Genomic DNA, 57671 nt, shown 5'->3' on the forward strand with positions numbered 1-57671 from the left:
CCGGTTCATAGATGAGGGCAAGATCGTCTGGACCGTCGATGGCAAGGGCACGAAGTCGGGCGAGGCATCGGCCAAGCGTCGGCGGACGTACGACGATTTCCCGGTCGTCGTGCTCGTCAACCAAGGCTCGGCGAGCGCTTCGGAGATCGTTTCGGGGGCGCTACAGGCCTACGGGCGTGCGATGGTCGTGGGCGTGCGGAGCTTCGGCAAGGGCTCGGTGCAGGACCTGTTCCCGCTCTCGCGGGGCAAGGCGTTCCTGAAGCTGACCACGCAGTACTACGTGATCCCCAGTGGCCGGATCATTCACCGGCTGCCCGAGGCCGTGACGTGGGGCATCGAGCCCGACCTTGAGGTGAAGATGACCGACGGCGAGGTGAGTGCGGCGCTGCTCCGGCGTCAGGCGGCTGATGTGCTGCGTTCCACCGAGTATCAGGCCCCCGAGGGTGAAGAGCCGGTGATGGCGTCGGAAATCCTGGAAGAGGGTCTTGATCCTCAGCTGGAAGCGGCGCTGTTCTGGCTCAAGACGCAGAACCTCGCGGACCAGTTGACGATGGCGCGGCAGTGAGCAATGGCTGCTGGCCGACGGGCTTGTATGGCACCGTCTAAGGCCCGTTGGGGTAAGTATGCTGAGCGTCGTGTGTAACGGGGTTGGCCTGGGGTCGTTAATCTAAGAGCATGGCAGGTAATACGTTCGGACATCTGTTTCGGATCACGACGGCTGGCGAGAGTCATGGTCCGGGCAACGTGGTGATTGTGGACGGGGTCCCGCCCGGGCTGGCACTGACCGAGGATGACCTTCGCCCGGACCTGGAGCGGAGGCGGCCGGGGCAGTCGAAGATCGTGACGCAACGCAAGGAGGCGGACGAGCCGGAGATCCTTTCTGGGGTCTTCGAGGGCGTGACGACGGGGACGTCGATCGCGATCCTGATCCGCAATGCCGATCAGCGATCCCGGGATTACGAAGACATCAAGGACAAGTACCGGCCGGGGCACGCGGACTACACGTTCGATGCGAAGTACGGCTTTCGAGATTACCGGGGTGGGGGTCGGTCGTCGGCGCGGGAGACAACGGCGCGAGTGGCGGCGGGTGCGATCGCGAAGAAGCTGCTCCTGGAGCGGGCGGGCGTGTCGGTGCTGGGCTATGTCAAGCAGGTTGGGGATGTCATCGCGGAGGTGACTGAGCCCGAGGCGGTGACGCTGGAGCAGGTCGAAGCGACGCCGGTGCGTTGTCCGGATGGCGCGGTGGCGGAGCGGATGATCACGCTGATCGAGCGGGTTCGGAAGGAACAGGACTCGATTGGCGGGGTGTCGGAGCTGGTCGCGACCGGGGTGCCGGCGGGCTGGGGCGAGCCGGTGTTCGACAAGCTCAAGGCGGACCTGGGCAAGGCGATGTTCTCGCTGCCAGCGGTTCTGGGCGTGGAGTACGGGGCGGGCTTTGCGGTCGCAACGATGCGCGGGACGCAGAACAACGACGTGATGACCAAAGACGCGGACGGCCGTGTCGTCACACAGAGCAATCGCCACGGCGGGATGCTCGGCGGGATCTCGTCAGGGATGCCGATCGTGATGCGGTGTGCCATCAAGCCGACATCGAGTCTGAGTCAGGAGCAGGAGACGATCACGCGCTCGGGCGAGGCGACGACCATCGCGACCAAGGGTCGACACGATCCATGCCTGCTGCCTAGGTTCGTGCCGATGGGCGAGGCGATGATGGCGATCGTGCTGGCGGATCACATGCTCCGGCAGGCGGCGGTTCGGGGGTGAGGGCTATGATCAAGCGTTCATCAGGAGACTAAAACCATGCCGACTTATGAGTACCACTGCCCGGCGAACGGGCGGAGCGTTGAGGTCATGCACCCGATGAGTCACGAGGTGACGACGTGGGGTGAGTTGTGCGTGCTCAATGAAGCCGATCCAGGAGAGACGCCCACCCAGAGCCCGGTGGAACGGGCGGTAACCGCGGGGATGGTGCGGGTTTCCAAACCGGAGCGTGTGTCCTTGCCGATGGGCGGCGGGTGCGGATGCGGGCGAGGCGCGGGCGGCTGCGGTCACTGAGCTACTTTGGGGCGCGGCTGGATGGCGATGACGGTGATGTCGTCGTGGTCGAGTGGCCCATCGACGTGATGTCTCACCGCGTCGATGACGATCGTTTTGGCGTCGGGGAGTGAGCTGTCGTGCGGGAGGGTCGCGAGTGTTGAGGTCAGACGACTGAGGCCGAACTCGTCACCTTGGGGGCTGCGAGCTTCGAGCACACCGTCGGTGTAGAGCAGGAGCTGGTCGCCAGGTCCCAGGTCGTGGTCGTGCTGGTCGTAGCTGGCCTCGGCGGATACAGCGAGAGGCAGGTTGTCGGCGTCAGAGTCGTGATCGGGCTCGACGCTTTGCCATGTGCTGTCTCCTGCACGGCGGAGCAGAGCGGGGTGGTGACCGGCATAGGAGAATCGGAGGGTGTCGTCGCCGGTGTAGACGCCCAGCAGCGCGGCGGTGGTCATGGCTTTGATGCCCATGTCGGCGGCGACACGATTGACCTGCTCAAGGACCTGCTGTCCGTCGAAGTCGTTCATGTGGTCGCGGAGCGCTTCGTAAACGAGTTGCGAAACGTCGGAGACCTGGTCGCCGTGTCCCATGACATCGGCGATAGCGATGCGCGTGATGGCGTCCTGCCTGCAAACGGAGAGGAAGTAGATGTCTCCGCCTTTTCCGCCCTGGCAGGAAGCGGAGTAGAGGGAGGCTTCCACGGCGTTGGAGAGCAGGTCGGTGTCCTCGTCCTGTATTCCGCCGAAGACTTGTCCGCACTGGAGTCGGTGCATGAGGATCACTCGTGGGGGTATCGGATCAATCGGACAGGCTTGAGATTAACGCTGGAAGGGTCGAGGTGATTCCTGTGAGCAGAAAAAAAGCCCGCGGGGTTGCCGCGGGCTTGAGGTGCGTCAGATTGTGGTGTTCGATCAGTCCTGGGGCTTGGCCCCGCCCTGGCCGAAGGTGATCTTGTCGGTGCCGAGGTGATCACCTCCACCGAGTCCGCCAAGGCCTCCGCCTCCGGCACCGCCTTCGGGAGCTGAGGCTCCGGGGGTGGCGCGGTCTGCAGCGGCTTCCTGATCGGAGGTCCACTGCGCTCGCTTGAGCGACAAACCGATCTTGCGCTCTTCGAGATCGACGCGGAGGATCTTGACCTCGATGTCCTGGTCGGCGGCAACGACATCCTGCGGGTTCTCGACCTTGTGGTCAGAGAGCTCGGAGATGTGCAGAAGACCTTCGAGGTCGTCTTCGAGTTCGACGAAGACGCCGAAGTTGGTGATCTTGGTCACCTTGCCCTGGACGATCATGCCGGGCTGGTAGGCCGACGGGATGGCTTCGTGCCACGGGTCCTCGGACATCTGCTTGAGGCCAAGGGCGACACGCTGCTTGGACTGATCGACTTCCAGGACGACGCAGCGGGCGGTGTCGCCCTTCTTGAGCAGCTCGTTGGGGTGCGAGATCTTCTTGGTCCAGGAGAGGTCCGAGACGTGGAGCAGTCCGTCGATGCCGGGCTCGATCTCGACGAAGGCACCGTACGAGGCGAGGTTGCGGACCTTGCCCTCGACGACGGTTCCTGGGGGGTACTTCTCGGCGACGAGTTCCCAGGGGTTGACCTCGACCTGCTTCATGCCCAGCGAGATCTCCTGCTTGTCCTTGTTGAAGTCGAGGATGACGACATCGACCTCATCGTTGACATTGACCATCTCGGAGGGATGGTTGATGCGCTTGGTCCAGGACATCTCGGAGATGTGGACGAGGCCTTCGACGCCCTCTTCGAGCTTCACGAACGCTCCGTAGGACATGATGTTGGTGACGTTGCCCTTGACCCGGGTGTTGGGCGGGTACTTCTGCTCGATGTCCTTCCAGGGCGAGTCTTCCTTCTGCTTAAGTCCGAGCGCGATCTTTTCTTTGTCGTAGTCGATGTTGAGGATCTTGACTTCGACCTTCTGATCGATCCGGAGGATGTCAGAGGGGTGGTTGACCCGGCCCCAGGACATGTCGGTGATGTGCAGGAGGCCGTCGATCCCGCCAAGGTCCACGAACGCGCCGAAGTCGGCGATGTTCTTGACGGTGCCGGTGACCATGTCCCCTTCCTTGATCTGCTCGAGGAGGGACTTGCGCTGCTCGGAACGACGGTCTTCGATGAGCTTACGACGGGAGATGACGATGTTGCGGCGATCGGTATCGATCTTGAGGATCTGGGCGTCGATGGTTTCGCCGATGAAGATGCCGATGTCGGCAGGCCTGCGGATATCGACCTGTGAGGCCGGGAGGAACACGGGGACGCCGATGTCGACCAGCAGCCCGCCCTTGATCTTCCGCATGACACGGCCGGAGATGGTGTCGCCCTCGTCCTTCTCGGAGATGATGCGTTCCCACCCGCGGATGCGGTCGGCTTTGCGCTTGGAGATGGAGACGTGCCCGTCATCGGTCTCGACTTCTTCGAGGAGGACTTCGATGACGTCGCCGATCTCGACATCTTCCGGCGACTCGAACTCGTTGCGATCGAGGATGCCTTCGGACTTGAGCCCGAGCTCGACAAGAAAGTCGTTGCCAGCGTGGCCGATGACCTTGCCCTTGAGGATGGAGCCGGGCTTGAAGTCGGCGATAGCGCCTTCGAGAATAGTTTCCATGTCGCCTTGGGCGACGTCGCTGCCGAAGGCTTCGGCGACCATTTGTTGTGCGAGATCATCTTCGAGTTCGAGGGAGGCGATGAGGTTGCGATCGACCATGTGAAGGGGAGTTCCGATGCGGTGTCTTACCCGGTATGTTGTGCCGGGTCGCGAGTCGTTCCGTAGGGAGGAGCGGCGTCGCCTGGTGATGACAAAGGCGGGCGATGGACCTTCCATCGACCGCCTCCGTGCGAACCGGACAGTGTAACCCGGAAAGGGCCCTGTGTGTCAACCATTAGAGGGTTGGTGCGGAGCCCGGTTAGGATGGTCTGATGAGTCGTTCACAGGCATTAATCGTGCGGGCTCCGGGCACCAACTGCGACCTTGAGCTGGCCCATGGCTTTGAGGCCGCGGGGGCCCAACCGGTCTTGGTGCACCTCGATGCCTTGATCGCCGACCCCTCGCCGCTGGACCGGGCGGGGCTGATCGGGTTTCCTGGGGGGTTTAGCTACGGGGACGACCTTGCGGCGGGGCGCGTGTTTGCGGATCGTGTCAGGCGGTTTTTGATGGCCCCGCTGCGGGCTGCGGTGGGCCGGGGCGTACCGATTATCGGGGTCTGCAACGGCTTTCAGGTGCTCGTGAAGGCGGGTTTGCTGCCCGATCCGGAGGCACAAGGCCAGTCGGTCACGCTCTCGCTCAATACTTCGGGGCGGTTTGTGGATCGTTGGGTCGGCGTGGAGCCGGTGGCGGAGAGCCGATGCATCTGGATGCGCGGGCTGGAACAGGGGTTCGAGCTACCCATCGCCCACGGCGAGGGTCGGCTGGCGCTGGACGCCGGTTTGCTCAGTTCTCTGGAGGCAGGCGGGCAGGTGGCCCTTCGGTACAGCGAGGACGTGAACGGTTCGGCGGGTCGCGTGGCGGGACTGTGTGATCCGAGCGGGCTGGTACTGGGCTTGATGCCTCACCCCGAGCGATGGATCGACACGTTGCAGCACCCACGATGGACAAGGCAGAGCGAGGATTTTCTAAGACGCACCCCCGAGGGTCTGCTGATGCTCAAGAACGCGGTGGAGCACAGCGCCCTGGTGCGGGCTTAGGGGTCGCTGGGTTCGTTTGATTCTTCTGCTTCTGAGGGTCGTTCGCCGGTCGTGCGGTAGTGCATCCGGCTGCGGGCATATTCTTCGGGCGAGAACGGCAGGTCGGGGTTCTCATCACCCCGGGCGCACTGCTTGTGAAGGGACTTGAGGAACGGGATGCACCACCCGCAGCCCGTCCCCGCGGAGAGGCAGTCAGAGATGAGGGAGGCCACCGGGGGCTGCTCGCGCTGGCAGTAGTTGACGATCTTCCGCTGGGAGACGTGGAAGCACAGGCAAACATGGTCATCGGGGTTCATGGGCTCAGGGTAGCCCCCCCACCGCCCCATGGGTAGGGCTGACCCGAACTCTCCGCAGAACCCGGATTTCAGGCGACTCTCGGGCCGTGTAGCGAATACCATGCCAGCATGAAGCAGTTGGAACAGGAATCCGCCTGGGGGCGACTGATCGAGCGGCTCGGCCGCCTGCCGGGGATCGGCAAGCGCTCAGCCGAGCGGATCGCTTTTCACCTGATCCGCCAGCCCCCAGCGGAGGCCGAAGACCTGGCGACCGCCCTGCGGGCCCTGGTCACGGACCTGAAGGTGTGCTCGGAATGCGGGAATCTGACCGAAGCCGACCCCTGCTCGATCTGCTCAGATAGCAAGCGGGACGGTCGATCCGTCATGGTCGTCGAGCGCCCCTCGGACATCGTGGCCTTCGAGCAACTCGGGATCTGGCGCGGTCGCTACCACGTCCTCCTCGGACGAGTCGCCCCGCTGGAGGGCGTGGGCATCGGCGAGATCAATCTGGAAGCCCTAGTTAAACGAGTGAAACTGGGGGGTGTGGAGGAGGTGGTCCTCGGGACCACACCGACACTGGAGGGCGACGGCACCGCGCTGGTCCTCATGGAACGCCTCGAAGGGCTTGGCGTCCGGGTGACGCGATTGGCCCGGGGCATGCCCACCGGATCAACCTTCGCCGGGGTCTCGAAAGCGGTCCTGTCCGACGCCGTTCAGGGACGCACCCCCATGGGGTGACGAAGGGCCATCAAAGGACCGATAACACGAGTGTGTGGACTCGATGACCCCCCTGCCGGGGTCAAAAGGATGCATCGGGTATGAGGATCTCGACCGGACAACACATGCGGATCGACCAGCGGATGAAGCTGGCCCCGCGCATGATCCAGTCGATGGAGATCCTCCAGATGCCCCTCGCCGCGCTCGAGGAGCGCATCGAGCAGGAGTTGGGCAGCAACCCGACCCTCGAACTGGCCGAGCCGGGAGCCGAGGCGTTCGACGCCGAAGCCGCCCGCGTCGAAACCGACCGCGCCGACCGCGAAGGCGAACGCGAGCTCCGCGTCGAAGAAGGCTCGAAAGCAGGAAGCGACAACGCCGAAGACTTCGAGCGCCTCAACAACCTCACCAACGAATACGGCGAATCCTGGTCCTCCAACACCCAAGGCAGCGACGACTGGTCGCCTAGACCCTTCACCCGCGGCACCGGCGAGCGCGACGCCAAGATGGACGCCATGGCCAACACCGCGTCCCGCGGGCTGTCGCTCTACGAACAACTCATGGACCAGTGGCGACTCGTCGAGGCCGATGACGATGTGCTGGGTGCCGGCGAATACCTGATCAGCAACGTCGACGCCGACGGCTACATCCGCACGCCACTCGAAACGCTCGCCGAACAATCGACCGATGGCTGGGGCGTGCCGGTGCTCCGATCAGCCCTCCTCAAACTCCAGCAGGTCCTCGAACCCGCCGGCCTCGGCGCCCGCGACCTCCGCGAGTGCCTGCTGCTGCAGATCGAAGCCTACCGCCGGGCCGAGCGCGACGAGAGTGACATGCTGGATCACGCCGAACTGCTGGTGGACGAGTTCCTCGACGACATCGAGGGAAACCGGCTGCCCAAGATCGCGAAAGACTCGGGCCTGACCCTCGACGAGATCAAGGACGGCCTCCGCATGCTCCGGCACTTCCAGCCGCACCCCGGCCGACAGCTCTCGGATGACGGCCCACGCTCGATCATCCCCGACGCCGTCATCGAGTTCGACGAAGACGCCGATTGCTACACCGCCACCCTCACCAACAGCCGCCTGCCCACCCTCCAGATCAGCCCGTCCTATCAGGAACTGGCCAAAGACAAGTCCGTCGAGAAGCGCACCCGTGACTTCGTCGGAAACAACCTCCGCGAAGCGAGCTGGCTCCTCGACGCCATCGTCCAGCGGCAGAACACCCTGCTACGTGTCATCAACGTCGTCGTCCTCGCCCAGCGGGAGTTCTTCGAGCAGGGCGAAGCTGGACTCAAACCTCTACCAATGACCCAAGTCGCCGACCAACTCGGCATCCACGTCGCCACCGTCAGCCGCGCCGTCTCCGAAAAATACCTCCAGACCCCCCGCGGCATCTACCCGCTCCGCATGTTCTTCTCAGGCGGAACCGAAACCGAAGAAGGCGACGCGATGAGCTGGGCCGCCGTCCAGGCCAAACTCAAAGAGATCGTCGCCGAAGAAGACAAAGCCGAACCCCTCAGCGACGACGCCCTCGCCGACGCCCTCAAAACCAAAGGCATCGACATCGCCCGCCGAACCGTCGCGAAATACCGCAAACAACTCGGCATCCCGGCGGCAAGGCAGAGGCGGGAGTATTAGGTCAAGAAAGCAGGTGTCGCTCGTGCGAAGTTCGCTATCTATGAGAGGCACGAAGAATATAATATGTATAGGTGTCGAGTAAAGAACACCAGAACAGGAAGCCGCATAATAGAGCAGCTAGCCCCATCACTATGGCTCCGACCATATGATGAATACTGCTAACCCCGGTGCTATTGAACCATATCACATAAGCAAAGCACACAAATAACAATCCAAAAATAGCCGCTATGAGTGTTTGCGCGATACTTGTTTGAGATACGAGATGGATTCGCTGATAGTCCGATGGGCTTAACGGTCGATCTTTATTCTCTGGCAGTTCATAGAGCTGGGGGGAAGGATCTTCTCCGGAGACCACAACGATTGCCTTCTGGCCTAAACAATAGCCAAGCTCTAAAGCCCCGTCCTCGACATCCATCCCTATGATGAGTCTAGAGTCCTCGTCTGGCCAATCGCCCGTATCAGCAATAGCCTTACCCTTAAAAAACATCCAACCTTCTGATTGAAGCAAAGCGTCTAACTCCGCCAACCGCTTCGCATTCTCCTCGTCTGACAGAATCTCTGACCTCGGATTCATCGCCGTCAGATAAGCCGCCGTCTTCGCCCCGTGCTCCCGCATCAACTCAGCCAGCTCCGGACACGGCTCACCGATCCGCAGCGTAATCACCCCCCTAGGCGTCTCCGCCGTGTAGCTCGTCCTCCGATACGCCTGTTCAAGCTCCCGGGACAATCGCGCCATGACATCCAGTCTAATCCGATGACGCAGCCGGGAGAAGCCTGACAATCACATACCGCCACCGCTCGGCTTCGACCGTCTCCAGCACCGCCACCCGCCCCGGATACACCGCCTCCAGCGTCTCCGCCTCATGCGGATAGAGCGCATAAAGCGTCGACAGCTCTGAGGGCGTGCCTTCGAGCGCTTCGTTAAGGCGTTGCCGAGGTTGAGCCTGCGCGTAATAAAACAATCCCGGCTTGTCGTTCCACATCCGCCCGGTGATGACCGTCTCGCCGGGCGCAGCGAGATGAGCCGCGAGTTGCGGCGCGACGTTCGCCGAAGACAGCGTCGCCCGCTGGTCGGCCTTGAGCAGCGTGTAACCCGTCGAACTGGCGGCGAGGATTAGCGTCGCCATCAGCAGCCATCGGGCCGACGTCAACGCCCGCCAACGGATCAAGGTGAGGGTGATGAGAGCCGTGCAAATGACGCCCAGGCTCACGCTCGGCGAAAGAGCTAGCGGCGCAACCTGGATCGTGATGACGATCAGGGCAACCACCGCAGTGATCCATAACACCGGGACCACACGGGTGAGTATGCCAGCGAGTGAAGCAGAGAGCTTGCCGTGCAGAAATCGACTCAGCGTCACGCCCGCAGGCAGGCACAGGATCGGCAGGATGATGTAGCCGTAGCGTGGGTTCTCAAGCAGAAACAACACCACCAGCGTGCAGGCGATCCCAAAAGACCAGAGCGTGGCGTCAAGCCGGCGCTTCCGCTGGGGCTGCACAGAAACCCGCGCCGAGGGCAACATCGCAAGCCCGGCGAACAGAGAAACAGGCAGAGCAAACAACGTCAGCACCAGCGGCATCGTCAACACACCGACCATGTGAGCCGGGTCGAGCAGCGTGCCGAATCGCTCGATCACTTCGGTGATGCCAGCTTGCTGCGTTTCACGAGAAGCACTGGCCGTGATGACCTCAACAGCAACGACCCATGAACCGGCGAGCACCGCAGCCAGAGGAAAGATCACGAGCACCACGGGCCGCAGCAGCCAACGCACACCGGCTCCGGCCAGACAAGGCGCGATGACCCCGGCAAGGACAACCGTCAGCGCCGCCGGGCCCTTGGCCAGCAGCGCCGCCGCGAGCGCAAGCGTCGCCAGCGCCGACCACCGCCAGACATATCGGGGCCGACCCAGGGCCAGCTCAACCAGACAGCCCCAGGTCAGGATCGCCAGAAACGTATTGAGGCCGTCGATCTCCGCCGAACGATTCTGCGACCAGAGCGGGAACAGCCACAAAAACGTAAACCCCGCGGCAAGCCCCGCCGTCCGCCCGAACCAGCGCATCCCCAGCCACGCCAGCCAGGCCGCACAACCCGCCGCCGCGAGGATTGACGGCATCCGAAACACCCAAGGCTCGCGCGAGTCGAGCAGCCAGGCCGTCGCCGCCAGCGTCCACGGATGAAACGGCGGCTTGCGCAGATACGGCTCGTCGAGAATAGAAGTCAGAACCCAATGGCCCTGATCGAGCACGTCCATCGCGACAAGAGCACGGTGAACCTCGGTTCGCGCGAGAGGCGGATTACTGAGAAATAAGAAGTGCGACAGGAAAACGCCCAGAAAGATGGCAAGCAGCCATCGCGCTGTGTGCTGGCGGCGCGGCGCGATCACTCGTCAGGACCGACAGGCATCACAGGTAACGGGTCGGGCACTGCCGCCAAAGCGCCTTCCTCGACAAGGCGCTGCGCGATGAACGCCATGTGCTCATTCATATAATGCAGCAGGATGGTGTCCTTCCGAGGACTCCAGTCGTACTGCTTGAGCTCTTCGATGACCTGCTCAGGCGTCCAGCCTTCATAAAACAGTCGGTAGAACCCGGTCGCCCCACCCGTGCGCTGTGAGCCAGCCGAACAGTGCATCAGCACCTGCTGGTCACTCGCCATCGCCTGGCGGAGCGTTACCAGCGCCGAGACATACGACTCAGGATTACCCGTCCCATCGCCGGCCAGCGGGAAGCGATGACCCGTGATCCCGAGACTCGCGATCGCTGCGGTCTCGGCTTGCTGCTCTTCATCCGGGCCGTTGCCGATGCCGGTGAAGTCGATCACCACATCGATCTCGTTATCGCGGAGAACGTCTTCGATCAGGTAAGGCGAAATCTGCCCCGACCGGTAAACCTCGCCGGGAATGATCGTGCCAAATCGTTTGGCGATCAGTCGGTCCTCGAGAACTTCCTCCCAGACCACGACCCCGACGATCACAAGAATCAGAAGAACCAGGCCACGCTTCCAATAACGACCACTGGGTGGTGCTACCGAGTGAGGCGGTTTGGAGGCATTCGCTGTCGGGCTTTCGGAAGAACTCCCGGGATTCTGGCTCATCCAAGAATGATAACTCAAACCCGCCTGACTCAGGCAGACGCCGCCGAGAAGCGGGCAAGCAACCGGCGAATATTCTCAGGGCTGAGAGAGGCGTTGGAGAGTCCCGCCTCGTCGCACGCCCGGGGCATGCCGTAGACAGCACAGGTGTCGGCAGACTGCGTGACCACGAGCCCGCCCGAGTGACGAACGTGGTGAGCCCCTTCAAGCCCATCGGTGCCGATGCCCGACATCACGATGGCCAGCACTCGGCCCGGACGGACCTCATTAGCAGAAGCAAAGAGCACGTCCGCGGAGGGCCGGTACAGCTTGTGCTCCGGCTCCTTGGCGATGCGGATGGTGGGTCGGCCCGTCGCGCCTTTCCACACCGACATATGCCGGTGGCCCTGCCCGATGTAAACAACACCCGGAAGCACCGGCATGCCGTTCTCAGCATGATGCACCGCCAGGGGCGCTTCCCGTGCAATAGACAGCGCCATCGACTCGGTGAACGCCGGAGGCATGTGCTGGGCAACGAAGATAGGCACGCGGAGGTCGGCTGGCAGATTGATGATGATCTGACGGACCAGCTCCGGGGCACCGGTGGACGCACCGATCGCAACAAGCCTGATGCCGTCGATGGGCAACGCCGCCGCGAGGTCGCTCTTGGTTCTGTTAGCAGGAGCCGTCGTCATGCCAAACCTCTCTAAAGGGCTATCGGTCCATCGAGCCAGGCGATTCAGGGACTGCTGGCCAGTCCTACACTGTCCTCATGCCCCCCACCCCCCCCACTCACCCCCCCGCTCGCGTCGATGCAGACGCTCATCGCGAGATGCCGGTGGCACGGCTTGGGGGAGCTCTGACGGTGCTGCACTCGGCACGACCCCACGAGCGCTGGGCCCAGCGGACCATCGTCGGGCGTGCGGTCGAAGCCTGGCGTCTATGGATCGACCCCTCAGGAAAATGGGCAGGAGAACGGCTCGACGAGAGCGGCTCCATCGTAAGTACGCAGCGGTTCGCCGAGCCGTTCGAGGTCCTGGCGAAGCTTTCAGAATCCCGGTCCGTTTGGGCCGGTTATGTCGGTTATGAGGCCGGTCGATCCTTGGAGGGCGATCTGGATGCAGGGAGAGACACCCTGGGCTGGCCGGTGCTCCAGGTCCAACGGCTGGAAGATGTCGAGGAGTTCGACGCTGGGCCTCTGCCCGCAAAAATTCTGGGTGCGCAAGGCGACTGGCGAGCCGGTGAAATGCGCACATCCATGGATGAAGCCGCTTACAGCATGCGCGTGCGCACAATCATCGAGGCGATTCGGCGTGGCGACCTGTTCCAAACCAACCTTACCTATCACTTGGACGCCGAGTTTGAGGGCTGTGCGCGCGCTTTTTATGCCGATCTGGTCAAGCAATCACCCGCCTGGTTTGGCGGGCTGGTCGAGCTGCTCGGACCCGAGGACGAGCCCAAGCGTGTCCTGACATCCATCTCTCCCGAGCTTTTTCTCGAGTTTCAAGGCCCAAACGTCACCACCCGACCCATCAAGGGCACCGCATCCGCATCCAATGAAAAGTCGCTCCTCACCTCCGAAAAGGACGCCGCGGAGCTGAACATGATCGTCGATGTGCTCCGAAACGACCTCGGCCGGAGTGCGCACATCGGCTCCGTGCGCGTCGAGCAGAACCGCCACACCGAATCCCACCCCACCATCTCCCATGCCGTCGCCACAGTCACCGCAGCACTCCGCAAAAACGTGTCCTGGGTCGAAGCGATGCGGCTCGCGTCCCCAGGCGGGTCGATCACCGGCGCACCCAAGATTCAGGCCATGAAACTCATCGATCACCTCGAACCGGACTGGCGCGGGCCCTACTGCGGGTCCATCGGCTACGTCTCAGGCGACCGAGCCTGCTGGAACATCGCCATCCGCACCGCCGCCATCACCCAGGACCGGCGAACCAGACGCGGCACCCTCCGCTACGGCGTCGGCGGCGGGATCGTGGCCGATTCCGATCCCGCCGCAGAGTGGCAGGAGACGCTGCTGAAAGCCGAGGCTCTCAAGGCGACGCTCAGGGCCGCCAAAGCCTCGCAGCCGCAGGAGGTTGCCCATCGTGGATAACGATCCGCTCGATCCCAGGGACAAACCGGAGTTCTGGTTCCCCAAGAAGAAAAACGGCTACGGCTGGGGGCTGCCGGTGCGCCGGGAGGGGTGGTGGGCGCTGGGCGCCTTTCTGGTGCTGGACGGATTGCTGCTGACGACCCTGCTCTGGCTGCCGCCTGTGCCTGCGGTGGCCCTCATCCTTACAGGGTCCGCGATCCTGTCGGCGGCCTTGATCACCGTGTGCGCCATCAAGGGCGAGCGTTAGGTGCGGGGCTAGGGAGCAGGGGTTAGCATTCCCGGCGTTCTGTCGTGGATCTGACTCGTTGAATCTGAAAGGGATGCCCGGATGAGTGACCCCGCCCCGCGGCTGTCGGCCGGACTGCACGCACGCCTGTCGCTGATGATGTTCCTCCAGTACGCCATCTGGGGGGCCTGGTTGCCCCTGCTCTGGCCGTTTCTCACCGGGAGTCGCGGGTTTGATGCCCAGCAGGTGAGCAACATCTTCGCCGTCGGGGCCGTGGGCGCGATCGTCGCGCCGTTTATCGCTGGCCAGATCGCAGACCGGTACATCCCGACCCAGGTCTTCCTGGGGGTGAGCCATCTGCTGGGTGCCGCGCTGGTGTGGCAACTGGCCTGGCTCGAGAGTTACGGGTCGTTCCTCTTGTTTTCGCTGGTTTATTCGCTGATCTACGCCCCGACGCTGTCATTGACCAACTCGCTGGCGTTCCACCATCTACCGGACCGTGATCGTGATTTCGGAAAGGTCCGTCTGTGGGGGACAGTCGGCTGGATCGTGGTGGGGATCACGCTGGGACAATGGTTGCTGCGCGTGCACACGCCAGCGGACGGGAGTGCGGCAGAGGTGCTGGCGGCACAGCAAGCGGGCATGGCGGACGCCTTTCGATTGAGCGCGGTGCTGGGCGGATTGCTGGGCGTGTATTGCCTGCTGGGTTTGCCCGCGACCCCGCCCAGCCGGGAGAGCCACACCGCGGCCCCGCTGCGGGCGGTCAAGGCGACGCTACGGCAGCCGTTGCTGATGCTGTTCCTGATCTCGGTGCCGGTGAGCTGCATCCACCAGTTCTATTTTGTGCACGCGTCAGGCTTCCTGGCGCAGAAGCAGGTGGAACTGGGCGGGAGCCGGATCGCGGAGGCGATCAACGCGGTCTTCGGCGTCGGCGGGGCAGGGCTGATGACACTCGGGCAGGTCGCCGAGGTCATCGTGATCGGCCTGATCGCCGCCTACGGGCGTGGGGTGGCGCGCAAGTGGCTGCTGATGGCGGGGCTCGCGGCCTATGCGGTCCGGATGGCGGTGTTTGCGTACATCGATCTGTTCCCGGAGGGGGCGCAGCTGCCGGTGCTGATGGCGACCATCCCACTACACGGCGTGTGCTTCGGCTGCTTCATTTTCGTCGCATTCATGGTCGTCGATGAGGAGGCCCCGCACGATGTCCGGGCGTCGGCCCAGAGCCTGTTCAACCTGGTGTTCGTCGGCCTGGGCATCATCGTCGGCTCGCTGATCGCGGGGCGGGTGGCGATCTGGGCGACCACGGATGGCGTCATCAGTTACGGGCGGCTGTTCTGGGTGCCCATGTGGGCGTCGCTCGTATGCCTAGCGCTGATGGGCGTGGGGTATCCCCGGAAGAAAATCGATCCCTGAGATTTTTCTTGCCCACCCTTGCCAGCCGGCCGTGGGGGCTTAGGATAGCTAGGTGATTTGCTTCAACCCGGCTGGCGGGCATCGTGACCGCTTGCCACAGAATGTCAGACCAGAAAAGGAGCTTGAGAATGCGTGGAGTAAAGACCTGGGCGATGAGCCTGATGGTGGTTGGCCTGGCTGGCTACGCGCAGGGAGCGCTGCTGCCCCTGGATTTCATCGGGAAGGCGGGTGAGGGGCTGCTGCCCGGCAACGAGCCGGGGTCGGTCGTCTCCTCTGCGGTGGGCGCGGAGATCGGCGAAAGCCTGACCTACGACACGGATACGAACATCCTGACGTTTGATTTTGAGTTCAGCGGCCTGACCGGTGGCCTGCGCGATGCCGCGAAGGGCATCCACTTCCATATTGCCAGCCCCGGGGATGACCCCCTGAACCAGAATGGCGGGATCGCGCTGTTCCTCAACACGGGAACCGACGCGAATGTGACGCTGAGCACGCCTCTGGTGGCCATCGGTGCAACCGGCGGGCGAGTGACGGGAACGGCGTCGCTCACGGAGCCGGAGGAAGCCGACCTGCTCGCCAGCAAGTTCTACCTGAACATCCACTCCGGCCAGTTCGCTGGAGGCGAGTTGAGAGGAAACCTCGTGGTGGTGCCGGAGCCCACGTCCGCGGCTCTGGCGACGCTCGCAGGGCTTGGGGTCCTTGCCCGCCGACGAGGCCGATGACCCACAGTCACCCGTCCTGAGCTACCTAGCACGCCCCGAACCAGCCCCGACTCACCCTCGGGGCTTTTTTTTGTAACGGTCTTTGTTTTTAGACTTTTACATTCAGGGCTAGGCCAGAGGCGACTTGTTCTGCCTGCCCACCCAGCCCCCGCTGAAATGGCAGGGGGTGAGATTTGCGTAAAATCGGAGAATGGGCGATCTAGCCACTTGTGCACGGCCTAATACGGTGTATGCTATTGATATTGGAGAGGTCTTTCGTCGGTTCAGACCGCGAAGGAGATCCGGTAGAGCTTTGCCTGCCAGATCAAAAGAATGATCACGACATCGACAGGCGTGTGTCCCCAGTTCGAGGGGTGCGTCCTGATGTGTCAGAAAACGAGGAGAAAACTATGTTCAAGACTAAGACAATGTTGTTTGCTGCGACAGCGGCAGGCATGACCTTTTCGGGTATGGCTCAGGGTTCGGCCCTGAACTTTGAGCTGTTTCAGCTCGTCACGGATAACGGGCTGGCTGGTGTGCCTATCCGGTTCGACTTTAACGATCTGAGCATCTCGACTTCGCTCAACGGCGGGGCCCCCGCTGTCTCGGGTGATGTGATCCAGGGTGTGTTCACGATCGAAACGGTCACACTGACTGCGGCTGGTGGCACCTTCATTGACCAAGTGAATCTCGCGGACACCGACGTGGAAGTCTTCGGTCGTTTTGAGCTGGTTATTGACACGCTGTCGCCAACGCTGATCACGACCTCGAGTGCGGTCTTCGAGATCTTCGAGGACGATCGCACGGATGGTGTTCGCACCGTGGCCGGGCTGACCGGTTCAACCGCGTATGCCAGTTCGGTCTGGGGTGGCGGCGGCATCTCGAACGGGACTGCGTACGGTCTGCTGAACACCGCCTCAGGTGGAAGCTACGACCTGTTCCAGCTTCCCAACGGCGACCTGTCGATCCTGCCGAACCTTGATATTGCCCCTGCTGGCCTCCCGCTCAACGATCCTGCCCTTGGTGCGGGCTCAAATGTGCTTGGCACCGGCACCGTGACCCCCACCTCGGTGGCGGGTGAGTTCAACAACCGGGCGAGCTTCAACTTCGGGGCCGTGGTTCCCGAGCCGGCTTCGGCGGCTCTGATGGGCCTCGCCGGTATCGCGATGCTCCGTCGTCACTAAGACTGACTGAATCCAGTTAATCAAAAACCCCGGCCTTTTGGCCGGGGTTTTTTTATCGTGTGATCTAGCCTCGCCAACCATCAGGTACGGCTTTAGACGCCAAAGAGGTTGTGCTGCACGAACATGCCGGAGGTCTCGAAGTGGCTGAGGGCCTCTTCGGTGGTGCGGAAGACCTTGGTGGCGGTTTCGGTGATGAAGGGGCTGGGGTTTTTGGCGGGTTTCCAGACGACGTAGACCTCTTTGCCGTGTTCGAAGGCGTGCTGGAGTTCGCGTTCGACGCCTGAGGAGAGGCCGGGCATCCCGCCTGGGAGTTCGGGGACGAGGGAGACGATCATGTCGGACTGGTCGATGAGTTTGAAGTCGCGCATGTAAATCTGGCCGTCGATGTCGCCGGCGATGTCGAGAACCTGGCGGACGGGGACGGGGAAGGTCTGGTGGCGGCCGTTGCGGACGATGACGGCGTTGATGAAGTCTTGGCCGGTCTTGGCGGCTTCGACGGCGTTGTCGAGGAGGAGTTTCTCGTCGACGTCGCCGGGATCGAAGGTGATGAAGTACTTCGCGAGTTCAGCACGGAAGGCATCGATCTCGGCCTGGACGTCGGGGAGGCCGACGACGTGGGTCATGGGGAAAGAGGGGTAGACGCGGCGCATGCCCGAGCGGCAAGCGAGTCGGACGATGCCTTCGAGGGTTTCGTTCTCGCGGCCGCGGGCGACGATGCAGAAGAGGGTGTTAGGGCCAAGGGCCTGGGCGGCAAGCTCGGTGGCCATGATCTCTTCTTCGCGCCAAACCATGAGGTCTTTGAGGGTGGCGTCGAGGGTGTGTTCCGAGTGGAGGCGGTGGTGGACGACCTCGATGTTGTCGACGAGGCAGACCATGATGTCGGGCTGGAGGAGGCGGAGCTGGTCAAAGTCGAAGGCAGGGAAGAGGCCGTGGCGCCAGCGGAAGGTGGCGTGGGTGTTGACGATGATGTTGGGCTGGCTGGCGGACTCGGCGATGATGTCCTTCATCGCTGAGCGGCGGAGGGCGTGGAGGCGGGAGAGGGGGAGGTCGAGGATGCGTCCGGGGCGGACATCGGGGGCTTCGGCGTACATGCGGTCGCCGACGTGGTAGAGATCGATGTTTTCGCCGTTCTGCCCAGCGAGCCGGGCGGCGGCCTCGAGGTAGTCCTTTTTGTCCATCCCGACCTGACCGGTGACAACGATGCGCATGTTTCTTCCTCTGGGGTTGGTGCGTGAACGGAGTATATGAGGGTTGGGGGATGCCCGAGTGCGCGGTTAGGGGTTAGCGACTATGATGTCACCCCCGGGCCAGTGGGTCCGGGTGGTTCACCACAATGGGGTAAGCATCATGCTGCTAGTTGGTCAGACGGGTTTCCAGATTGTTCTTGGGATTGTTGTTGTTGTTCTGGTGCTGATCGCGATCGTGATCGGTGCGTTTTTCCTTCGTTACCTCAATCTGTGGCTGCAGGCGGCGTTGTCGAAGGCGTATGTGGCCTTTTCGGACATCATCGGGATGACGTTCCGGAAGGTGAACCCGACGATCATCGTCAACAGCCGGATCATGGCGAAGAAGGCGGGTCTCGAAGTCAGCACGGCGCAGCTTGAGACGCATTATCTGGCTCGGGGTGATGTCCCGCGGGTGGTGCGTGCGATGATCGCGGCGAACCGGGCGGACATCGAGCTGCCGTGGGACCGTGCGTGTGCGATCGACCTGGCGGGGCGTGACATCCTGGAGGCCGTGCAGACGTCGGTGAATCCGAAGGTGATTGACTGCCCGAACCCGAACTCGGGCCGGAGCACGATAGACGCGGTGGCTCAGGACGGGATCCAGCTCAAGGCGAAGGCGCGGGTCACGGTGCGGGCGAATCTGGCACGGCTGATTGGTGGTGCGACGGAAGAGACGATTATCGCGCGTGTGGGTGAGGGTATTGTGACGACGATCGGATCGGCGGTCTCACACAAGGCGGTGCTGGAGAACCCGGACAAGATCTCCAAGACGGTGCTGGCCAAGGGACTGGACGCGGGCACGGCGTTTGAGATCCTGTCGATCGATATCGCGGATATCGACGTGGGTGAGAACATCGGTGCGAAGCTCCAGGCGGATCAGGCGGAGGCGGACAAGCGACGCTTCCAGGCCGAGGCCGAGCAGAAGCGTGCGATGGCGGTTGCCACGGAGCAGGAGAACCGAGCGAGCATCGAGCTAAACCGTGCGAAGGTGGTGCTCGCTGAGGCGGAGATCCCGCAGGCGATCGCGGAGGCGTTCCGGAGCGGGAATCTGGGGATCATGGACTACTACAAGCTGCGGAACATTCAAGCGGATACAGAGATGCGCAGCACGATCGCTGGTGAAGAGGACAAGCACCGCGACGACACGTCGTCATAAAGTGGACCGAAGCCGGTCGTTGAAAGCCCAGGGACGTCGGATGATGGCGGGCCATTCGTGGGTGAATCCGAGGTGCGTCAGCACGGCGGAGGCGAGCTGAGGGAGTCCTGAGCCGGTCTCAGCGCTGATGTGGATGGCGTCGGGGTACTTGGGGTCTTCTGGTTGGTCGAGGTCGGCCTTGTTGATGACATGCAGATCGGGGGATCTGGGGAGGGCTTGAGGGTCAGGCCAGGGGATGGTGCGGTCGCGTAGAGCGATGAGCACATCGGCTCGTTCGAGAATGGGTTGGACCCGACGGATGGCCTCGGCTTCGACCTCATCGACGGTGCTACGCAGGCCGGGGCTATCGACCCAGTGGACGGCGATGGCCTGGTGGGGCTGATCGCCTAAGGGGAGTTCAACGAGGGCACCGACCCAGTCGCGGGTGGTGCCGGGGAGTTCGGAGGTGATGGCGGCGCGGCGGCCGAGGAGGCGGTTGAGGAGGGTGGACTTGCCGACGTTGGGGCGGCCGACGACAGCGACTGTGGGTGGGGTGATCAGGCGGTCGAGGGTGCAGGTTCGTTGGTGTGTCGTAACGGGATCAGGTCTTGGGTCGTCTGACCAGGCCTTGGGCTGGGCTGCGAGGGCATCGACGGCCAAGGGGCTGGCAGCGCGGGTCATCAGCAGGCAGGCTTCGGTTTCGATCAGGGAATCGGCTTCGGGGAAGTAGGTGCGGGGGTCGGGCGTGGTGGAGAGGGTGGCACCGAGTTGGGTGCAATGCTGGATGATGGCGTGGATCACCGCCCTGCCGGCGTGGGGCATGAGCCAGATGGTGGCTGGTGCGCTGTCAGTTGCTGGATGGGCGACGACGAGACCCTCGTCGATGTTGTCGAACTGTCGGAGCCGCAGGCGGCGATCGGGTGGGATGGGTGAGCCGGTGAGCTGCGCTGCGATCTGCGGGGCTTGTGGGCCGTTGAGGACGAGGAGGGCGACGGCACCGGGGTTGGGTGCGGTGAGCTCGATGATGTGGGTGGGGGTCATCGCTTACGCCGGGTGCGCGAGTACTCGAGGTCGGGGATACGTGTGGTCATGGGTTCGCCCTGGGGGTAGGCGATGGCGAACGAGCCGAGTGAGGCGAGGGCGAAGACGACGATGATGAGCGTGTTGATGGGAGCGAGGGCGAGGAGGACGCCAGCCAGGAGGATGGCGACGAGGATGGTGGTGAGGTAGACCCGGGTGCCAGCGAGATAGCCAGCGGGGGTGACGGCCTGGCCGACCCAGTGGCGTTTGTAGGTCTGCATCCGGGCCATGGCACCGATGGGTGCGCTGAAGACGAGCAGGAGGAAAGCGGTAGTCAGGGCGGTTTGTGTGGAGAACTGGCGTGGGAAGCTCATGCGGTTGAGCACGGCGATGGCGGCGATGGTGAAGCCAGCGATGAAGAGGCTGATCGACCAGAGGCGGAGGGCCGAACTGCGGGCTTGCTCGCGCGTCATTCGGAGCAGCTTGGGATCGGTTGATGCGGATGGTTTGCGCTTAGCCTTGGGCATCACGTTCGCGTTCGAGGGCGGTGCGGAGGGTGACTTCGAGTCCTTTGAGCGTGAGGTCTGGGACGATGCGGTCGATGAGTTCCCACTCGCGGAAGAGGAGGTCGGCGTCCCCGCCCGTGGCGACAATGATGGGGTACTGACCGGTTTCGAGGGCGTAGGCCTCGACGAGCTCGCGGACGGCTCCTCTCATGCCCTGGTAGATGCCGGTGAGCATGGCCTGGAGGGTGCTGTGGCCGATGTTTTCGGTGGGTCGCTCGAACTCGACTTCGGGGAGCAGAGCGGTTCGTTGGCTGAGGCTGTCGAGCATGAGTTGAGCGCCAGGGAGGATGGCCCCGCCATGGAAGGTTCCCGCACCATCGACGAAATCGACGGTCATGGCGGTGCCGGCATCGACGACGACGAGAGCTTGCTTGAGGACGTCGAAGGCAGCGGCGGCGTTGAGCAGGCGGTCTTCGCCGATGAGTGCTTCGCGGTCGAGCTGGCGTCCGATGGGGACGGGCATGTCTCGCTCGACGCGGAGCACGGTGCGGCCGAGTGCTTTGAGCTCTTCTTCCATGCTGGTGGACATGGGAGGATTGACTGACGCGACGACGACCGGTGCTTCGGGGTGATCGCGCAGGGCGTGGACGGCCTCGGCGATGGCGTCCATGACTTTGGTGTGTCGCTCGTTGGAGAAGGTGGCGGACTCGACGAGTTTGCCATCGACGTAGGCTCCAACCCGAGTCCGGGTGTTGCCAACGCTTACCGCCAGAAGATTGACTTGGCTCATGGTCACCAGCTCCGACGGCATCTTAACGGTTCGGCGCTTCGCTACCTGCTGCCCGTGGTCCCCAGCCGGTTCTGGCAGTGTCCGTGTCGCGGTTGAGGTGTTTCCAGGCTTGTTCGAGAAGGTCGGTGAGTCCTGATTGGGTTGCGCTGCTGAGCATCAGGACGGGTTTGTCGATTGCTGAGGCGACCTGAGTGGCGAAGTCGGGGGCGTCATCGCCCCAAAGATCGCATTTGCTCAGGGCGATGACCTCTTGCTTCTCGGCGAGTTCGGTGGAGTAGCCGGCGAGTTCTTCGCGGATCATGTGGTAGGCGGCGGCGCACTGGCCTGGATCGCCTGACTCACAGGAGACAAGGTGGAGCAGGACGCGGGTGCGTTCGATGTGGCGGAGGAATCGGCTGCCGAGGCCGGTGCCATCGGCGGCGCCTTCGATGAGTCCGGGGAGGTCGGCGATGACGATGCGTCGGCTGCCAGCGAGTTCGGCGATGCCGAGTTGAGGTTCGAGGGTGGTGAAGGGGTAGTCGGCGATCTTGGGGGTGGCTCGGCTGATGCTGGAGAGGAGGGTGGATTTTCCGGCGTTGGGTAGTCCGATGAGTCCGACGTCAGCGATGAGTTTGAGTTCGAGTCGGAGTCGGAGTTCGATGGCTTCACCGCCAGGGGTAGCCTCGCGGGGGACCTGGTTGGTGGCGGTGGCGAAGTGGATGTTCCCGCGACCGCCTTTGCCGCCTTGTGCGATGACGAGTTTGGCGTTCTCGGTGGTGAGGTCGGCGAGGCAGTCGCCGGTGTCGTCGTTGTAGATGAGCGTCCCAGCGGGGAGTCGTAGGACGCAGTCGCGTCCATTTTTTCCATAGCAGCCCCGTGACCCGCCGGGCTCGCCGTCCTGGGCGAACCAGTGGTGCCGACCGGCGAAGTCGAGGAGGGTGTCGACGCCGTGGATTGCCTGGGCGATCACCGACCCGCCATCCCCGCCATCGCCACCATCGGGCCCGCCACGGGCGATGTATTTTTCTCTGCGGAAGCTGACGCGGCCATCACCGCCCTTCCCGCTGCGGATTTCGATGATGGCTTGGTCGATGAGCATGGGTTCAGCTTATAAGCAAACCGACCGGCACATGGCCGGTCGGTGCGTGGTGGATTGGTTTGGACGAGACGGGTTTTCAGTCAGCGGCACGGACGTGGACTTTTCGTCCCTGGAACTCGACGGTTCCCTCGGCGAGGGCGAAGAGGGTGTCATCGCTGCCGATGCCGACCTGGAAACCGGGCTTGAATCGGGTGCCGCACTGGCGGACGATGATGGCACCGGGTTTGGCTTTCTGGCCGCCATAGAGCTTGATCCCGCGGAACTGCGGGTTCGAGTCACGGCCGTTCTTGGTTGAGCCCTGTCCTTTTTTATGAGCCATGGCCTGCTCCGGGGGTATTTGAGGGTTGGTTGGGGACTTCAGTCGGGTCTGGCAGGGACTACAGGGGCCTGCCAACGAACCCCATAGCTTAGTGATCGGGTGAGTGAACATCAAGCGGAAAGGGGGCGTCTTGGGTGGCGTGCCGTTGTAACCCCTCCGGGAAGCTGGACAAACGGGTTGCAGGGGTCAGAGGGCCAGCTTAGACTCCGGCCGAAGGGTATCCCAATGGGTCCAAGCCATGGTGCTGCGGGCCACCCGGATTTCCAGCCATGTTCAAGGTCGTTTTTTGTTTTTGGTAGATCAGCCGAAACTGGAGTCCGCGATCCGGCGACTGATCCGCCTGATCGATTGAAGTCCGACGGAGGCCACGTGTTGCGACGCCGCTCCCTCGCTCTCGCCGTTACGGTCGTTCCTGTTCTTTGGTTCGGAAGTTCGGGCGTCTTCGCCCAAGACGACTTCCCCACCGCAGCTGAACTGCTCCAGCAGGGCATCGAACAGATGTCTGCAGGGGACTTCGATTCAGCCGAGCAAACGCTTGGCCGGGTTGATCGGATGCAGCTGAGTCGTGAGGATCGTCGTCGTCTGGACCAGGCTCTGCGTGATGCAGAACGTGGTGCGGTGACGCCTCCGCCAGCGGCACCGGAACCTGCTCCGGCTCGTGCTGTTGAGGTCTCTGAGCCCGCACCCGCGCCTGTGGTGGAGCCCGCCCAGGCAGCACCTGTCGCGGCCCCTGCTCCCGAGCCGACTCCTGAGTTGATCACGCCTGAGCGGATGCTCGCTGAGGCGGATGCTCTGGCGGTGTCTGCTAACCGTGCTGAACAGCAGGACGCGCTGGTTCGTTATCGCGAGTTGATGGACCTTGAGGCTGCGAGCCTTGAGGTTCGTTCGCTGGCGGCGGCGCGGCGTGCCCAACTCAATCGCAAACTCAACAGCGACCTCACCGCGGCCCGTCGGATGATCGACATGGCCGGTGATGACGTTCGTGCCGGCCGGCTGGCGAATGCCCAGCGGAAGCTCGATGACCTGGACGCCAGCGGTGTCGGGTTGACGTGGTTTGATCGTCAGCGGATTGATGCCCTTCGTGCCGAGATCGGCAACGTGACCATGGCAGCGGCGGGGACGCCAACACCCACCCAGCCTGTGGCGAGCACCCCTGCTGCTGCGATGCCACAAGCACCGTCGGCATCCGGGATGCCCCAGGATTTGATTCAGCAGGCGCGGGGGATTCTCTCTCAGGAGAAGTTCGCTGAGGGTCAAGAAGCTCAGCGTCAGGGGCAGTTGGCCTTGGCGGCTCAGTTGTATGACGAGGCGATTTCGCTTGATCCGACGAACGTCGAAGCACGCCAGGCCCTGCCTGCGGTGACGGCGGCGCTCGCGAGCAGGCAGCAGCAGAATGACGCGTTATCGACCGACGCACTGGTGCGTCAGATCCGTCAGGAGTCTGCGATCGCGGCCTTTGATGAGGCTGTGAATGAGGCCAATGCCTCGGCGAGCTCTCTGAACTATGCGGCGGCCCTTGATGCGGTGGCCCGTGCTCAGCAGGTCCTAGACCGGAATCGTCAGTGGATCAGCCCGGATCGGCTGGCGGACCTGCGTCAGCAGGCCACGGGAATGCAGGCGGCCTTGATCACGCAGCGTGATCGCCATCAGGCTGAGCTGACCCGGCAGATCGAGAACCGGAGGCGGGCCGAGCAGGAGGCTGACCGTCTGCGTGATCTTGAGAATCGCCGGAAGCAGGTCGATCAGCTTCTGATTCGTGCCCACGAGCTCAACGCCAGCCAGAACTACGCTGAGGCGTTGGAACTAGTGGATCAGGCACTGTTTATCCAGCACGACAGCTTTGCCGCGGAGTTGCTGCGATCGACCATCATCAATAACAAGACGTTGACCGAATCTCGGAAGATGGCGATGCGTCGGCAAGAGGCGATGATGGGCCTGGCGCTGGAGAATCGCGCTAAGATTATCCCGAATGCCGAGCCGCTGGTGTACCCCACCGACTGGCCGGAGATCACTCAACGTCGCCTGGAGAACTTGCCCGGCGGCGGGGATAGCGAGTCAACCCGGGAAGCGATCCGGCAGCTAAGGCAGGTGATCTCGGTCACATTTGACCAGAGCCCGCTGGAGTCGGTGATCGATGCGTTGCAGATTCAGACTGGCGCCAACTTCTTCGTGAACTGGAACGCCCTAGAGATCGCGGGTGTCGATCGTGACTCGCTGGTTACGTTGAACCTAAACAACGTGACAGCGGAGCGGGTGCTGCGGCTGGTCCTGCAGCAGCTCTCGAATGACTTTGAGCGGTTGTCGTTCTCGGTGATCGATGGGGTGGTGACGATCTCGACAGAGCTTGACCTGCGTAGCGTGTCTGATCTTCGTGTCTATGACATCCGCGACCTGCTGGTGCAGATCCCCAACTTCACGGGTGCCCCTGACTTTGACCTCGCTGCGGCTCTCGAAGAGCAGGAGGGTGGCGGCAGCTCGATCTTCTCCGAGGGTGATGAGGAAGATGAAGACGATGAAACCCTCCGCGAGGAGGCGATCGAGGAGATCACCACCCTGGTGCAGGAATCGGTTGGCACGCCTGACGAGTGGCTCAACCTTGAGTCGACCATCCGTGAGCTGAATGGACAGCTCATCATCCGCACGAGCCCAGAGAATCATCGTGAGCTCTCGCAACTTCTTGACGACATCCGGGAGTCGCGATCGAGTCAGATCACGGTTGAGGCCCGGCTACTGCTGGTGGACGAGAACTTCCTGGAGGACATCGGCTTTGACGTCGATTTCCGCATGAATAACCTGGGCTCGAACTACACGAGTCTGTCGGTGGCTCAGGACTCGTCGAGTGTTGCTGCGGCGACCGGCACGGCTCTGACCCCCGGTGTATTCCGGCCCTCTACCGGTCTAGGCAACACCTTTGTTGATCAGCCCGGGACGCCGGCCTTCTCGGCCCCGACCGGCTTCGCCTCGACAGGTCGTGCTTTGGAAATGGGTGTGGCCTACCTGGATGACCTCGAGGTAAACCTGCTGATCCGGGCGACCCAGAACCATCGGCGGGCGATCTCGCTGACGGCCCCGCACGTCACTTTTGCCAATGGTCAGCGGAGTTACATCTTTGTGGCTCGGCAGACGAGTTATATCTCCGATCTGGAGGTGGTTTCGGATGCTGCGGCTCTGGACCCTGAGGTCTCGGTGTTTTCGACCGGCGTGATTCTCGATGTCGAAGGGACGATTTCGTCGGATCGTCGGTATGTGACTCTGACGCTTCGACCCAGCCTAAGCCAACTTTTTGAGCTCCGGCAGATCCCGTTCATCGGGACGGCTGACATCGATACCGGCACCGATGATGACCAGGAGAACATCATCGTCAGCGGCACGCAGGAGCTGCCGGTGCTGGACGTGACTCAGATCCGGGCGACGGTGTCGATCCCCGATCGGGGCACGCTGCTGCTGGGCGGTCAGCGTCTGATTGGTGAGGTCGAGATCGAGTCGGGCGTGCCGATGCTCTCGAAGATTCCTGTGGTGAAGCGGCTGTTCTCGAACAGCTCGAACGTCAAGGACGAGCGGACGCTGCTGGTTCTGGTGAAGCCGACGATCATCATCCTCAACGAGGAGGAAGAGTTGCGGTTCCCCGGCCTGTTGCAGGACCCGGCGCTCTACAACGAGGGTCGCAGCTCGCGATTCTGATCCCCCTCCGCCGCCACTCTCCGCATCTGTTTGACGATGTAAGGCGAGGCCTCAGGGCCTCGCCTTATTCATTGTGCTTCTTCATGGGATGCGAGTTCAACGATCAGTGGATGAGCCAAGGCTCTCGAAGATGGCGACGAGGGTGAGGATCGCTAGGGTCTGAGCGGCAACAAGCAGAGCCTGCCAGCCGGTGAGCGCGGCCAGGAGGACCCCGCCCAGGCCGGTGGCGAGTGTCAGGATCGCGATGAGGCCCACGGCGGTGGGTGGTTTGAGTCCAAGTCGGACCAGGCGGTGTGAAAGGTGATTGCGGTCGGCAGACATCGGGCTGCGTCCGGCCCGGAGGCGGAGGAAGACAACGGAGAGGAAGTCGTAAACAGGGACCGCTAAAACGATGAGAGGGGTGAGGACGCCATGCCAGATGGTCTCGCCGTTGTCAGCCTGGACGTAGGTGAGTTGGATGGAGATCACGCCCAGGCCAAGACCGAGGACCAGTGACCCGCCATCGCCCATGTACATTCGGGCCGGCGGGGCGTTGTGCAGGAGAAATCCGAGGCACCCCCCTGCCGCTGCCGCTGAGAGCCACGCGACCTCGGATTGACCGGTTAGGAGAGCAGCGGCCAGGAAGACCATAGCGGCGACGGCGGAGACACTCGACGCCAGCCCGTCCATGTTGTCGAGGAAGTTGATGGCGTTGCAGATGACGAGCAGCCACAGGACTGAAAGGCTGGTGCTGATGAGGTATCCGCCCGGGACGGTCTCATCAAGAAGGGTCATGACCCGGACCTCGCCGAGTGTGACGATGGCGATGGCGACCAGAGCCTGAATGCTTAGCTTGAGCCATGCTCCGAGCCCGCGGCGGTCATCGACCAGACCGAGCAGGTGCAGAGCGATCATGCCAAGGAGGGTGAGGATGAGCCATCGAGTCTGGGTGAGGCCCGGGAGGGTGACGGCCAGAATGCCGGCCAGGAGGCCGAGTGTGATGGCGACCCCGCCGATGTTGGGTACTTGAGTCGAGTGGGCTTTGTGCTGCTCACGGTCGGGCTGGTCGTTGAGGGACAAGCGTCTCGCGAGGCGCAGGACCACTTCGCCGAGGATCGCGGTGACACAGAAGGCCGTGACCATAGACCAGGCAACCTGAGCGACCAGCGGAGCTGCGATCGACGTTTGCATCGCAGTCTCCGGGAGGCTTAATCGCCCAGGACGTAGGCAAAGATCATCGGGGCGACGATGGTGGCGTCACTCTGGATGGAGAACTTGGGGGTGCTGGTGTGGAGCTTGCCCCAGGTAATTTTCTCGTTGGGCTCGGCTCCGGAGTACCCGCCATAGCTCGTGACGGCGTCGGATATCTGGCAGAAGTAGCCCCAGAGGGGCGTATCATCGAGCTTGAGGTCCTGCGTGAGCATCGGAACGACGCAGATGGGGAAGTCGCCCGCGATCCCGCCGCCGACCTGAAAGAAGCCGATGCCGGGTCCCGAGGAAGCGTTTTGCTGATACCAGCCAGCGAGGTGCTGCATCTGCTCACTGCCGGTGCGGACAGGTCGATGGGACTTAATTTTTCGCTGGATGCTCAGGGCGACGAAGAAGTTTCCGGTGGTCGAATCTTCCCAGCCGGGTGTGTAGATGGGCAGGTTCTTCTCCGCGGCGGCGACCATCCAACTGTCCTCGACGGGCATCTGGTAGTGGTCTTCGAGCTCGCCGGTACGGATGATGTCGTAGAGGTATTCGTAGGGAAAGTGTGACTCTCCGTTGCGGTCAGCCTCGATCCATCGCTTGTTGAGGGACTTTTGGAGCGTGCGCATGGCGTGCTCGGGGATACAGATGTCGGCGACACGGTTCATCCCGCGTTCCAGGAGAGCGGCCTCCTGCTGGGGGCCGAGGTCGCGGTAGTCGCCACAGGTCTCGTATTCGGTGCCTGCCAGGAGCAGGAACAGGTCTTCTTCGAGGTTGGCTCCGGTGCAGCAGATGGCGTGAATCTTGTCCTCACGGATCATGCGGGCGAGGATCTTACCGAGTCGGGCGGTGCTCATGGCCCCGGCGAGGGTGACCATCATCTTCCCGCCTTGGTTGAGATGCTGTTCGTAGGCCCTGGCCGCCTCCAGCAGTTCCCGGCTGTTGAAATGGAAGAAGTGCTCTTCCATAAACCTGCGGACCTGGCCAGCTTGGGTACCAGGGGCCGCTATGGTTGACGCATCAAGCGTCGAGGTGCCGGTATGCAGGGTGGTGGCGTTGATCGTTAGGGCCTCCTTACGGTGGGTCAGTACGGGTGAAGATCGTTCCGAACCACATAGCGTATCTCAAAAACGGCAAGGATCAAGAGGGCTGGCTGGGGTTTTGGTTGCCCCCCGGTCTGGCCGATCCTACAGTAGATGTTTTCCCAGGCAGCCACGAGCGAAGGGTATTGGAATAGTGGGCATCTTCGGCTTAGGCGGCAACAAGCAGAGCAAGGATGGGGGGAGTGGGGCGTCTAGTAGCAGGGACCCGCGCAAGGCGGTCCGCTTCTTCGAGCACGCTGACACGGTGGCCTCTGCGGGGAACTACGACTACGCCATCGATCTGTTCATCAACGGGTTGCGGCATGACCCCGCGAACATGAACCGGCATGAGGACCTTCGGGATGTCGCGCTTAAGCGCAAGCTGGCGGGCGGGAAGCCGGCCGGGTTCGCGGCAAAGCTGTCTTCAGGGGGTTCGACCAAGCTGGAGAAGATGCTCTCGGCTGAGAAGCTGTGGGCGATGAGCCCCCTTGACGCCCGACTGATGCGGGATGTGATGAAGCTGGCGGTTGAGGCGGACGCTCAGGAGGATGACGAGACCAATCTCGCCGAGGTCGCCTACTGGATGGGTGTCAACGCGATGGAGCAGACTTCTACCAAGCCCGACAAGGGGCTTTACATGAGCCTGCAAGAATCCTTCGCGAAGATCGGCGCATATGCGAAGGCCGTCGAGGCGTGCAAGCGGGCCATCGGGGTCGCGCCTAACGACGCCAAACTGTTTGAGCTGCTCCGGAATCTAGAAGCCGAGAAGATGATCTCAGGCGGGCAGTTCGGGGCCGGTGAACAGGGTGACTTCCGATCCAACCTCAAGGACGCGGACGCTCAGGCGACGCTGCAAGCCGAGGGGCAGTTGCGGGTGGGCGAGTCGGAGCAGGACCAGATCATCGCGAAGCGGCGCGCCGAGTGGGAAGAGACGCCGGAGGACAGCGACAAGCTGACCAAGCTCATCGATGTGCTTCTCAAAACCGAGCAGGAGGATCACGAGTCCGAGGCGATTGAGCTGCTCAACAAGGCCTGGGAGGATGTTGGGCAGTACCGCTTCAAGATGCGGGCTGGCGACATCAAGATGAAACAGATGGCCCGGCAGAGCCGGATCCTCAAGCAGATGGCTCAGGACAAGAGCCCGGAGGCGATCGCCGAGTTTCAGGAGAACCAGAAGCAGCGGCTGGCCTTTGAACTGGGCGAGTATGAAGAGCGATCGAAGAACTATCCGACCGACATGGGGATACGGTACGAGTACGGGCGTCGGCTGTTTCAGGCCGGGCGATTCGATGACGCGATCGGGGCGTTTCAGCAGGCCAAGGCGGACGCCAAGCATCGGGCACAGTCGCACCTGTTTCTCGGCCAGTGCTACCTCAAGAAGTCGTGGAATGAGGAGGCGGTCGATACGCTGCATGAGGGCATCGAATCTCACAAGCTCCAGGATGACCGGTTGGCTCTGGACCTCCGGTATCTGCTGATGGAGGCCCTGACGCTGGTGGCCGAGGGCTCGAAGAAACTCGAAGCGGCCAAGGAAGCGCAGAAGGTCGCTTCGGGGATCCTGCAGACCGACATCTCGTACCGGGACATCCAGGCGCGGATGGAGAAGATCCGGGAACTGGTCAAGACGCTGGAAGCGGCTTCGGACGATTGATTCTGATGGGGTGGGGTTCCCCGCTGGTACGCTGGCGATGACCTTGTCATCATGGGTGAATGCCCAACCTTCAACGCCTGGTCGTGATTCCTGCCCGCATCGGATCGACACGTTTTGCGCGCAAGGCTCTAGCGAATCAGACCGGTCGCCCGCTGGTGGCCCACGTCATCGAGCAAGCGCTCAAGGCGACGACCATCGACCTGGTGACGGTCGCGACGGATGACGAGCAGATCGCAGAGGCTGCTCGGGCGGCGGGAGCCACAGCGATTATGACCCGTCCGGAGCACCCGAACGGCACCTCGCGCCTCGCCGAGGCGGTCGAGCATGTCGAAGCCGAGCATGGAGAGATCAGCCCCGATGCGGTGGTGCTCAACGTCCAGGGTGATGAGCCTGAGATCGATCCGGCCACCATCGACAAGCTGGCGGACGCGCTGGCGAGTGAAGATCCGAGATCAACGCCCATGGCCTCGGCGTGCTCGCCGTTACCGGACGATCTTGAGGTGAATGACCCCAGCTATGTGAAGGTTGTGCTCAACCGTCAGGGTCGGGCCCTGTATTTCTCCCGTTCAGCGATTCCTTATGAGCGCACGGAGTTCAAGCCGAGGGTGCTGTTGCATCACGGGGTCTATGCATACCGGCGGCACTTTCTCCCGACTTATGCGCAGCTCGACCCGACGCCAGCCGAGCAGGCGGAGTCGCTGGAGCAGCTTCGCGTGCTGGAGAATGGGTACGCGATCCGGCTGATCGAGGTGAAGCACGCCTGCTTCGGGATCGACACGCCGGAGCAGTATGAGGCGTTTGTGAGGCGTTATCCAAATTAAAAGATTGGATCAGCTTAGGAGTACATCATGTACAAAAGACCTAGAGCACATGGCTTCCCATCCCGAGAAACGGTGAGGGACGAACTAGTAAAACTCATATCTGAACTAGGCGGCACCGTACTGACGAGAGGTCGTAACTCCAAGAATTCAGTTTATGAACTAATGGCAGATCGCCTAAATCTCTCTTTCGAAGCTCGAAACTCGACAACCATCGAAGGTGAGAACGCTTGGCGTGCTGAAGTTGGCTTCGCTCGAAAAGACCTTGTTGAAGCAGGGGTTCTCCACCCGGTGCAGAAGGCTGGGCGTGGACGATGGAAACTTGTTGTTGGTAAGGAAGACTGACCATGTCACAGGCAGGAGCAGCAGCGGGTGGAGCGGCGGCGGCGCAGGCCGCGGCGATCGCCAACGCGATCAAGGCGTCGGGGGTGATCGTGCAGGTTGAAGAGGCGTCGTTTATGACGCTTCTCGATCTGGCGGATGAGCCGCTGGTGGTGCACGCTGAGGGGGGCTTCTTTCGGAAGCAGCATCAGTACCTGTTCTCGGTGCGTGGGCTGGCGTTTTATTGCAAGGTGGAGTCCGCCATCCGGCTTCCGGAGCACGCTTTGTTGGTGGAGTCGAAGAAGGTCTGGATTCCTGGGTAGGGTCTTGCAACCGAGCTGAGAGCACAAGAGAATCAGGCTATATGACCCTCCTCCGGGAGTTGCTGATGCGCTTGTTTTTCGTTCGGATTCTGTTGGCTGCTGCTGTGGTGGGGCTGATGCCACTCGACCTGCAGGGGCAGACGCCTATAGCGTCGGAGGATTCTCCGGAGGCCGTCACGATCATGGTCACTGGGCATGACGGTCGACCGATGGACCGTGGGACGGTCACGATCATGACCCGTCCGCCGCAAGGTCAACTTCCGTCTCAGCCCGACTCTCCGCGGTCGGAGCGTGTGACGCTGGAGCTGGACGGCCGGGCTACCTATGTCTGGGTTCCGCAGCGCCCCTTCGAATTCCTGACGGCCACAGCCGAAGCGGAGGGGCTTCCCACCGACCGGTTAACGGTACGGCGAAGAGACGCGCCGCTTGAGATTGCGTTGCGACTGGCTGCGGGTGAGCGACTTGGTGGCAGGGTCAAAGATGACCGGGGCGAGCCGGTCGCCGGGATACGCTTCTGGGTCTACCGTAAGCACCCCGGTGACCAGAACCGTTGGGCGAGCCATGTGTCGTTCGAGACAGACCTGGAGGGACGATGGTCGCTGGAGAATATGCCGACGGATCGCCCGCTGTGGATCCAGGTGGGTCGAGAGCACCGGGATCGTTACGTCGAAGTCCGCCCGGAGGACAGTGAAGACCTTGAGGCGCTGCGTCGGGCCGAACATGTTCTGGTGCTGAAGCGCGGCAGGATGGTGCGGTTACAGATCCTCGATGAACTCGGGGAGCCAACGCAGGAAGTATCGGCGTCGGTCCTTGTGCCGAGTCAGAACACGTCATACGGCAAGCGTGTCGATGAGCAGGGCATCATCGTGGCGCAGGGCCTGACCGACGAAGTGGTGTCTGTGGAGATCTACCCGAGAGATGATGAGCGATATTTTAATCGCACCGTCGAGGTTCAGACGGCGTATGAGGATGAGGCGGAGACAACGACTTACCGACTGGAGTTGAAGTCGAGCCTGGAACTACTGGTGTTGGATGATCAGGGCAAGCCCCTCGCCGATCGGGACGTGAGTGTGCACGGCAGCTCGTTCCCAGGCCAGGGGTTCGATGAACAGGTGTTCTGGCTGGATGAGCAAAGCGACGCGTCCGGACGAGTGACACTGGATGGGCTTCCCGTTGAGGGCGATGTGGTGCTGGTGGTGACGCACGACACGGTTCATTACGGCAGGTTCACGGTCCCACTGGGGACGGGCGAGGTTCAGACGCTTCGGGTCGTTCAGGATGCCCCAAGCCCGTTTCTGGTGTCGGTGATCGACGGGCAGAAAAGCCCGATCCCGAATGCGATGGTTAGGTTTGAGACCTTTGACCAGCCGTTTCATGGCGGTCGCACGGTCGAGAAGGTAGAGATCGCCACGGATGCTGCCGGTCAGGCCCGGTGGGTCCCGTCAGAGCCTCACCGACGGATCATCGTCCACGCAGAGCATTATGATCCGGAGAAGCCCCGGCTGTGCATCATGGCGGCGTCCTACATGGCGAGCATGGGCAGCGAGGAGCCAATCACGATCATGCTCCGCCCCGGGCTCACGGTGGGCGGGGTGATCAAGGATGATCTGGGTCAGCCGGTACCGAACCTGAGGGTGGAGCTACGCGATGTGCGGGGCACGCTGGGCACGATGCCACGCCTCTACCAGTGCTTCCATCACCACACAGTGACCAACTCTGAGGGGCGTTGGATGCTGGGCCCGGTCGACGAGAAAACAGCCGTCGGGCTGTATCTGAGAGATGACCGCTTCCTCAACTCGGGCCTTGAGCGAGGTCTGGACCCCAAGGGACTCGACACGCAGACGCACCAGATCACACTCGAGCGAGGACGCATGATCGAGGCGGTGCTGGTCAACCCACTGGGGCAGCCGGTGGCTGATCAGCGGGTGCTGCTGCGCGATCCTGAGTTCCCCGAACCGCTGTGGCATCCCAAGATGGCGATGACTGATGAAAAAGGTTTCGTACGGTTTCATCGGCTGGAGGACAAGACCTATATCCTCGAGACCGATACTTTCGATGAGAACCTGCTGCCAGAGCGCAGAGAGTCCCGGCCCTGGTTCGCGGGCGATCAGGAGCCAGTCCGTATGGTGCAGAGACCGCGACCAATCGTGGTCTTCGAGGTGGTCGATAGTTTCGGTATCCCGCTGGAAGGGGCTCAGCTGATCTTTCAGGTCGTGCCCGAAGAGGAACCGGAAGAAGGCGAGCCGGTCGAGCGCGGGGATCGCGAGCCAGCGGAGGTGCGAGGCTTTTCTGACTTCAGTTGGACGGACGAGCGTGGCCATACGGAGATGAAGGGGCTGCCTGAAAGCGGCCGGCTCCGAGTGATAATCCAGCATCCGGAACACCCCTCAGAGGTCATCGAAATCGAGATGGGCCAGCCCGAGTACCGGTTACGACTGGGCGATCCGAGCCGAGAGGTGCCCAGCGACCTAATCAGCCTGGCAGGGTAATTGGTCAATAGCGATCAGATCGCGGTCTTGTCCCGGACCCACCCGGCGTGTTACGATGGGACATGCCCCACACGCAAAGCCCATCACCTGAGTCTCTTCTCTCGGAGGTGGGGCACCAGTCCCACGAGTCTGAGTTTTTCAACCCTATCCCCGACGGTTACGTCCGGGGACGGCATAAATATCTGGTGGTTCTTGGGACCGTCATGAGCGGGCTTGGCAAGGGGATCTTCTCCTCATCGCTGGCCAAGCTGCTCAAGGACAAGGGGCTGAAGATCGCGCCGCTGAAAATGGAGGGGTATCTCAACATCGATTCGGGGACGCTGAACCCCTACCGGCACGGCGAGGTGTTCGTGCTCGATGACGGCATGGAAACCGACATGGACCTGGGGACCTACGAGCGGATCCTCGACCAGAACCTGACGCGGGACAACTACACAACGTCCGGTCAGGTCTACCGGAAGGTGCTCGATAAGGAACGCCATGGCGGGTACCTCGGCCGTGATGTGCAGATGATCCCGCACGTCACTGGCGAGGTGAAGATGATGGTCCGCCAGCTCGCCATGAAGCAGAAGGCCGACCTGGTGTGCGTCGAGGTGGGCGGGACCGTCGGCGACCATGAGAACGCGTTCTACATCGAGGCGATGCGGCAGCTCGCGTTTGAGGAAGGGCCCGGCTCGGTCGCGTTCGTGGCCCTGACGTATGTGATCGAACCGCCAGCGTTGGGGGAACAGAAATCCAAGGCCGCTCAGCTCGGGCTCAAGAAGCTGATGGAAGCGGGCATCCAGCCCAATATCGTGGCGGTGCGATGCCAGAGCCCGGTGGAGGACTCGGCCCGCGAGAAGATCGCGATGTTCTCGAATGTCCCGCTCAAGCGCGTCTTCTCGATGCACGACCGCGACTCGGTCTACACCATCCCCGAAGCGATCCGCAAAGCCGGGCTGGATCGTGAGATCCTCTCACTGCTCGATCTTCACAGCCGCGTGGATCAGGTTCACGAGGACGAGCAGCGCGAACTCTGGCGGAAGTTTGTTGCGGACGTCAAGCGGAAGCGCAGTCATCCGATCAAGATCGGTCTGACCGGCAAATACGCTTCGCTGCGGGATGCCTATGCGTCGATCGACAAGGCTCTGGAGCACTGCGCGTCCAGGCTGCGGGCGGAGTTGAGTATCCAGTGGATCGACACGACCAAGATTGAGCCGGAGGCGATCCCCGAGCGGCTCTCGGAACTGGACGCTGTGATCGTGCCCGGCGGATTCGGGGCTCGTGGGACCGAATCGAAGATCGCTTGTGTCCGCCACTGTCGTGAGCAGGGCCTGCCTTACCTGGGGATCTGCCTGGGGTTCCAGATGGCGGTCGTCGAGTATGCCCGGAACGTCGCGGGGATCGAGGACGCTGCCTCCACCGAGTTCGCTCCGAGCACCAGCAGCCCGGTCATCGACATCCTGCCCGAGCAGAAGCAGATCGAGGGCCTGGGCGGGAACATGCGGCTGGGCGGGAAGGATGTGCTGATCCACCCGCACACGCTGGCGGCCCACCTGTTCAAGCCGTCTGATCCGGACCCTGAGCGGGCCTTTACGATCCGCCAGCGGTTCCGCCACCGCTACGAGGTCGATCCCCGGTACATCGAAGCTCTGGAGAAGCACGGGCTGGTCTTCTCCGGTCGTCATCCGGATCAGCCGATCATGCAGATCCTCGAGCTGCCGGCGGGCAAGCACCCCTACTTCATCGGCGCTCAGTTCCACCCCGAGTTGATGAGCCGCCCACTCCGGCCTCAGCCGATGTTCATGGGTTTGGTGGCAGCCGCGATCCAGCATGCCGAGCCGGACTCCGAGCCGGGCAGCACCCGGTCTCGCTGGCTCAGCCCTCTCCACACCCCCCAGACCGCCTGAACCCTCACGCTTACGCCGATCCGCTCTCCGATACGACCTGCAATCTGCCGGGAAAGTCGGTCTGAATCCAGATCATTATGGTTATTCCGCTTGCACCCCGCCTACCATCGCGCATGCTTAGAGCATGTGTGGGCAGTGGCTTCCATGTGTTTGCCCATATTACCCAGACCCTCTGGTTTGGAGAAACTAAGTTCACTTGGGGTCACAAAGTTGTGGCCAGCCTGCGTATCGCTCTGGTTTTGTCACTTTTTTCACCGTACAGGGAGAAGATTATGAAGACTCAGTTTGCTCTCGCCGCCGCCCTTGGCCTCATCGCCACCGGCACCACCCAGGCCGCTCTTATCAGCGACGATTTCGAGGTCGATTCGTCGGGCGATTACACCGTGGTTCAGTCCACGGGTGACAGCACCTCGACCTTTGCCTTCGATTACGTCGCCGCGGGCATCCCGCTGGCTCCTCGCTCGGCCCCTGGCGATAAGGGTGGCCTCCGGATGACCGCCAACGACACCGCTGGTGCCCCTGACCAAATTACCGCGTTCCACAACACCCTCGTGACCCCTCCTGCTGGCAAGGGCTACAAGCTGACTGTTGACGTGTACATGAATGTCAACCTGGCGGCGAGCGGCACGACCGAGTACGCCCATGTGGGCATCGGCGGCGACGGTGCGACGTTCAACAGCATCTTCACCCCGATCTCCGGCTCGGGCATGTTCCATGCATTCACCGGTGAAGGCGGCTCGGGCTCTGACCACCGCTACTACCTCGATCCGACTGCTGGCGGCCCCACCACGGTTCCCGGCTCCGATCCCAGCATGCTCGCTGGCAGCGCGAACGGCACCGCTGCCCTCTACCAGTCGATCTTCCCCACGACCGCGGTCCCCGGCTCGCCGACCAACATCTGGACCACGCTTGAGATCCAGGCGCTCAGCGGGCGTCTGACCGTTTCCTATGACGGCAACATGATCATCGACGCGCCGTTCACCGGCAACCTCGCCGGCTTGGCCAGCCTTGGCTACGCCGACGTGTTCAGCTCGGTTGCCAACCCCTTCCAGTCGCAGTTCGGCGTCTACGACAACCTCGTTGTCGAAGTCGTCCCCGAGCCCGCCTCGGCGGCTCTGCTCGGCCTCGCTGGCCTGGCCCTGACCCGTCGTCGCTAAGTTGACTGACGGTTCGACAATCTGACCCCTTGGCAGCCGCCGGAGACCTTTCTCCGGCGGCTGTTCTTTGCGGTTTGATTCCAGCCAGACCGCCCTTCCTCTCCAGCTTGACCACTCTCTCTGGATACGGGATTATGCTCGATTCAGATCAACTCTCTCAGGAAGGGACCCCCTCCATGCTGCCACTCTGGATGCTCGCTCAGGCCACCCCGGACGCTGCCCCCGCAGAGGCCGCTGCAGAAGCTGCTCCGGCCACAGACTACACCGACCCGACCGTCTGGCAGGACATGGCCTTCGAGTACGGGCCAGCGATCATCACGGCGCTCGTGATCCTCATCATCACCCTCTTCGTGGCGAGTGTGGCATCGGGCATCACCAAGACGGCGATGCGTAAGGTCAAAGTCGATGAGACGCTGACGCGCTTCCTGGGCAAGATGGTCTGGTGGCTGGTCGTGCTCATTGGTGGCCTGACCTCGCTGCAGACCGCGGGTGTTGAAGTAACCGCCTTTGCCGCGGTGATCGCCGCGATGGGCTTTGCGATCGGTCTGGCCTTCCAAGGAACCCTGGGGAACCTCGCCTCGGGCGTGATGCTGCTGGTCTTCCGTCCGTTTAAGGTCGGGGACGTGATCAACGTCGGGGGGACTGTAGGCAAGTGCTTTGAGATCGACCTGTTCTGCACCACGCTCGACACCCCCGACAACCGTAGGATCATCGTCCCCAACGGTTCTGTCTTTGGCAGCACCATCGAGAACATCACGTATCACCCGACGCGCCGGTGCGATGTCGCGGTGGGCACTGAGTACAGCGCCGACCTCGATAAGACCCGTGAGATTCTGCAGAAGGCTATCGCCAGCGTGGACAACATCCTCCCCGATCCCGCTCCACAGGTTTACCTGCTCGAACTGGGTGGGTCGTCGATCAACTGGTCTCTCCGGGTCTGGGTCAACGCCGCCGATTTCTGGGCTGTGCGTGAGAAGCTGACCCGTGCGGCCAAGGTCGAGCTCGACAACGCCGGCATCGGCATCCCATTCCCGCAGATGGACGTCCACCTGTTCAAGCAGGGCGACTGATCAGATTTTTCCCCGGGGCATTCGAGCCCTGCTTATGTTCCCAATGGTTTGCATGAAAGACCTGTATGTTCAAATCACAATCCCTGATGGTGGCAGCCCTTACGGCCTGCCTAAGTGTTCCAGCCCTAGCCCAGGATGATGCTGAAGAAGCAGTCAACCCCGGACTCTTCGGTACCGAGATCCTCGAAGGCTGGGACCGGCGATTCTCTCTGGGTATCGACGGCCAGGAGGGTAACACGTCGGAGTTGAACTTCTTCACTCTTCTCGAACTCAACTACGCCGATGAGACCGACCGTTGGGATATCGACATCAGTTACGACTACGGCACTGAGGACAGCCAGAACACCGACAACGAGTTTATGGCCAGGGTCTTCAAGGACTGGTTGATCCCGGATCAGAAGTACTTCTACTGGGCTGCTGGTGAGTACGAGTACGACCAGTTCGAGTCGTACGAGCAGCGTATCGCCGGCTTTGGAGGTGTTGGCTACGAGCTGTTCAAGAATGAGAAGCACCTGGTCGATGGCCGTCTGGGTCTGGGGGCGATTCAGGAGATCAAGCCCGATGATCTGCGGCCAGAGGGACTCATCGGTGTCGAGTGGACCTACGACATCAACGAGAACCAGGATCTGGTCGCCTCGAACTTCCTGTTCCCGAACCTCGAGGACCTTGGCAAGGCTCGCAACGTCACCGCAGTGGACTGGGTGATCCAGATGGATGCCGCCGAGAACCTGAGCCTCCGCATCGGTATTGAGAACGAGTACGACATGAACGTCGATGGGGGCAGCCGGCGGAACGACTTTGAGTACCGGATCGCTCTGGTTCTCGACTTCTAGGCCTCAATCAGCAACAAAATATCTTGACCCCCGCCGGGCGTCACCTACTCTTTAGTAGGGGAAGCCCGGCGGTTTTTACATGTGTCGAGGTGGTTCATTGCAGCGCATATCAAGACACCAAGTCTCTGCTCACGGCTTTACGCTCATCGAGCTGCTGGTGGTGGTCTCGATCATCGCGCTGCTGATCGGGATCCTGCTGCCAGCACTCGGCATGGCCAGACGGACCGCTAAGGACATGCTCTGCACGACGAATCTTCGCCAGATCGGAGCAGCCTGGCAGTCCTATTGGGTTGACTCCAGCGGCTACACGCCGCTCTTCCGCAACCATATGCACTGGGTCTATGGCGGGAAAAGTGGGCTTGGACAAACCTACACCGATTTTGATAACGGTACGACGTTCCGCCGTCCCCTGAACTATTACATCGGGCTCACGAACAACAACACCAGCGGCCTGGATACATTCAGATGCCCTTTCTCACGAGAGATCAGCCACGGCAACGGCGGGCCAGGCCCCACCAAAGGGCATGACACCTACGAGTATTACGGAAACACCTACATGCTCAACTTCCATCTGGCCCCGCCGCCATCGGTCCGAAAAACACCGGTAGGACTCGCGGAGTTTGAGCTATCTGAATCACTTGTCGTGCTGGCGGGAGATGTTCAGTGGTACTACACCGTCAACGATGCCCACTGGGATGCGAAGTTTCACAATGACGCGGACAAGATGAATCTGCTTTTTGTGGATGGACATGCGAGCTTCATGCAACTCACCCGGGGTGAAGACCAGACAGCCGATTACAGCTTCCCATACGTTCAGCGCGATGCGGAAGCAGAATCTTCTCCCTGATCGCTGCATAGAAAAACCAGTCGGGCCCGGGCTGAATGCCCGGGCCACGAACTGGTCACCACCACGCCCCCCTGTCGTGCCACCCACCCGCCTCTCTACCCCTCCGCCCGGCGGCCGAACCGCTTGAGCGGGGGTTCCTCCCTGAATACGCAGGGATTTCCCCTTGCCTGCGCATCGATCAGAGAAATATCCATAGACAGGGATGATCCGGAGGGTTATGCTTTTTTGTGATTGTTGGCTACCGGGAAATTCGTTTATGAGCCAGACACCCAACCCGAGTCCTGCAGAGGACACTCCCACCCCCCCGGGCTTGGCCGTCGGTAGCGGGGAGGAATCGCTCATCACCGAGGAGGATCTTCGCGCTGTGGTGCGCCTGCTGACCGAGGTCATCCGCGACGAGGGGGACCTGGCCAGTAGGAAAAGAACGCTGATGGACGGGCTGACGCGTCTTGTAGACGCCGATTCATGGCTCTGGACCATTACACGAGATGTCCGCGAAGGCGGGCGGCCGCTCTCCATCTGGATGATGCATGGCGGACTCTCCAAAGACCAGGTCGCGGCCATGCTGGCCTATGCCAACGACCCGGTCGGCCCTCCACCTGAGCACGCGCCGCTGGCTCGACTCCAGCAAGAAGGTCGACACTACACACGCAGGCGTCAGCAACTGATATCCGACGAAGATTTCTACAACGCTGACAGCATCCGCCAGTACGGCAAGCTCATGAACATGGACCAGTACGTCTTCTCGATCTACCCGCTCGAAGAGCCGGACATGATCTCCGGCGTCGGGCTGCACCGGAAGTGGGGACGAGAACCTTTTAGCGAGCGCGACTCAAGACTGATTCACATCGTCTGTAGCGAGATCCGCTGGTTGCACAGCACCGACATGCCGAAGGACCGCGGCCAGAAGAGCCTGGGCCTGTCACCTCGTCAGCGCACGGTCTTCATGATGCTTCTCCAAGGCACCAGCCCGAAGGACATGGCCTCTAATCTGAGCCTGAGCGTCCATACCGTCAACGACCACATCAAGGCGATCTACCGCCAGTTCAAGGTTGGCAGCCGGCACGAACTCGCGGCACGATTCATCAATGGCGACGGCGGGGATCATTCACCAGCAAGTAACACGCCGTAGACCCTCAATCTCCGAAATGAACAACCCCGCACTCAAGAGCACGGGGTTGCTTTGATTTTTCAGACTTTGGCCTTCTTAGTTGAGGACATCGTCCTCCATGTGATCGCGGAGTTTCTCGAGCGCTCGGTTCTGGATCTGCCGGACACGCTCCTTGGTCACACCGATGGTCCGACCGACCTGCTCGAGTGTGTGCCCACGGCCGTTGGAGCGACGCGTTGCTTCTCGGAGTCCGAAACGATGCTCGATCACCGTACGCTCAACGGGTGTCAACTCAGCGGCGTTGTCACGGATGATCTCGCCGACCTCGGCCACGCAGTCTTCCTCGTGAGCCTCACGCTTCTTCTTCAGGAAGTCAGATTTCTCGTACTTCACGTCGTACTCAGCTGAGAACAACCGGCGATGCTTGGTCTGCTTCTGACCCGCGCGGCTAAACGACTTGAGGATCGCACGGCAGGCATAGGTCGAGAACTTGAAACCACGGGAAACATCGAACTTATCGACGGCCCGCAGCAGCGCCATGTTGCCCTCGGACACCATGTCCGCGAACTCCAGGTCATTGGGGCGCGTCCGCTTGGCCATCGCGAGGACCAGAGCCAGGTTGGTGTTGGCAATCTGCTCGCGGTAGGCATCGGCGCGATCGTGCCAAGCGAGAAACTTCTTTGCGGTTTCGACATTGAGCTTGCGTGCCCGTCGGAGTCGGTCATGCAGCTTCGAGGCTCGGTAGCGCGCGTAATTGAACTGCAGGAATAGTGCCCGCTCCTGCTTGGCGGTCAGGAGCACCGTCCCGGCCCGGACCGCCCGCGTTGGCGGGGCGATCAGGTCTTCGATCATCGGCGCGTACCAACTGGTGTCGGGCTCGGGGACCGCTTCGGCCTGCCGGTAGATCAGCTTCTCAGCACGGGCCGGGGGCTCCTGGAAGATCTCGTCATTCATGTAGTCGTAGACTTCGATCTCGAGCAGTTCTTCCAGACGCTGAGCATCGACCGCCCCGAGCTGGGGTCGGCCACTCGGCTTGTTGGGCTTGGTCTTGGTGAGTGTGGCAGGCATAAGGCACTCCATGTACGGCGTTCACTCCTCGCAGGGTCATCGCCGGTTTCCTTACTTGCAACCTAGAATAATTCCAATCTAGGTATCCAGTCAATCACAAACCTCAGACTTCTATTCCCCGGTCTGCCAATCCCTACGACTTCTCCGAGAGTGCCTATACTGTGATGAACAGTCGGCACAGGCGCCGAGTACGACTTAAATACTTTTTGATGCTGAACTTACGGAGCAATTTATGGCCTTCACGCTACCCGACCTGCCCTACGCTCACAATCACCTCGAGCCAGCGATCGATGCCACGACGATGCAGATCCATCACGGCAAGCATCATGCCGCTTACGTCGCCAAGCTCAACGATGCTGTCGCCGGCACCGAATGGGAGGGCAAGTCGATCGAGCAGATCCTGACCTCGCTGGACAGGCTCCCCGCCGATAAGCAGGGCCCAGTCAGGAACAATGGCGGAGGTCACTACAACCACTCACTCTTCTGGACCCTGCTCACCAAGCCCGACACAGGCGGAAAGCCCTCCGATGACCTCGCCAAGGCGATTGAATCCGACTTGGGCGGGATGGACGCCTTCAAACAGGCCTTCTCGAACGCCGCAGCGACTCGTTTCGGCTCCGGCTGGGCGTGGCTCTGCGTCGGCGAGGGCGGCAAGCTCCATGTGAGCTCGACCGCCAACCAGGACAACCCCATCATGCCTAAAGCCTTCGGTGGCCACGGCGAGAAGCACGCCCCGATCCTCGGCGTCGATGTCTGGGAGCACGCTTACTACCTCAACTACCAGAACCGCAGACCCGATTACGTCGCCGCCTTCTTCGACGTGATCAACTGGGCCCGCGTGTCGGAACTCTTCGCCAAAGCCAAGGGCTGATGACAGGCAGTTAAGAACACCGATCAGCCCGCTCCCTGTGAGCGGGCTTTTTGATGCGCTATCGGACGCAGTCTGACTCGACACGACCAAAAGCGCTCACACACCGGCTAAACCGATATGCTCAGGGCGGCGTGCTGTCGCACCGGGAGGGGAACAACCGGAGCCCAAGGCGCATGAGGCACTATGACGCGGTCGTGATCGGAACTGGGCCCGCAGGCCAGAAGGCCGCCATCCAGGCAGCCAAACTCGGCAAGCGGGTCGCCATTATCGAAAAGAGCACCGTCCTGGGCGGGGCTCAGGTCAACACCGGAACTGTGCCCTCCAAGGCACTCCGTGAGGCCGCCCTGCACCTCACCGGAGCGGGCAAGCGTGGGCTCTTCGGCGAGTCGTACCGTGTCAAAAAGACCATCACCATCCGAGACCTCGTCTCGGTCTCCCAGCAGGTCATCCGTGGCGAGTGGGAAGTCATCCGCGACCAGATCGACCGCAACGGCGTCGATCTCATCTGGGGCAAGGCTCACTTCGAGGGCCCCAACCTCATTCAGGTCATGGGCCCCGACCACTCCGACATGATCACCGCTGACGTCTTCATCGTCTGCGTCGGCACACGCCCTGCCAAGCCCGATCATGTCCCTTTCAACGACAGCAACATCCTCACCTCCGACACCTTCCTCGCCCTCGACAAGCTCCCTAAGAGCCTGATCGTCGTCGGCGGCGGGGTCATCGGCACCGAGTATGCCTGCATCATGGCCACGCTGGGTGTCAAGGTCAGTCTCATCGAAGGCCGGCACAAACTCCTGGGCTTTGTCGATAACGAGATCTCCGAGGCGTTGCAGTTCTACATGCGCCGCCAGGGCGTCAGCCTACGCATGGGCGAGAAGGTCGAGCGGATCTTTGAGATCCCCGATGAGGATCGGAACAACAACAACGGCTCAGGCGGGCCACAGGTCATTGCCCAACTCGAATCTGGCAAGACCCTCCGTGCCGAATGCATCCTCTACTCGGTTGGCCGCCAGGGTGTCTGCGCCGACCTGGGACTGGATAACGTCGGCGTGGAGTACGACGACCGCGAACGCCTGCACGTCAACGAGCGCTACCAGACCAACATCCCTCATGTCTATGCCGCTGGCGACGTGATCGGATTCCCCGCTCTGGCTTCGACCTCGATGGAACAGGGCCGACGCGCCATGTGCTTCGCGCTCGGTCAGGAAATCGAGGACTGGAACACGGAGCTGTTCCCCTACGGGATCTACGGCATCCCCGAGATCTCAATGGTCGGCAAGACCGAAGAACAACTCACCGACGCGGGCATCCCCTACGAGGCTGGTATCGCCAGCTACAAGGAAATCGCCCGCGGCCAACTCCTTGGCGACGAGTTCGGCATGCTCAAGGTCCTCATCCATCAGGAGACCCACAAGGTCCTTGGCGTCCACGCCATCGGCACCGGCGCGACCGAACTGATCCACATCGGTCAGGCCGTCATGGCCCTCGATGGCACCGCCGAGTTCTTCATCAACAACGTCTTTAACTTCCCCACCCTCGCCGAAGCCTACAAGGTCGCTGCTTACAACGGGCTCAATAAGCTGGCTCACGTTTAGGCACAGACCTGTATTACAAGGATCACACCACCTGATCCACCGCCGCCTTCAGCGGCGCAGCGCCCGTGATCTCGAGCATCCGATCCAGCGACCGCAGTGACCAGAGCCGGGTGGCATCATCGACTCTGACCTGATTCACCACGCGACCCGCTGCCAGCTCATCAAGCACATACAGCAGGTGGGGAAGGTCGATCCGGTACATCGTCGTACACAGGCACTGGCAATCCGAAAGAATCCGGGCGGTGACACCGCGCTTCTGCGCCGCTTTGCTCAGGCGATTGACCAGATGCACCTCAGTCCCAATCGCCCATCGCGTCCCGGGCTCCGCAGACTCGATCGTCTCGATGATCTTCTCGGTCGAGCCCGTCATGTCCGCCTTGAGCACGACGGCGTGCTCGCACTCCGGGTGCACGATCACCTTCACATCAGGCCACTGCTCTCGGATCTGATCCACATGCTCAGGACGGAACAGCTTGTGGACCGAGCAATGACCCTTCCACAGCAGAAACGTCACCCGCTCCAGCGTCTTCTCGGCATTCCCCCCAAGACCCTCTGGATGGCGAGGGTCCCACACGCAGGTGTCCTTCTCAACGCTGTACCCAAGCTGCGCCGCCGTATTCCGCCCCAGGTGCTGGTCCGGCATGAACAAGATCTTCACCCTCTGGCCCTCGGCCAACGGCGTATCGCCACCCCGAAGCGCCCACTCAATGATCGCTCGGGCGTTCGACGAGGTGCAGACCGCCCCGCCGCGCTCGCCGCAGAACGCCTTGATCGCCGCCGTCGAGTTCATGTAGGTGATCGGCACCACCCGAACATCCTCGGACAACACCTCGTGGACCTGATCCCAGGCATCGATCACATCCTCCAAGTCGGCCATGTCCGCCATCGAACAACCGGCCGACAGGTCAGGCAGGATCACCGACACGTCCTCAGGCGTCAGGATGTCCGCCGACTCGGCCATGAAATGAACACCCGCAAAGATCACGACCTTTGCCCCCACCTCGGTCACACGCTCCGCCGCCAGCTGCGACAACTTGAACGAATCCCCGGTGAAATCCGCGAAGCGGATGACCTCGTCCTGCTGGTAATGGTGCCCCAGAATCACGACAGACGACCCCAGTTCGGCCTTGCGAGCCAGAATCGCTGCGACCAGTTCCTCGTCCGAGGCCTGGGTGTATTTCGGTGCCAGCGGGGGCTGCCAGAGCTGCATGGACCTGACTCCTGATAAGTAGATCGTCCGTAACACTATCGTAGACGTCATCCCCACCCGGGTCGAGACCAGTTCCCGGATGACGCGCCAGCCTGTCAAGTTAGGATGGTTGCATGGATCGACGATGTGGCGGCATGGAGTTTAGGCGGGGTGCAGTCCTGACCGTTCCCGACCCGCCACGGGTCGGGGCGACGCACGCCGTGCCATCCCCCGATAGCCACGACCTCGATACCTGGATCGAAGCCTTCAGGCAGACATCTGGATGGCAGCAACCGGGCATCACGCCGCTGGCCGACCAACTGATAGTCGCCAAAGACCAGCCTCCCGCTCTCGTCGTGCTGGTCGGGATCGATCGCTATCCCCCGTTCGCGATCCGCACCGCCATCCAGCGAACCTGGCCGCGCGAAGCCATCGCCGGGCTCCAACTCATCCGCTCGATTGTCGGCACCCCTCCCGCCATAGCGACGCTCCCGCGCAGCGTGCCGGGGCTTGCCGTCATCCGCAGAAACGCACGAGAGCACAACATCAAACGCCTCGCGCTGGATCCCATCTACCCGGTCGCCGACCCCACACTCGTCGCCTGGCACGCCGCTACAGCAGGACGACGCAAACTACGCCCCGGGCAGAACCCCGCAGAAGTCGGCCTCGTCCTGATCGATCCCTGGCTGTGCGTTCGTCTCGGGCGTTGGTTGCACAACAAGACGCTCGATACCGCCCGTCCGGTCTGGATCGCTCGTCACCCCGATGACTGCCGCGGGTCCATCCACTGGCTCACACCTGGACAGATCCCGCAACAACTCCTGACGCCCGAAGGCCGCGCGATCCTGGGCGACCCGCTCTCGGGAGTTCCCATGAACCCACAAGCTGGAATCCCCGCCGACGCCGAGACCGCCTTCATCGCCCCAGCCTCAAAACCCGCCCCGGCACCCGAACCCTGCATTACCTGCGGGTGGTGCGCCGAAGTCTGCCCGACTCACCTTCGGCCCATTGAGCTGGTGCGCAGGATCGATGCTGGCAAAACCGACAGCCCAAGCCTCGATTGGTGCCTCGACTGCGGACTCTGCACCCGCGTCTGCCCCTCAGGCATCGACCTCGCCACGCCGCTCCGCTCCCGCCACAACGCCAACGGGGGCACCGACGATGGATGAAACAGCCCCAGGCATCTCCGCGTCAAAATCGCCCTGGCTACGCCCGATCGTCAGGACCCCCGCCTACGACACCCTCGCAATCTGTGGCGTCCTCCCCCTCACCCTCATCGCCTGGCTCGGCCTCGGGCATCACGCGCTGCTTCTCACCATCGTCTCAATCGGCAGCACCATGATCGCGGGCCACTTCTCGGCAGTGTTGCTCCACCGATGGCGCTGGACCTGCGTCGCTCCGAGCCCGCGCTACCTGCTCTTCCTGGGCATCGTGGCGTGCCTCCTGCTAAGACCCACTGACACACTCTTGCGCTCGCTTGTCACTGGCATCCTCACAGGCGTCGCCTCGCTCTGGGTCGGTCGGTACACGTCGATTCGCATCCATCCCGCCGTACTCGCGATTGCCATGACCTGGCCTTTGGCTGGCGCATGGACGACCCCCGAGCCAACCACCGCCAACACCGCCTCGGTTCTACGAGTACCCGACTGGCCTGATCCCATCGCAACCGGCGAACCGATTCTCGAACCTCGCCACAGCACCCCGCTGGTGCGCTTCGTCCTCACCGAGGTCGAACTGATCGCAGTGCAACCTCAGCGCCTGCCGCGAATGATTCTCGACGGCACGCTCCCGCCTCTTGGACCCGTGCTCTGGAACCCTCAGCCGCCTAGCCTAGGCATGGTCTCAATCCCCGCCATCCTCCTCGCTTCGGCCTGGCTGCTGCGATGTCGCGTCCTGCACTGGAGAGTCCCCGTCTACGGCCTCCTCGCCGCCTCAGCCGTCGTCGCGTTATCGCCCGGCCCCAGCGGAACATGGACCGTGCTCGAAGCCTTCGTCCCCCTCGGCACAGGTGCCCTCGCTACATGGATTGCCTACGTTCTGCTGGCCACGCCCCTGCCGCTGATGACCGCCATCGTCGCTGGCTACGCCATGCCCATCAGCATCCCCGGCCGAGCGATCTTTGCCGCGGTCATAGGCGTCACCGGCACCATCGCCATGGTCATCACCCAGCAACCCGAAGGGCTCCTCCTAGGCGTCATCATCGCAGGACTCTTGAGCCGTCCCCTCGACCACGTCCGCAGCAGCCCGTTCGTCCCCGGTAGCTTCGTCGATTAACAGGCATCAACCCTCGGTCTTGCTCTGACGCACCGCGTGATCGAACCCGCTGAGCGTCAGGCTCATCCGCCCGTACACAAACACCCCATACACCGCCGCACTGATGACCGAGCCTAACCCCAGCGCTACCCGACCCGTCATCGGATAATCAATAAACCGCGCACCCACCGTCCAGGGATCGATCAGCAGCACCAGATGCGTCATCGGATTGATCGCGTTGATCAGCACCCCGAACTGTGGGATGTTCCCCGCCGCGTTCAAACCGAGTACCGCCGTCAAACCGAGCAACCCCAGCACCACGACCAGCGTCGGCACCAGCGCACTCATAATGTTCCGCGACGTGATCGACCGGCCCAAACCAACCACAATCGCCGCCGCGAGCATCGGCAGATAACTCATCGCCAGCCACAGCGGGGCCTCGGGCAACACCAACGGAACCTCTCGCGTCACCGCACCACTAGCCCCGATCGCTCCGGTCACGCTGTACACCGCCGAAGTCCACCCCAGACTCTGACCAGTTAGGCTATACCCCGCAGGCAAAGCCAGCGTTACCATCGCCCCGATCACCAATGGGAGCAAACCGCTGAGCAACCCCCGCATTTTTCCCCACAGATAAGCCTTCGAGCCAATCGGCGTCGTCAACAATAAGTCCAGCGTCCCGTCTTCACGCTCACGCGCAATCGTCGCCGAAGCATAAAAAACTCCAATCAACAGACCCAGGCTCATCTGCAGCATCACCAGCAGCAAGACCACCTGCTGCACCACCTGATGCGAAGCTGGTCCTGTCCCAGCGCCCCCACCAAACAACCCCGTCAGCCCATCTCCCGCGTGCATCACCAGCAAAACCACCGTGATCAACACCGAGGCCACCGGCAACAAGAGCCTCGCCAGCTTCGCCATCCATCCGCCACTCAAACGCTGAGACTCCCGCCACGCCACCGGGTTCTTCCACACCTTCACCGCAGCACGGCTGCGACTCACCGTCGTCCGCTGAATCTTCAGCAGCAACCCACTCCGAAGTGTCACCGCAGAACCCAGCAACAAAAGCGTCCCAACTCCCCCCGTCAGCAACATAAACACCGCCAACGGATTGGCCAGATACCACGCCAACACACCCGGATAGCCCACCAGCTCACCAACCTCGGGTGTCCGGTACGACGATGGACTCACTGACGCGGTCAGGACCAGCATTGGGTGCAAGCCCGTCAGCCACGTCGTCTGCCCAGGGTCCAATGTCCGCAGCCACAGGTCCACCCCGTAACCCAAAATCAGATACCCCCCCACACCCACAACAAAAAACAGCACCGCCCCCCGGCCTCCGATCCGCCAGCTCGATAACGCCACCGCCACCGCACCCAGGAAATACACCAGCAACCCCGCCACCACATAAGCCACCAGAATCGACTCGCCCCGCACCCCGCCCAGCAGCCGCACCACCGCCATCAACGGAATACTGCTCGCCAGCAGAGCCAACAGAAAAAACAGCCTCCCCGTCAGCGACCCCAGCACGATCTGCAGATTGCTCAGCGGCGTGGTCAGCAACACCTCCATCGTCCGCCCCGATCGCTCCCCCGATAAGGCCGCCCCTAGAAACACAGGTGTCAGCAGACACAGCAAAATCAACTGCCCGTAAGCCACCGTCGCAAACAGCCTCGACCCCGCCGCCGCCAACTGCCCGGCGTCCCCCGTCGTCGAAAAAGCACCCCCCGACAGCAGGGCGTACATCAGCAGCAGGATCATCAAGCCCAGAAACACACACCGCAGCCATAGATGAGGCGTCCGCCGCGAGGCCGTGTGCACAATCCGCAGCGCCATCGGATTGGCCGGGCCAAGCTGCCAGAACCAGCGAAAGATTGCCTGCATCAATACTCCCAGCCGGGCCAACAACCCGTCCCCCTCAGACCGGCCCGACCCCCGCTATCCTAATGGAGATGTCACTCCTCAACGTACAAGGCCTGCACAAAACCTTCGGCACACGACCCGTCGTCACCGATGTCTCCTTCACCGTCGGCGAAGGCGAGATCATCGGGCTCCTGGGCCGCAACGGGGCTGGCAAGACCACCTCCTTCCGCATGACCATGGGCATGATCCGCCCGAACAAGGGCAGCGTCCTCTTCCACGACCGCGATGTCTCCCAACTCCCCATGTACCGCAGAGCCCAACTCGGCATGGGCTACCTCGCTCAGGAACCCAGCATCTTCCAGCGGCTCACCGTCGAGCAGAACCTCCTGGCCATCCTCGAAACCCGCCCCCACGGCCGCGCCGAGCGTCGCGAACGCTGCGAAGAACTCATGACCCAGTTCGGGCTCACCAAACTCCGCCGACAGCCCGCCCGAACCCTCTCAGGCGGAGAACGACGAAAACTCGAAATCGCCCGCGCCCTCATCTCCGAACCCACCCTCATCCTCCTCGATGAGCCCTTCAGCGGGGTCGATCCCAAAGCCGTCGAAGACCTCCAGGAAGAAGTCCGCCGGCTCCGCTCGCAACGCGACATCTCCATCCTCATCACCGACCACAACGTCCAGCGCACTCTCGAGATCGTCGATCGCGCCTACGTCCTCGCTGAGGGTAAACTCCTCGCCGAAGGCACACCCCGCGAACTCATCAACAACCCGGATGTCCGCGAGAACTACCTCGGCTCGATGTTCAAAGGCGACGAGTTCGACAACACCGCAGACCTCGCAACCACCCCACTCAATCGACCCCAAGCATGACAGCCGATACGCCCACGACACCTGACCCGCTGCGCGACGCAAGCCGTGGCATCCGCCTGCAAAAAGCCATGGCCAACGCAGGCGTCGCCTCGCGGCGCGACTGCGAGGACCTCATCGAGCAAGGCCGTGTCGCCGTCAACGGCACCATCGTCCGCGACCTCCCCGCATGGGTGGACCCCCGTGAAGACCTCATAGAACTCGACGGCGACCCCATCGTCCGCCCGCGCCGCCGACCCAAAAAACCCGGCATCGGCTTTGGTCACACCTACCTGATGCTCCACAAGCCCCGAAGCGTCATCTCGACCAACGAAGACCCCCAAGGCCGCAAACGCTGCATCGATCTCATCGACAAAGGACTCGCCAAACGTCTCTACCCCGTCGGTCGCCTCGACGCCGATTCCACCGGACTCATCATCCTCACCGACGATGGCGAACTCACCCACCGCCTCACCCATCCCAGCTACCAGGTCGCCAAACGCTACATCGTCTCAGTCCGCGGCAAACTCGAAGACGCCGACCTCGACAAACTCCGTAAAGGCCTCTACCTCGCCGACCAGAAAAACAAAACGCACACCGGATCGCCCAAACCCAAGCGTGCCTCGGTCGATGAAGTCCAGATCATCCGCCACGAAATCGACCGCGCTCGGGGCGACCGAACCCTCCTGGGCATCACCCTCAGCGAAGGCCAGAACCGTGAGATCCGCAGGCTCATGGCCCGTGTCGGACTCCAGGTCCGCAGACTCAAACGCGTAGGCGTCGGACCCCTCCGACTCAAAGGCCTCGCCGTCGGACACTGGCGACTCCTCACCACCAGCGAGATCGGCAAGCTCCACAAGATCGTCCACCTCGACCCCAGACTCAAAGGAGAACTGCCATGAGCATCGACGCCATGCGCAGAGACTACGGCGGAACCACCCTCCTCGAAGCCGACGTCGATCCCAACCCGACAATTCAGTTCCGCACCTGGTTCCGGCAAGCCTGCGATGGCGAAATCTACGAACCCAACGCCATGACCCTCGCCACCGTCGGCCGCGACGGCAAGCCCGACAGCCGTATCGTCCTGCTCAAAGGCATCGACGACCGCGGACTCACCTTCTTCACCAACCTCACCAGCACCAAAGCCCACGACATCGCCGTCAACCCACACGTCTCCCTCACCTTCTACTGGGACCGCCTGCACCGCCAGGTCCGGATCACCGGCGACGCCAGCCTCCTGCCCCGTGATGAATCCGAGGCTTACTTCCATACCCGACCGCGCGGCAGCCAGCTAGGTGCCTGGGTCTCCGCCCAATCCAGAATCATCTCAGACCGCAGCGAACTCGAAACCGCCTACGCCAATGCGGAAGAAAGCTTCACTGACAAGGAAATCCCACTCCCCGATCACTGGGGCGGGTACCTCGTGACCCCCAGTCTCTTCGAGTTCTGGCAGGGTCGCACCAGCCGGCTCCACGACCGCCTCCGCTACCGACTGTCCGATGACCTCTGGCTTATCGAACGACTCGCCCCCTGACCGTATTCACGATTCACCCCGCACTCGCGTACGCCCGGCCCCGCCACGTCACCGGCCGACCCCGCAGCGAACGCACCAACGCACTCCACTGGATCAGCACCAGCACCGTAATCCCCACGGGCCGCAACAACGCAGCAAGAACCCCTTGCTTGAATCGCCACGACAACAAACACGTCGTGAACCCCGCCACCACCAAACCACCCGTCAACAACCAACCCGAAACGGCCGTCAACTCAAACCACCCCCGCCACCACATCAACCCCATCACCCAGGGCAGCACCTGCCCACCCAGCAACAACACCGTCCACGGCACAATCGCGCCCGGCGACCCCATCCCCTCGTGCGCATTCTTCGCAAACCCGTGCCACACCTGACCCGCCGTCGTGTACATCCGACACCGTGCCAACCCCGTCCCATCAATCAGGTCCGTGATCATCCCCGCCCGCCGAAACGCCCGGGCCAACGCCAGCGACTCGTGCATCACATCACGCACGACCTCGTGACCACCAGCCTTCACATAATCTCCCCGCCGCGCGACCATCAACTGCCCGCACGCCGCCCCATACGCCGGCAACGCCGTCCGCTTCATACGAAACATCGGCAGATAACCCAGCAGAACAAACAAGATCTGATGAACGATCAGCGTCTCCATCACCGAGCCGGTCACCTGCCGAGGAACGGTCGAAACCAACGCAGCCCTCGACCGCTCCAAACCGCTCACCAACCCGCGCAAACCGCCCTTCTCCATCCGCACGTCCGCATCCATCCACACCAGCACATCGTGCTGCGCCGCCTCAGCGAGCCGCTGACACGCATGAGGTTTGCCGAACCACCCCGAAGGTAACGCGGGCGCAGAAACCAAACGCACCCGCGAGTCATCCTCAGCGATCGCACGCACCACCTCCGCGGTGCGGTCCGAAGACGAGTCATCCATGACAACCACGTCGAGTTCGATCGCCCCCTCCGACTCACTCTCCAAGACTGATCGAACCGCAGCGCCGATCGCGCCCTCCTCATCCCGCGCCGGGATCAGCACCGACACCGCAGGAAGCCCCGTCACCAACGGCTCTGGCTTCCTGTACACCAATAGATTCACAACCACCATCACCGCTGGCAGCAATGCCAGCACCGCGATCGACACCGCCATGATGTCCCAGAAATCCCACACGATCAATCACTCCCTTGCAGGTGAGCCGGATCATAGGCCGTCGGACCCCGAGTGTACGCCCGCAGCAGGTTCCATAAACCCGCAGCCGACCCGCTGTTGCCCCGAAGGATCAACTCACACCGCTCAACATCGCCTTCCTGAACCACATGCGCCAACTCATCCATCGTTCCGGCCAAAGCATCGCTTAGATGATCAACCACATGGTCGACCGACGCGCCACAGGTCTCGATCGGCTCCCCATAGCTCAGATAGGCCTCAGGTTTCGGCTCCGCACCAAACCGATACTCGATTGCCACCGGCACCAGCACCGCCCCGGGCGTTCGCAAAGCCAAAGCTGCCGCCCCGGGCCGGAGTTGCAGCGGCCGCACCCTCGGGTCCGTGAACCTCCCCTCAGGCGTGATCCACACCAACCCGCCGGGAAACCCCAACGCCTTGCGCCCATCCCGCAGCAGCGACACCGCCCCACGCGAACTCGCCGGCTCCAGCGGAAAGAATCCCACCCGCGCAAACACCGGATGCTCCCGATACCCCTTCGGATCGATCGGCACAAACGGCACACGCTCCGGCAGATAACGCAGCAGCGTCACCAGCCCGACCATCGGGTCCCACCAGGACGGGTGATTCGACGCCAGAATCAATGGCCGATCCGCCAGCCCCGCCGCAGGCGGGCGCAGCACACGAACCTCGCCAAATGTCCCCGCCACCAGATGAACCGATGTCGCTGCGAACTTATCAAACATCCACGCCGACCGATGGTCGGGTGTCCAACGCCCCCCGACATCGCCGCCTCGGCTCATCAAACCGCTCCAGCGGGTTCCGGTACCGAACCAGACCGTGGCGTCTCAACCTTGGGAACCAGCCCGTCCTGATCCAGCGCGTCCGCCGCAATCCAACCCGACATCAACACCATCGGCATCCCCGGCCCCGGGTGCGCCGCCCCACCCGCCAGATACAAACCCTTCACATCAGGCGAGCGATTCGATGGCTTGAACGCCCCAAGAAACTTCCCATGCGACGCCAGACCGTAGATCGCCCCATCGAGCACGTTGTATCGATCGTTGATGTCCTGAGGCGACAACGCGTGCTCCACCACGATCCGCTCACGCAGGTCCGGCATCGCCCCGGTCGTCTCGAGCTTCTTCAGGATCGTCTCGCGGTAACTCTTCCACAGCTCGCCATCCTTGCGCCAATCATGCCCCGACCGCAGATAGGGCGTGTGCACCAGCACATACAACGCCTCGCCGCCCTCGGGAGCTACGCCCGGCTCCGTCCGTGCGGGAGCCGCCACATAGGCGGTCGGGTCTGGGGCCGGCTCACCACGCTTGTAAATCGCATCGAACTCTTCTTCCGGGTCCCGCGAGAACACGAAGTTGTGGTGCGCTAAATGCTCGTAAGCACGATCCAGCCCTAGATACAGCACCACGCCCGAGCAGGCTGGCTCGTACCCGCGCCGCTTGGTGAACTTGCGCTCCACCTCACCGCCGATCAACTCGCGATGCGTCCGCACGCTGTCCATGTTCGACACGACCGCCGCCGCGTGGATCATCTCGCCGTTGTCCAGCTCAACACCCACCGCACGACCCTTCTCAACAAGTATTTTCGTGACCGCCACCCCGGTGATAGCCTCAATCCCGAGCCGCTCCGCAAGACCCGCCAGCGCCTTGGGCACAGCGCCGGTCCCGCCCATCGGATACCACACCCCGCCATCGGCCTGCATCGCCGCGATCCCGCACAGCACCGCTGGCGACCCAAACGGCGACGACCCGACATACTGCGTGTAGTGATCGAGCATCTGACTGACCCGATCATCCTTGAGATGCTGACGGATCATCCCCGCGACCGACCGCCCCATCCTGATATCCAGCACCTCGCGCAGCGTGCCGGGGTCACCCATGCTCCGGGCATCGAACATGTCCATGAGCCCGCCGATGGGCTTCCAGAAAAAGAACTTGTCGCTGATCGACCGCAGCCGTCGGCTGTACGCGATGAAATCCTCGTACCCGCTGATGACCTTCTCGGCACGCTCACCCGGAATCAGGTCCCGGATCGCCTTCGCCGTTTCAGCCGAAGACCCAAAAAGATCGAGCACACCCCCGCCTGCCTGCTGATCGAAGAAACAGCGCCACTGCGGGTCGAGCCTCACCAGATCGAGTACATCCGGGAGCTTCTCGCCGGCCTCGCCCACGATCCGCTCGAGCACCTCAGGGAGCGTCAGGATCGTCGGCCCCATATCGAAGCGATACCCGCCATCCTCCAGCACCGCCGCCTTGCCGCCCAGGTGCTGGTTGCGCTCCACGAGCGTGACCTTGTAGCCCCGAGCCGCCAATGTGCAGGCAGAAGCCAGCCCGCCAAGGCCGCCGCCGATGACCACCACGCGCTCTTGTGTGCCGCTGCTCGCAGGCTGGATCATGATCGAGTCTCTCCATCGGGTTGCGCGCCACGCTTGGGCGGACCCAGCGAGATCAATCGCTTGAGCCCACGCCAACGGCAGCGCCAGTCGGGTCCATGAGTCAGGTCGAATAACGCCGGTAAGGCCGCGTCTGCAGTCTTGCCGGAATCTTCATCGAGGTAAACAGGGATTCCCCGCGACGAGCGCCGGGTCACGACTTTCTGCCGCGTCATGGCCATCAGCCCCTCCGCGCCTCGGGTGACCCCGAAGCCGCTGAGCTTGCGACCACCAAACGGCAGGCGCGGGTCCGCGCTGGGAACGATCAGGTCGTTGATCGTCACCATCCCGACATCGAGTCGGGTGGCCAGCGACTCCGCCTCGTGGGCGGGGCCGAAGATCGAAGCACCGAGCCCGTATCGCGATTGATTGACCGCCTCCGCGGCGAGGAGTTGTGTGCGCACCTCGCTGATCGTCGCGATCGGCGCCATGAGGCCTTGGTCGAACAGGTCGGCGTCCGCGGGGAGACCAGTGATGACAACGGGATAACCCTCTGCGGCGAGGTCGGGATCGCCGATGAACCGTGCGCCGAGTGATTGAGCCCGCTCGATCAGGGGGCGTAGAGCGGTGGCAGCGCCGGGGTGGAGTTCCATCGCGGGGACCTCGGCGATGAGGGCGTCGAGGCGGTCGATCAGCGGCTGGGCATCGCCAACGACGTAGACACGCCGGGGGGCGATGCAGGTGGCCGAGGCGTTGAAAGTGAGGCCGAAGAGCAGTGCGCGCGCGGCGAGATTGAGGTTGGCGCGGGGGAGGACGACCATGGCATCGACGCCTGAGAGTTCCATGGCGGCGGGGACGAGGTGGTCGGCGAGGTCGCGGAGGACGGCGCGACCGGTGTGGTGGGAACCGGTCAGAACGACTTTGTCTACCTCGGGATATAGCAATCGCGCGGTGGCGGGATCAACATTGAGGAGGCGCAGGGCCGACTGGGGGACTCCGCAGCGGTGAAGGACTTCGACAAGCCGTGCGGCGGCGGCGTAGGCGAGCGGGGAGGGCTTGAGGGCGACGGAGTTGCCAGCGGCGAGGGCTTGGAGGACCTGGACGCCTGGGAGCATGAGGGGGTAGTTGGAGGGGGCGAGGATCATGACCCAGCCGATGGGGTCGTGGTGGATTTCTGCGGCGGTGCCGGAGAGCCAGAAGGGTCGGCCGGATCGGCCCAGCTTTTTTATTTTCAGGAGCTTAGGGGCTTGGCATTCGAGGAAGCGGGCGGCATCGGCTAGGGGGATGAGTTCGGAGGAGAGGGTTTGGGTGCGGTCGGCGCGCCA

At 62.4% G+C, this 57671-nt stretch carries 52 protein-coding genes (2 of these 52 cut by a window edge); 30 read left to right on the forward strand and 22 right to left on the reverse strand.

From position 1 onward, the window contains the following. From RIG82_04615 to RIG82_04625, 3 genes are all read left to right on the forward strand, one after another. Nucleotides 1-565, forward strand: the end of a protein-coding gene (locus RIG82_04615) for a S41 family peptidase (GenBank protein MEQ9460212.1). Its footprint begins 1619 nt before the window's first position; 565 of the gene's 2184 nt are visible here — the last part of the coding sequence; its start codon lies beyond the left edge, outside the window; it ends in the stop codon at nt 563-565. Nucleotides 566-675: 110 nt separating this feature from the next. Further along, on the forward strand, nt 676-1764 hold the full coding sequence (gene aroC, locus RIG82_04620) for a chorismate synthase (GenBank protein ID MEQ9460213.1): 1089 nt from the start codon (nt 676-678) through the stop codon (nt 1762-1764). A gap of 36 nt (nt 1765-1800) precedes the next feature. Beyond that, on the forward strand, nt 1801-2055 hold the full coding sequence (locus tag RIG82_04625; protein MEQ9460214.1) for a hypothetical protein: 255 nt from the start codon (nt 1801-1803) through the stop codon (nt 2053-2055). On the opposite strand, the gene RIG82_04630 is transcribed toward RIG82_04625, so the two are convergent. Then, a complete protein-coding gene (locus RIG82_04630; protein MEQ9460215.1) occupies nt 2049-2807 on the reverse strand; it encodes a PP2C family protein-serine/threonine phosphatase in 759 nt (252 codons plus the stop codon). The genes RIG82_04625 and RIG82_04630 overlap by 7 nt on opposite strands. A 138-nt stretch (nt 2808-2945) precedes the next feature. Then, entirely contained in the window at nt 2946-4748 is a 1803-nt protein-coding gene (locus tag RIG82_04635; GenBank protein ID MEQ9460216.1) for a 30S ribosomal protein S1, read from the reverse strand. A gap of 212 nt (nt 4749-4960) precedes the next feature. Here RIG82_04635 and RIG82_04640 point away from each other — a divergent pair, with 212 nt between their 5' ends. Further along, nucleotides 4961-5725 (forward strand): phosphoribosylformylglycinamidine synthase subunit PurQ, encoded by a 765-nt coding sequence (locus tag RIG82_04640; GenBank protein ID MEQ9460217.1) that lies wholly within the window; start codon nt 4961-4963, stop codon nt 5723-5725. Here RIG82_04640 and RIG82_04645 read toward each other — a convergent pair. Beyond that, entirely contained in the window at nt 5722-6021 is a 300-nt protein-coding gene (locus RIG82_04645) for a (2Fe-2S)-binding protein (GenBank protein MEQ9460218.1), read from the reverse strand. The genes RIG82_04640 and RIG82_04645 overlap by 4 nt on opposite strands. A 108-nt stretch (nt 6022-6129) precedes the next feature. On the opposite strand from RIG82_04645, the gene recR reads away from it, so the two are divergent. Next, nucleotides 6130-6738, forward strand: a complete 609-nt coding sequence (gene recR / locus RIG82_04650) for a recombination mediator RecR (protein ID MEQ9460219.1) — start codon at nt 6130-6132, stop codon at nt 6736-6738. Nucleotides 6739-6818: 80 nt separating this feature from the next. Further along, the gene (rpoN, locus tag RIG82_04655) at nt 6819-8354 is read left to right on the forward strand and encodes an RNA polymerase factor sigma-54 (protein ID MEQ9460220.1); all 1536 of its coding nucleotides are present in this window, start codon (nt 6819-6821) and stop codon (nt 8352-8354) included. A gap of 34 nt (nt 8355-8388) precedes the next feature. Here the strand turns inward: rpoN and RIG82_04660 are convergent, their stop codons facing one another. The 4 genes from RIG82_04660 to RIG82_04675 all read right to left on the reverse strand — a co-directional run bounded on the left by RIG82_04660 (nt 8389) and on the right by RIG82_04675 (nt 12116). Further along, on the reverse strand, nt 8389-9090 hold the full coding sequence (locus RIG82_04660) for a DUF3293 domain-containing protein (GenBank protein MEQ9460221.1): 702 nt from the start codon (nt 9088-9090) through the stop codon (nt 8389-8391). Between the two features lie 10 nt (nt 9091-9100). Continuing rightward, nucleotides 9101-10603: a hypothetical protein gene (locus RIG82_04665; protein ID MEQ9460222.1), complete on the reverse strand. Its 1503-nt coding sequence runs from the start codon at nt 10601-10603 to the stop codon at nt 9101-9103. Nucleotides 10604-10731: 128 nt separating this feature from the next. Then, nucleotides 10732-11445, reverse strand: a complete 714-nt coding sequence (locus RIG82_04670; protein MEQ9460223.1) for a tyrosine-protein phosphatase — start codon at nt 11443-11445, stop codon at nt 10732-10734. A 29-nt stretch (nt 11446-11474) separates the two neighbouring features. Next, nucleotides 11475-12116 (reverse strand): CheB methylesterase domain-containing protein, encoded by a 642-nt coding sequence (locus RIG82_04675; GenBank protein MEQ9460224.1) that lies wholly within the window; start codon nt 12114-12116, stop codon nt 11475-11477. Nucleotides 12117-12193: 77 nt separating this feature from the next. Between RIG82_04675 and RIG82_04680 the strand changes: the two genes are divergently transcribed. The 5 genes from RIG82_04680 to RIG82_04700 all read left to right on the forward strand — a co-directional run bounded on the left by RIG82_04680 (nt 12194) and on the right by RIG82_04700 (nt 17052). Continuing rightward, a complete protein-coding gene (locus tag RIG82_04680) occupies nt 12194-13528 on the forward strand; it encodes an anthranilate synthase component I family protein (protein ID MEQ9460225.1) in 1335 nt (444 codons plus the stop codon). Beyond that, nucleotides 13521-13775: a hypothetical protein gene (locus tag RIG82_04685; GenBank protein MEQ9460226.1), complete on the forward strand. Its 255-nt coding sequence runs from the start codon at nt 13521-13523 to the stop codon at nt 13773-13775. Before RIG82_04680 ends, RIG82_04685 begins: the two co-directional genes overlap by 8 nt. An 81-nt stretch (nt 13776-13856) precedes the next feature. Further along, entirely contained in the window at nt 13857-15167 is a 1311-nt protein-coding gene (locus tag RIG82_04690) for an MFS transporter (protein ID MEQ9460227.1), read from the forward strand. A 128-nt stretch (nt 15168-15295) separates the two neighbouring features. Then, nucleotides 15296-15889 (forward strand): CHRD domain-containing protein, encoded by a 594-nt coding sequence (locus RIG82_04695; protein MEQ9460228.1) that lies wholly within the window; start codon nt 15296-15298, stop codon nt 15887-15889. 389 nt (nt 15890-16278) lie between these two features. Then, nucleotides 16279-17052 carry a PEP-CTERM sorting domain-containing protein gene (locus tag RIG82_04700; protein MEQ9460229.1) on the forward strand — a complete coding sequence of 258 codons (774 nt, stop codon included), beginning with the start codon at nt 16279-16281 and terminating at the stop codon, nt 17050-17052. Nucleotides 17053-17144: 92 nt separating this feature from the next. Here RIG82_04700 and RIG82_04705 read toward each other — a convergent pair whose 3' ends face one another. Beyond that, nucleotides 17145-18260 carry an ATP-binding protein gene (locus tag RIG82_04705; protein ID MEQ9460230.1) on the reverse strand — a complete coding sequence of 372 codons (1116 nt, stop codon included), beginning with the start codon at nt 18258-18260 and terminating at the stop codon, nt 17145-17147. 82 nt (nt 18261-18342) lie between these two features. On the opposite strand from RIG82_04705, the gene floA reads away from it, so the two are divergent. Beyond that, complete coding sequence (gene floA / locus RIG82_04710; protein ID MEQ9460231.1) at nt 18343-19434, forward strand: flotillin-like protein FloA; 1092 nt, start codon at nt 18343-18345, stop codon at nt 19432-19434. Here floA and RIG82_04715 read toward each other — a convergent pair. The 5 genes from RIG82_04715 to rpmA form a co-directional block, all read right to left on the reverse strand. After that, the gene (locus RIG82_04715) at nt 19429-20454 is read right to left on the reverse strand and encodes a GTPase (GenBank protein ID MEQ9460232.1); all 1026 of its coding nucleotides are present in this window, start codon (nt 20452-20454) and stop codon (nt 19429-19431) included. The genes floA and RIG82_04715 overlap by 6 nt on opposite strands. After that, nucleotides 20451-20960: a hypothetical protein gene (locus RIG82_04720; protein ID MEQ9460233.1), complete on the reverse strand. Its 510-nt coding sequence runs from the start codon at nt 20958-20960 to the stop codon at nt 20451-20453. The genes RIG82_04715 and RIG82_04720 overlap by 4 nt, the downstream gene beginning before the upstream one ends. Next, complete coding sequence (locus RIG82_04725) at nt 20947-21729, reverse strand: type III pantothenate kinase (protein MEQ9460234.1); 783 nt, start codon at nt 21727-21729, stop codon at nt 20947-20949. Before RIG82_04725 ends, RIG82_04720 begins: the two co-directional genes overlap by 14 nt. Before the next feature lie 22 nt (nt 21730-21751). Next, complete coding sequence (gene obgE, locus RIG82_04730) at nt 21752-22807, reverse strand: GTPase ObgE (GenBank protein MEQ9460235.1); 1056 nt, start codon at nt 22805-22807, stop codon at nt 21752-21754. A 76-nt stretch (nt 22808-22883) separates the two neighbouring features. Further along, complete coding sequence (gene rpmA, locus RIG82_04735) at nt 22884-23126, reverse strand: 50S ribosomal protein L27 (protein ID MEQ9460236.1); 243 nt, start codon at nt 23124-23126, stop codon at nt 22884-22886. Between the two features lie 369 nt (nt 23127-23495). Here rpmA and RIG82_04740 point away from each other — a divergent pair, with 369 nt between their 5' ends. Next, a complete protein-coding gene (locus tag RIG82_04740; protein ID MEQ9460237.1) occupies nt 23496-26807 on the forward strand; it encodes a hypothetical protein in 3312 nt (1103 codons plus the stop codon). Nucleotides 26808-26903: 96 nt separating this feature from the next. Here RIG82_04740 and RIG82_04745 read toward each other — a convergent pair whose 3' ends face one another. Next, the gene (locus tag RIG82_04745) at nt 26904-27977 is read right to left on the reverse strand and encodes an MraY family glycosyltransferase (protein ID MEQ9460238.1); all 1074 of its coding nucleotides are present in this window, start codon (nt 27975-27977) and stop codon (nt 26904-26906) included. Between the two features lie 17 nt (nt 27978-27994). After that, a complete protein-coding gene (locus RIG82_04750; GenBank protein ID MEQ9460239.1) occupies nt 27995-28945 on the reverse strand; it encodes a deoxyhypusine synthase family protein in 951 nt (316 codons plus the stop codon). A 268-nt stretch (nt 28946-29213) separates the two neighbouring features. Here RIG82_04750 and RIG82_04755 point away from each other — a divergent pair, with 268 nt between their 5' ends. The 10 genes from RIG82_04755 to RIG82_04800 all read left to right on the forward strand — a co-directional run bounded on the left by RIG82_04755 (nt 29214) and on the right by RIG82_04800 (nt 41589). Continuing rightward, entirely contained in the window at nt 29214-30710 is a 1497-nt protein-coding gene (locus RIG82_04755) for a tetratricopeptide repeat protein (protein MEQ9460240.1), read from the forward strand. A 59-nt stretch (nt 30711-30769) separates the two neighbouring features. Continuing rightward, entirely contained in the window at nt 30770-31531 is a 762-nt protein-coding gene (kdsB, locus tag RIG82_04760; GenBank protein MEQ9460241.1) for a 3-deoxy-manno-octulosonate cytidylyltransferase, read from the forward strand. Between the two features lie 344 nt (nt 31532-31875). Then, entirely contained in the window at nt 31876-32172 is a 297-nt protein-coding gene (locus tag RIG82_04765) for a hypothetical protein (GenBank protein ID MEQ9460242.1), read from the forward strand. A gap of 41 nt (nt 32173-32213) precedes the next feature. Next, nucleotides 32214-34661 (forward strand): hypothetical protein, encoded by a 2448-nt coding sequence (locus RIG82_04770; GenBank protein MEQ9460243.1) that lies wholly within the window; start codon nt 32214-32216, stop codon nt 34659-34661. A gap of 62 nt (nt 34662-34723) precedes the next feature. Then, the gene (locus tag RIG82_04775; GenBank protein MEQ9460244.1) at nt 34724-36550 is read left to right on the forward strand and encodes a CTP synthase; all 1827 of its coding nucleotides are present in this window, start codon (nt 34724-34726) and stop codon (nt 36548-36550) included. Between the two features lie 272 nt (nt 36551-36822). Further along, complete coding sequence (locus RIG82_04780) at nt 36823-37707, forward strand: PEP-CTERM sorting domain-containing protein (protein ID MEQ9460245.1); 885 nt, start codon at nt 36823-36825, stop codon at nt 37705-37707. Between the two features lie 134 nt (nt 37708-37841). Next, nucleotides 37842-38777, forward strand: coding sequence for a mechanosensitive ion channel (locus tag RIG82_04785; protein ID MEQ9460246.1), 936 nt, complete (start codon nt 37842-37844; stop codon nt 38775-38777). An 86-nt stretch (nt 38778-38863) separates the two neighbouring features. Further along, nucleotides 38864-39610 (forward strand): DUF481 domain-containing protein, encoded by a 747-nt coding sequence (locus RIG82_04790; GenBank protein ID MEQ9460247.1) that lies wholly within the window; start codon nt 38864-38866, stop codon nt 39608-39610. Between the two features lie 97 nt (nt 39611-39707). Next, on the forward strand, nt 39708-40457 hold the full coding sequence (locus RIG82_04795) for a prepilin-type N-terminal cleavage/methylation domain-containing protein (protein ID MEQ9460248.1): 750 nt from the start codon (nt 39708-39710) through the stop codon (nt 40455-40457). A gap of 256 nt (nt 40458-40713) precedes the next feature. Further along, the gene (locus RIG82_04800) at nt 40714-41589 is read left to right on the forward strand and encodes a helix-turn-helix transcriptional regulator (protein MEQ9460249.1); all 876 of its coding nucleotides are present in this window, start codon (nt 40714-40716) and stop codon (nt 41587-41589) included. Between the two features lie 75 nt (nt 41590-41664). Here RIG82_04800 and RIG82_04805 read toward each other — a convergent pair whose 3' ends face one another. Beyond that, the gene (locus RIG82_04805; GenBank protein ID MEQ9460250.1) at nt 41665-42636 is read right to left on the reverse strand and encodes a sigma-70 family RNA polymerase sigma factor; all 972 of its coding nucleotides are present in this window, start codon (nt 42634-42636) and stop codon (nt 41665-41667) included. Between the two features lie 232 nt (nt 42637-42868). On the opposite strand from RIG82_04805, the gene RIG82_04810 reads away from it, so the two are divergent. Continuing rightward, nucleotides 42869-43507, forward strand: coding sequence for a superoxide dismutase (locus RIG82_04810; GenBank protein MEQ9460251.1), 639 nt, complete (start codon nt 42869-42871; stop codon nt 43505-43507). Between the two features lie 173 nt (nt 43508-43680). Further along, nucleotides 43681-45105, forward strand: coding sequence for a Si-specific NAD(P)(+) transhydrogenase (gene sthA, locus RIG82_04815; GenBank protein MEQ9460252.1), 1425 nt, complete (start codon nt 43681-43683; stop codon nt 45103-45105). A gap of 22 nt (nt 45106-45127) precedes the next feature. Here the strand turns inward: sthA and nadA are convergent, their stop codons facing one another. Beyond that, complete coding sequence (gene nadA / locus RIG82_04820) at nt 45128-46315, reverse strand: quinolinate synthase NadA (GenBank protein ID MEQ9460253.1); 1188 nt, start codon at nt 46313-46315, stop codon at nt 45128-45130. A 113-nt stretch (nt 46316-46428) separates the two neighbouring features. Here nadA and RIG82_04825 point away from each other — a divergent pair, with 113 nt between their 5' ends. Further along, entirely contained in the window at nt 46429-47463 is a 1035-nt protein-coding gene (locus tag RIG82_04825; protein MEQ9460254.1) for a 4Fe-4S dicluster domain-containing protein, read from the forward strand. Then, on the forward strand, nt 47456-48568 hold the full coding sequence (locus tag RIG82_04830; protein MEQ9460255.1) for an RnfABCDGE type electron transport complex subunit D: 1113 nt from the start codon (nt 47456-47458) through the stop codon (nt 48566-48568). Before RIG82_04825 ends, RIG82_04830 begins: the two co-directional genes overlap by 8 nt. A 6-nt stretch (nt 48569-48574) precedes the next feature. Here RIG82_04830 and RIG82_04835 read toward each other — a convergent pair whose 3' ends face one another. Then, nucleotides 48575-50431, reverse strand: a complete 1857-nt coding sequence (locus tag RIG82_04835; GenBank protein ID MEQ9460256.1) for a hypothetical protein — start codon at nt 50429-50431, stop codon at nt 48575-48577. Nucleotides 50432-50499: 68 nt separating this feature from the next. Between RIG82_04835 and lptB the strand changes: the two genes are divergently transcribed. From lptB to pdxH, 3 genes are read left to right on the forward strand one after another with little or no spacing between them, the layout of a single operon-like run. After that, complete coding sequence (gene lptB, locus RIG82_04840) at nt 50500-51282, forward strand: LPS export ABC transporter ATP-binding protein (protein MEQ9460257.1); 783 nt, start codon at nt 50500-50502, stop codon at nt 51280-51282. Continuing rightward, nucleotides 51279-52160: a pseudouridine synthase gene (locus RIG82_04845; GenBank protein MEQ9460258.1), complete on the forward strand. Its 882-nt coding sequence runs from the start codon at nt 51279-51281 to the stop codon at nt 52158-52160. The genes lptB and RIG82_04845 overlap by 4 nt, the downstream gene beginning before the upstream one ends. Then, nucleotides 52157-52792, forward strand: a complete 636-nt coding sequence (gene pdxH / locus RIG82_04850; GenBank protein ID MEQ9460259.1) for a pyridoxamine 5'-phosphate oxidase — start codon at nt 52157-52159, stop codon at nt 52790-52792. The genes RIG82_04845 and pdxH overlap by 4 nt, the downstream gene beginning before the upstream one ends. Nucleotides 52793-52805: 13 nt before the next feature. On the opposite strand, the gene RIG82_04855 is transcribed toward pdxH, so the two are convergent. The 4 genes in view from RIG82_04855 to RIG82_04870 are tightly spaced (at most 2 nt apart) and all read right to left on the reverse strand, a layout consistent with a single transcriptional unit that may run on beyond the window. After that, nucleotides 52806-53960 (reverse strand): glycosyltransferase family 2 protein, encoded by a 1155-nt coding sequence (locus RIG82_04855; protein ID MEQ9460260.1) that lies wholly within the window; start codon nt 53958-53960, stop codon nt 52806-52808. Between the two features lie 2 nt (nt 53961-53962). Next, a complete protein-coding gene (locus RIG82_04860; protein ID MEQ9460261.1) occupies nt 53963-54757 on the reverse strand; it encodes a lysophospholipid acyltransferase family protein in 795 nt (264 codons plus the stop codon). After that, complete coding sequence (gene crtI / locus RIG82_04865; GenBank protein MEQ9460262.1) at nt 54757-56370, reverse strand: phytoene desaturase family protein; 1614 nt, start codon at nt 56368-56370, stop codon at nt 54757-54759. Before crtI ends, RIG82_04860 begins: the two co-directional genes overlap by 1 nt. Continuing rightward, nucleotides 56367-57671, reverse strand: the 3' portion of a protein-coding gene (locus RIG82_04870; protein MEQ9460263.1) for an aldehyde dehydrogenase family protein. 174 nt of this gene lie beyond the right edge of the window; 1305 of the gene's 1479 nt are visible here — the last part of the coding sequence; the start codon falls outside the window, past its right edge; its stop codon occupies nt 56367-56369. Before RIG82_04870 ends, crtI begins: the two co-directional genes overlap by 4 nt.

It is taken from the genome of Phycisphaeraceae bacterium (genome assembly GCA_040222855.1).
In the GTDB taxonomy this organism is placed as follows: Bacteria; Planctomycetota; Phycisphaerae; order Phycisphaerales; family Phycisphaeraceae; genus Mucisphaera.

What these genes read in the sequence shown, in the direction of transcription:
- RIG82_04680 (MEQ9460225.1), top strand. Translation starts at nt 12,194, where the DNA reads ATGCCCCCCACCCCCCCCACTCACCCCCCCGCTCGCGTCGATGCAGAC.
- lptB (MEQ9460257.1), top strand. Translation starts at nt 50,500, where the DNA reads ATGTCACTCCTCAACGTACAAGGCCTGCACAAAACCTTCGGCACACGA.
- rpmA (MEQ9460236.1), bottom strand. Translation starts at nt 23,126, where the DNA reads ATGGCTCATAAAAAAGGACAGGGCTCAACCAAGAACGGCCGTGACTCG.
- RIG82_04745 (MEQ9460238.1), bottom strand. Translation starts at nt 27,977, where the DNA reads ATGCAAACGTCGATCGCAGCTCCGCTGGTCGCTCAGGTTGCCTGGTCT.
- RIG82_04630 (MEQ9460215.1), bottom strand. Translation starts at nt 2,807, where the DNA reads ATGCACCGACTCCAGTGCGGACAAGTCTTCGGCGGAATACAGGACGAG.
- RIG82_04700 (MEQ9460229.1), top strand. Translation starts at nt 16,279, where the DNA reads ATGTTCAAGACTAAGACAATGTTGTTTGCTGCGACAGCGGCAGGCATG.
- RIG82_04790 (MEQ9460247.1), top strand. Translation starts at nt 38,864, where the DNA reads ATGGTGGCAGCCCTTACGGCCTGCCTAAGTGTTCCAGCCCTAGCCCAG.
- RIG82_04830 (MEQ9460255.1), top strand. Translation starts at nt 47,456, where the DNA reads ATGGATGAAACAGCCCCAGGCATCTCCGCGTCAAAATCGCCCTGGCTA.
- RIG82_04705 (MEQ9460230.1), bottom strand. Translation starts at nt 18,260, where the DNA reads ATGCGCATCGTTGTCACCGGTCAGGTCGGGATGGACAAAAAGGACTAC.
- RIG82_04725 (MEQ9460234.1), bottom strand. Translation starts at nt 21,729, where the DNA reads ATGAGCCAAGTCAATCTTCTGGCGGTAAGCGTTGGCAACACCCGGACT.
- floA (MEQ9460231.1), top strand. Translation starts at nt 18,343, where the DNA reads ATGATGTCACCCCCGGGCCAGTGGGTCCGGGTGGTTCACCACAATGGG.
- RIG82_04635 (MEQ9460216.1), bottom strand. Translation starts at nt 4,748, where the DNA reads ATGGTCGATCGCAACCTCATCGCCTCCCTCGAACTCGAAGATGATCTC.
- RIG82_04860 (MEQ9460261.1), bottom strand. Translation starts at nt 54,757, where the DNA reads ATGAGCCGAGGCGGCGATGTCGGGGGGCGTTGGACACCCGACCATCGG.
- RIG82_04800 (MEQ9460249.1), top strand. Translation starts at nt 40,714, where the DNA reads ATGAGCCAGACACCCAACCCGAGTCCTGCAGAGGACACTCCCACCCCC.
- nadA (MEQ9460253.1), bottom strand. Translation starts at nt 46,315, where the DNA reads ATGCAGCTCTGGCAGCCCCCGCTGGCACCGAAATACACCCAGGCCTCG.
- RIG82_04695 (MEQ9460228.1), top strand. Translation starts at nt 15,296, where the DNA reads ATGCGTGGAGTAAAGACCTGGGCGATGAGCCTGATGGTGGTTGGCCTG.
- RIG82_04675 (MEQ9460224.1), bottom strand. Translation starts at nt 12,116, where the DNA reads ATGACGACGGCTCCTGCTAACAGAACCAAGAGCGACCTCGCGGCGGCG.
- RIG82_04750 (MEQ9460239.1), bottom strand. Translation starts at nt 28,945, where the DNA reads ATGGAAGAGCACTTCTTCCATTTCAACAGCCGGGAACTGCTGGAGGCG.
- RIG82_04835 (MEQ9460256.1), bottom strand. Translation starts at nt 50,431, where the DNA reads ATGCAGGCAATCTTTCGCTGGTTCTGGCAGCTTGGCCCGGCCAATCCG.
- RIG82_04825 (MEQ9460254.1), top strand. Translation starts at nt 46,429, where the DNA reads ATGGATCGACGATGTGGCGGCATGGAGTTTAGGCGGGGTGCAGTCCTG.
- aroC (MEQ9460213.1), top strand. Translation starts at nt 676, where the DNA reads ATGGCAGGTAATACGTTCGGACATCTGTTTCGGATCACGACGGCTGGC.
- RIG82_04645 (MEQ9460218.1), bottom strand. Translation starts at nt 6,021, where the DNA reads ATGAACCCCGATGACCATGTTTGCCTGTGCTTCCACGTCTCCCAGCGG.
- RIG82_04665 (MEQ9460222.1), bottom strand. Translation starts at nt 10,603, where the DNA reads ATGGACGTGCTCGATCAGGGCCATTGGGTTCTGACTTCTATTCTCGAC.
- sthA (MEQ9460252.1), top strand. Translation starts at nt 43,681, where the DNA reads ATGAGGCACTATGACGCGGTCGTGATCGGAACTGGGCCCGCAGGCCAG.
- crtI (MEQ9460262.1), bottom strand. Translation starts at nt 56,370, where the DNA reads ATGATCCAGCCTGCGAGCAGCGGCACACAAGAGCGCGTGGTGGTCATC.
- RIG82_04660 (MEQ9460221.1), bottom strand. Translation starts at nt 9,090, where the DNA reads ATGGCGCGATTGTCCCGGGAGCTTGAACAGGCGTATCGGAGGACGAGC.
- RIG82_04780 (MEQ9460245.1), top strand. Translation starts at nt 36,823, where the DNA reads ATGAAGACTCAGTTTGCTCTCGCCGCCGCCCTTGGCCTCATCGCCACC.
- RIG82_04810 (MEQ9460251.1), top strand. Translation starts at nt 42,869, where the DNA reads ATGGCCTTCACGCTACCCGACCTGCCCTACGCTCACAATCACCTCGAG.
- RIG82_04770 (MEQ9460243.1), top strand. Translation starts at nt 32,214, where the DNA reads ATGACCCTCCTCCGGGAGTTGCTGATGCGCTTGTTTTTCGTTCGGATT.
- RIG82_04805 (MEQ9460250.1), bottom strand. Translation starts at nt 42,636, where the DNA reads ATGCCTGCCACACTCACCAAGACCAAGCCCAACAAGCCGAGTGGCCGA.
- kdsB (MEQ9460241.1), top strand. Translation starts at nt 30,770, where the DNA reads ATGCCCAACCTTCAACGCCTGGTCGTGATTCCTGCCCGCATCGGATCG.
- RIG82_04775 (MEQ9460244.1), top strand. Translation starts at nt 34,724, where the DNA reads ATGCCCCACACGCAAAGCCCATCACCTGAGTCTCTTCTCTCGGAGGTG.
- RIG82_04715 (MEQ9460232.1), bottom strand. Translation starts at nt 20,454, where the DNA reads ATGACCCCCACCCACATCATCGAGCTCACCGCACCCAACCCCGGTGCC.
- pdxH (MEQ9460259.1), top strand. Translation starts at nt 52,157, where the DNA reads ATGAGCATCGACGCCATGCGCAGAGACTACGGCGGAACCACCCTCCTC.
- RIG82_04785 (MEQ9460246.1), top strand. Translation starts at nt 37,842, where the DNA reads ATGCTCGATTCAGATCAACTCTCTCAGGAAGGGACCCCCTCCATGCTG.
- RIG82_04640 (MEQ9460217.1), top strand. Translation starts at nt 4,961, where the DNA reads ATGAGTCGTTCACAGGCATTAATCGTGCGGGCTCCGGGCACCAACTGC.
- RIG82_04625 (MEQ9460214.1), top strand. Translation starts at nt 1,801, where the DNA reads ATGCCGACTTATGAGTACCACTGCCCGGCGAACGGGCGGAGCGTTGAG.
- rpoN (MEQ9460220.1), top strand. Translation starts at nt 6,819, where the DNA reads ATGAGGATCTCGACCGGACAACACATGCGGATCGACCAGCGGATGAAG.
- recR (MEQ9460219.1), top strand. Translation starts at nt 6,130, where the DNA reads ATGAAGCAGTTGGAACAGGAATCCGCCTGGGGGCGACTGATCGAGCGG.
- RIG82_04845 (MEQ9460258.1), top strand. Translation starts at nt 51,279, where the DNA reads ATGACAGCCGATACGCCCACGACACCTGACCCGCTGCGCGACGCAAGC.
- RIG82_04765 (MEQ9460242.1), top strand. Translation starts at nt 31,876, where the DNA reads ATGTCACAGGCAGGAGCAGCAGCGGGTGGAGCGGCGGCGGCGCAGGCC.
- RIG82_04670 (MEQ9460223.1), bottom strand. Translation starts at nt 11,445, where the DNA reads ATGAGCCAGAATCCCGGGAGTTCTTCCGAAAGCCCGACAGCGAATGCC.
- RIG82_04690 (MEQ9460227.1), top strand. Translation starts at nt 13,857, where the DNA reads ATGAGTGACCCCGCCCCGCGGCTGTCGGCCGGACTGCACGCACGCCTG.
- obgE (MEQ9460235.1), bottom strand. Translation starts at nt 22,807, where the DNA reads ATGCTCATCGACCAAGCCATCATCGAAATCCGCAGCGGGAAGGGCGGT.
- RIG82_04720 (MEQ9460233.1), bottom strand. Translation starts at nt 20,960, where the DNA reads ATGCCCAAGGCTAAGCGCAAACCATCCGCATCAACCGATCCCAAGCTG.